This window comes from Mariprofundus ferrooxydans PV-1, from assembly GCF_000153765.1.
Taxonomy (GTDB): domain Bacteria; phylum Pseudomonadota; class Zetaproteobacteria; order Mariprofundales; family Mariprofundaceae; genus Mariprofundus; species Mariprofundus ferrooxydans.
In genome coordinates, this window is sequence record NZ_DS022294.1 from 130,080 (window position 1) to 187,750 (window position 57,671).

Sequence of the window (57,671 nt, forward strand, 5' to 3'; positions counted from 1 at the left end):
AGATTGCGCGCACATACTGCAACTGCTGGCGGATGCCCTTGCGGATCAGCTTGCCGCCCGGTTTCTTGCGCTTGCTGATGGAAAGAAATACCTTGCGCGCTGCTGCCTGTAAGTGCGCGGCTTCTTGCCGCCGGTTTGTTTGTGCAGCTCATCAATCAAGGACTCGGAGATCTCACGCGCCTCATTGAGCAGGCCGAGATCCGTCGGAAAGCGGATCATCTGGTCGGCCACCGTCGCATCCATCAGCAGCTTGCCATGGTGTGTCACGTCCTCTGCCTGCGCATCAACCGCATCAACCGGTGCCGGTCGATCCTGGTCGGACCCATCCCCGCAGGAAGAAGGAGGTGACCCATCACCGCCGGACGTGCTGACCCGGGTTGGTTTCCGCTTCTTTTGGATATGCACCGCCCGATCCACTATCGCCTGCTCAAACGCATCAAACACTTCCGCACCCATGCGCTTGCGTATCTCCACGAACAGGCTCGGAACAAACGGCGGTGCATCCACATATGCACCAAGGCCGCAAAAAAACTGGAGATAGGGGTTCTCCTGGATCTGCAATACTGTCTCTTCATCGCTCAGGTTCAGCTTGTGCTTGATGATCAGCGCACCGATCACCAGACGCGCAGGCTTCGCAGGCCGACCCTGCGTCGCGCTCATCACGGAATTGTAAGCCACGGCAAGATCATCCCAAGGCACAACCTCCGCCAGCTTCACCCAACGATTCTCAGAATTCAAATCACATCCAAATGGATGAATAAAGTCCTTCAACTGAAGTTGCCGGTCACTTGTCTCTCGTATCATGTGCAAACCTTTTGCGCCAGATGCGCCCATTCCCTTGCACTTCAGACTACCATGAACATCGCTTTGTCTCAATATATCAATGGGTTGTGACTTTTTGAGGGGAATCTACTTATACATCTTGATTATATTTCAAAAATTACCGTTATAAGCAACAATGGCAATGTTTTTTTTTACCCCCTGCCCAAGCAGCCCGGGAGATCAGACATTAACGTATAATTGATTGATTTTAATAATAGCATAATAATAGCACATACCCACCTGTATTGGACACCAGAGGAAACATGCCTGAGGTGCCTGCACAACCCCAATAGACCCATTGTCAGTGCTTCATTCTTTCTCGCATTTCGTTGAATGACGGCATAAAAGGCGCCCGGTCGATGATTTCAGGCTCAAAGACCATCAGCGTCGGAGTTTTTTTTCTACGCAGCCCCTCAGCCACATGCCTGGCCGCGAGCGCTGCAACCTGCACAAGAGCATCACGGCTTTCCTGCGGATGGGCGAGCAAATCCTTCATGTTTGCATATGACACGTTTGAACCCGGTAAAATAAGGGAACTGATTTCACCTTCGCCCATTGCTGCTATCTTGACAATCGAATCATCAATCCCAATGGCAAAACGGTCACTGTAAAGCACTTGCCGGGTAGCAGGGTCAATCAATTCTGCGGACACATAAGCCGATGGAACATAGTCACTTTGCAATCCCTTGGCGATAAACCCCACCTGCTTGAAACGGATACGCAGGATACCATCGGTCTGTTTCCGCAATTCTTGCTGACTGGGCTTATAGTAGTCCCAATATTTTTTACCCGAAGCGTGCACTGAATAACCCAGCGAAGAGATCTCCCGCATCAGCGTGCTCTTGAATACCCGCATACATGCTGCATGAACCGGCCCGGCCGCTGCTTCATAGTTAGCATTGTTCTGCTCAACAACGAGATTGTCCAGCAGCATACCTGTACTCCCCATCACCATAAAAACAGGATTAAGCTGTCGGATCATCAGAATCTTGTCCGATTCCAGACTGGCAAATTCGATCGAATGCACCGGCGCAGTCAGCACCGGGTGCAACACATCCCTGTTCGTCGCACAAGAAGTCGACAACAACAGCAGAACGCCGAGCACTCCTCGACTCAACAGTGCCTGAAAGCAAGTCGAAGACTTACCTGACCGCAGGTTCAACCACCTTTTCGGCAAAAGCATATATCGACCGGTACAGGTCACAAGCTGACCCCCGCATCTGGTTGCAACAACATGATAAAACTATCCTCGGGCAAAAGCGCCATTCTCGATATAAGCTTGATTATAGGTTATAAGCAAAAAAGCAGTCCATGCTTGCGCATAGACTGCTTTTTTCACTGATACGCCTGAGCTCAGATTGACTTGAGCTTGGCCAGCACTTCATCCTGCTTGGCAGCATCACAAATTTTCTGCGCCGGCATTTTGGTTCTCGCTTTCGGATTGCCGGTAAACTCTTTGACTGCTTTTTTGGAGTTACACATCCATTCACGTAGATGCGCCTCATCCCACGACCAGTCTCCACCCTTCACATCTGCGGAATAGTTCATGTCAGGCATGATACCAACATGACGACCGAATACGCCCGCCAGACCCGGACCGACCTTCTTCTTTTCGGTAAAGTTATGACAAGCCTTGCACTTGCCCCAGGCTGCAGCCTGAGCTGCTACAGGAGCCAGAGCCATGGTGCTCAATACAAACGCTGCAGAAGCAGCAATCATCATCAGTTTCTTCATTATCCCTCCTCTCGAAATATGAAATGAGCTTCTACGCACATCACCCCTCAATGTCAATTATTGCCCCATACCTTTTCTCCCCTATAGCACAACAAAAAAATGTAGGCTGGACCTGAAGTACAGGCCATTACTCGACCTGCCAAACTGATAACCAATGTCAGGATATGCACCTGTGGGGGCAATTATTACATCTGGCAGGGAAAACTCACATCGCCAGCATCAGCACATGACTCGGCGTACGCTTCACAGTCGAGGTTAGAATTTTCGAGAGGAGGAGATTGACATATGAAGAAATTAATGATGATTGCTGCCGTAGCCGCTTTAGCTATGGGCACTGTAACAACTGCAACTGCAGGCGGTTTCAGCACGGGCAGATGCAAGGCTTGCCATGCTGTTGGCAAGAATAAAGTAGGGCCTGACTGGGCAGAAGTTGCAACCGCATATGGCAGCGCTGAAAATCTGGCAAAGGTTTTTAAGGACGGTTTTAAAGTGGAAGACCGCAAAGTGGCCGCCACTAATGCAAAATGGAAACACAAGACCGGCATGATGACCGGACAGTTCAAGCATTTGATTGTAGGTCATGAAGAAGAGGCGGCAAACGCACTTTTTGCTGCTGTTAAAGCAGGTAAAATATAAACACGTAGTGTTATAAGATATGAAAGGCGGCCCTCTTGGGTCGCCTTTTTTATTGGCCGGTTCACAATGAACTCTCGGCTGTTGTCGCTGCCTGAGAAGGTGTCGCGCAAACGGGATTTTCAGAACTGACTCAGTCGCCGTAAGTGCCAATCCGTGACTCGCGTCTCGCCAGCGTTATGCTACGCCCATGGCATATTCATCTGATTCAGTCACCCCGAACCTCTCCATCCAGTTTGCCGGCCTCCACCTGCAGACCCCGCTTGTTCTGCTCTCCGGCTGTGTCGGCTTCGGTGAGGAGTACACCCGCATCGAGGGCTGGGATAACCACGACATAGGCGCTGTAATCCTCAAAGGCACTACGCTTGAGCCGCGCATGGGTAACGCGCCGCATCGGGTTTATGAAACCCCGTCCGGCATGCTCAACGCCATCGGATTGCAAAACCCCGGAGCCCGTTATGTGGTCGATCATATTCTGCCGCAACTACCCCATAAGGAAACCCAGTTCTGGGCCAATGCCAACGGCACCAGCCCGGAGGAGTATGCCGAGGTCGCACGCATCTTCGATGACTCGCCTGTTACAGCGATTGAAATCAACATCTCCTGCCCCAATGTCAAGGAGGGCGGCGTGCATTTCGGTAATAACCCCGTTATGGCAGCGCGCGTGGTCGAAGCGATGCGCCCCATGACAAAAAAACCGCTGATCACCAAGCTCTCTCCGAATACTGCCGATATTGCTGAAACAGCTCGCATGGTGATTGAGGCAGGAACGGATGGGCTCTCCGTGATCAATACGCTGGTAGGCATGGCTGTCGATATTGAGCAGCGCAGCCCGGTCATCGCCAATATCTCAGGCGGTTTGTCAGGGCCTGCTATCAAACCTGTCGCCTTGTGGAAGATTCATCAAACGCGTGCCGTGGCTGCCAAACACAACATCCCGATTCTTGGTCAGGGCGGCATCACTTCAGCCAAAGATGCCATCGAATTTGCTATTGTCGGCTCAGATGCCATAGGACTCGGCACAGGTCTGTTTTACGATCCGCTGCTCTGCCACAAATTACTGGAGGAGATGCGCGATTACCTACGCAGACATACCATGAACAGCTACAGCGATCTTGTCGGTACACTTGTCACCTCTGCAGAGTAAATCTTCAGCGATCCTGCTGCTATTACTGCTACTGCCCTGGGCGGCAAATGCAGGCACACTGTCGGTTATCAGCACAGACCGCTGGGTACACGTGGTCCGCGTGTATGACGGCGACACATTCCGCACAACCCGCGGTGAAAGAGTACGCCTGCTCGGCATTAATGCGCCTGAAGTCGCGCATAACCGGCAGCGCGAACAGGTCATGGGGCACGAAGCTAGCATCCGCCTGCAACAACTGATCTCCGGAAAAACCGTGCGCCTCTCATTCGATAAAGTACGACAGGATGACTACGGACGCACGCTTGCACATATCTATCTCAGAGATAACAGCTGGGTGAATGCACAACTTGTGCGCGAAGGACTGGCCCACGTCTATACCTTTGAGCCGAATCATAGCCGGACGAAAGCCCTGCTTGTCGCAGAGAAGCAGGCCCGAGCGGCACAGATCGGCATCTGGTCCACCGATCACTTTCGGGTACTCGCAGCAGGAAAAGTAACCGCCCGTCATATCGGCCAGTTCCGCCTCATTACAGGGCCAATAGAGCAGAGTAGCGGCTGGAGCTTTCAACTCGGACGGCTACATATCAGCGTACCTAAAAAATACAGACAGTGGTTTAAACATCCGCTGCAACTCACCCCCGGCCAGACAATCACGGTACGCGGCGTAATACGCGTATCCCGCACCGGCAACTACAGCCTTGCATTGCACTCACCCTTTGATGTTGAATACTCTGATAGAAGCATACAACCATGAACCGAGGTAGATTAATGAAACGATACATGCTCGCTCTCTTATCGATCACCATACCACTGGTTATATCCGCCTGTGCCACAAACCCGGTCACCAAAAAATCCAACTTCGTCCTGATGAGTGAAAAGCAGGAGCTGGAACTGGGGCAACAGGCCGCCGCTCAAGTTGCCAAACAGCTCCCGCTGCTGCCAGAGACAGACCCGCTGGTGCGCTACGTCGACAGCGTGGGGCAAAAAGTGGCCGCCAAAGCAGACCGACCCGAACTGTTCTACCACTTTAATGTCGTCGATAATGCCGACATCAACGCCTTCGCCCTGCCCGGCGGTTATATCTATATCAACCGCGGCCTGCTCACTCATTTGAACAGCGAAGCTGAACTCGCCGCCGTTCTCGGCCATGAAATCGGCCATGTCACTGCGCGTCATGCGGTAAAGCAATACACCAAGGCACAGGCTTATCAAATCGGCATGGCTGTTACATCCATTTTCCTGCCCATGCCTTACGGTTCCAATATGTTGACCGATTTGGTCGCCACAGCCGTGATTCAGGGCTATGGACGCGAAGCTGAACTGCAGGCGGATGAGCTCTCCATCAAATACCTGACCCGGGCCGGTTATGACCCTGAAGCCACCATTGGTATTCTGAAGACACTTAAACGCCTGGAGGATCTGGACACTAAGGAAAAGACAGCCGCCGGGGAAAAGGTGGATAAATATCACGGTGCCTTTGCCAGCCACCCTGAAACCGAACAGCGCATCCGCGATGCCATCAACCTGGAAGAAAAGCATCAGGGTCACCATGGTATCGTCAACCGCAAAGCCATGCTGACGGCGCTCGACGGTTACCCATATGGTGACAGCCCGGAACAGGGCGCAGTGGTCGGCCGCCGATTCCTGCATCCGGAGCTCGGAATACAGCTGAAGTTTCCGAAAGACTGGGTGATCACCAACACTCCATCCAGCCTGCAAGCACGCCTGCGCAAGGAGAAGGTGTTTTTCCTCATGCAGCTAAAGGAGCTGAGCAAGCGCCAGAGCCCTGCAGAGGTGTTACGTCATGCATTCCCAAGCAATAAACTGTTCGGCATCGTGGAAAGCGACACTCAGGCCGGCATGCCACATGCTGAGGCACTGATCCGTATGTCCGCACCTCATGTCAGCCAGGCCATGATCAGCTCGCACGTATTTCTCATTGGTAGCAAGGCCTTCCTGCTGAGCATGTGGGCAGATCGGAGTGTCTTTGACCAGTATCGGGATCAATTTTCGCAAATAGCCCGCAGTTTTAAACGCTATGACAAGCAGAAGGACGGCGATGTGCCGCGCATTCACCTCTATACCTGGCAAGCAGGTGACAGCTGGCAGAAGCTGGCCGAAAGGAACAGGCAGATTCTCGGTCGTTTTACGCCTGAAAAACTGGCTGCGCTCAACGGCATGAGTGTGAACTCGCTCCCGGCTATCGGACAATTGATTAAAAATGTGCAGTGAACCCACGTCACAAGACATCCCCTCTGCTATGTCAGTCAGCGTTGATTCGCCGTATACACCGGCATGGAGAAGAAAGGTCATCCGGAGGGAGGTAACGGCATGAACATATCCGAACAATTCCCTCTGCTCGACCATATTCCTACCGGCATCCTTGCCATCAACAGGTATGGAGAAATTGTGCTTTGGAATCGTATGCTGGAGCAGTGGACCGACAGCAAGCGGGAGCAAATGATCGGCCAGAATCTGTTTGAATGTTTTCCCGAGCTGAACGCACCGCAGCTCCGCATTCAGATTGATCAGGTACTCGCAGATGGCGCTTCGGTCACTTTCTCACCGCAACTACACCATCATGTGATTCCATGCCGACTGCCAGACGGCTCATGGCGATCCCAGTTGGTCACGATTTCATGGCTGGCAACGCATGAGGTCGCATTGTTCAGCATCCAGGATCTGAGCGATCAGCACAGGCTGATCGAAAAATACAGGTTTGCGACAGCCGAACTGGAAGATGAACTCCGACGCAGTCAGACTCTGGAACGGGAAAAGAGTCAGCTGGCTGCAGCCATTGATCAGGCGGGTGAAGCGGTGATCATTACCGATACAACCGGTCAGATTCAATACACCAATCGTGCTTTTCTTAAGCAGACCGGCTGGAATCATAAAGAGATTCACACGATTGACACCATCTATGATACGTTTTTTGCCAAAACAGACACAGAGTTCACTCAGGAACTACAGGCCCTGCTGCAGAGTGGTAAAACATGGCAAGGCAGGCAGCAAATTATTCGCAAGGATGGAAGCCGCTTCACTGCATCTGTCAGCATCGCGCCTATTTTCAACGACGAGCATTCACTGACACACCACATCATTATTCAGGAAGATATCAGCAGGCAGATCACCCTCGAGGAAAAGTTCCGTCACACACAAAAACAGGAGGCTCTGATCACGCTGATTGGCGGCATCGCCCACGACTTCAATAACCTGCTTGCCGGCCTCGTAGGTCAGGCTTATCTGGCGGCGCGTGAAGTAAGCGATATGCCGAAAACAGCAGCACGAATCAAAAATATTCAGGGTATCACTCAGGAAGCGGCCGAAATCGTCAATCAGTTGCTGACATTCGCCCGTCAGGGAGAGATGCATAGCAAGGAGTTTCCACTCTCTTCCTTCATCAAAGAGTTTGCCAAGTTGGCAGCTCGTTCCGTACCGAAAAATATCCGGCTCACCACTGATTTTGACTCCGGTCGATTTGCATTCCGCGGTGACCCCAATCAATTACAGCAAGCCCTGTTGAACATCGTCCAGAATGCTGTGGATTCACTGCAGGAGAGGAGCGACGGTCAGATCAAAATCGGCTTGTTTTCGCTAAAGCCCGCCCAGGACGCCGCCCATATTCAAAAATTCCCTGTACTCAGACATGGCAACTTCTGCCACATCTGCATCCATGATAACGGAAGCGGCATACCGGCTGAAATACAGGAGCGCATCTTCGATCCGTTTTTTTCGACCAAGAAACTCGGAAGCGGCCTGGGACTGGCCATGGTGATGGGTTGTATCCGCCACCATCAGGGCATCATTGATGTCGATAGCTCCCCCACCGGTACCACTGTCCACCTCTTCGTGCCCACCATCAAACACAGGGGCGTGCTCACACCCAGAGAGCCTGCGGAAATGCACCATTCAGGTGTATCCATTCTGCTTGCCGATGACGATGAACGGGTACTGGAGCCGACTATGGAGCTGCTGGAGGCCATGGGACATCAGGTGACGCTCGCCCGTAACGGAGTCGAAGCATACGAGGTCTTCGTTCAACATCCGGAGAGCTGGGATATTGTCATCACCGACATGGTGATGCCACGAATGAACGGGCTGGAAGCATCACAGAAAATGCGACTGCTCAGGCCCGACATTCCACTAATCTATGCAACCGGCTATGACCAGTCGCTGGTCATCGACAATACGCAAAAGGTGGACAACAGCACCCTGATCAGCAAACCCTTCAATCCCGATGATCTGGACAGCTTGATTATGCAAATGGTGAAACGTAACAGAAAAGCGTGAGGTGTGACCTACCCGGCGAAAGTGCGAAAGCGTTACAGGTTAACGTCACTGACCAGTGCCGCCATCATCTGATCCATATGCGCAGGAAAAAAATGCCCTGCACCGTCAATCGTATGCAAACGCACAGAGGGGTGCCCTTCACACCAGTTGCGTACATCATCGAACGGTACAATCTCATCGGCAGTGCCAGATACCACAGTGACAGGTCGCTCCTCATGATCAAGGAAATCAAATGACCACAGATTGACTGCCGGCGCCACAGCAAACATCCGCTCCACCCGCTTATCCGCATGCGCCGCCTTCAGGCCCGCCAAACTACCGAAAGAAAAACCCGCCACCCACAAGGGGGCACCCGCCGCCCGGGCATGTAGCCACTCCAGCGCGGCCGCCGCATCATCCGCTTCACCATCACCGTTATCCCATACGCCTTCCGACTGTTCGACACCCCGAAAGTTGAAGCGCAGCACAGAGCATCCCATCCGCTCAAATGCCCGCCCCATCCAGTAAACAACCTTGTTGCGCATGGTGCCGCCGTATTGCGGATGCGGGTGGCAGAGTACCACTCCCGGGTGCCCCGCTTCACCCGCCTTATACAACGCCTGCAGCCTTCCTGCAGGTCCCGGCAGAAATATATTTTCAAGATGCTGGGAGCTCATGATATCTGCAATTGCCCGTATTGCTCGGGTGAATAACCCACCTCAATCGCATCGCCCATAACCAACACCGGTCGCTTAATCATGGCCGGATGCGCCAGCATCAGAGTGATTGCCTTCTCAGTATCCAGGTCCGCTCTCTCTGCATCGGAGAGCTTGCGCCAGGTTGTCCCACGCTTGTTGAGCAGCACTTCCCAGCCAACCCGCTCCACCCAGGCAGCCAACGTCTTGCTCTCAAGCCCCTCTTTTCTATAGTCGTGAAAGCGATATGCCACACCTTCTGCATCCAGCCAGCGACGCGCTTTTTTCATCGTATCACAATTGGCAATCCCGAACAGCTCAACCAAGGCCATCTCCCGCCAAGGCATCCTGCGCACTGCCCTCCCTTCGAACGAAAGCAAAGAATTCCTGTTTGTCCCCCGAACGCAACGGCGTAATGACCATGCTGACCTCAAATTCACTGCCATCCCGGTGACACGCCTGCAAATGCAACGGCTTGTACAGCATCGTAGCAATACCACTCTCGCAGTAACGTTGCATACCCTTGCGGTGTGCAGCCCGCATCGGCTCGGGGATAATCAGCCGGGAGATATCTTTTCCCATCGCATCCTGTCTGAGCCAGCCGAACATTTTTTCGGCGCTACGGTTCCAACCGATTACGACGCCCTGCTCATCAATGGCAACGTAGGCGTCGTAAGTCGAATCGATGATCTGACGGAGATGATCGCGACTCTGAGTCAAACGCTCCTGCAACAGATGCTGCTCGCGCATATTACGCTGAGCCAGCCAGCCAAAAGTGGCAAAAGCCAGGGTAATCAGCGTACGCATCCACAACTCATTCGGGTCATGACTGAGCAGGTTGGGGATGAAATCGCCCTTGTCGAAAACGAAATCATGCATGATCGCTTCCAGCGGCCAGAACAGCAGACCGATAACCACACCCAGAACAGTCAAACCATATCGCTGAATCATGTTAACTCCCGACCTCCATGTCCGTTAAGGGCTCTCGATCACAAACCCTGAAGCGGGCGAATAACTGCGAACCAGTATCCAACTGATCCAGATACAGTGATTGTATCTGCAAGCCCACTGTTTTTTTCAACTCTCTGCCTGCGATCGTATAAAAACGGTCTCCACCCAGCAAGCTCAAATGTGTAGTCAGAAACAGCTCATCGAGCACACCTGCCGAGAGCAGCGCACCATGCACCTCGGGGCCGGCAATCATATAGGCGCTGCGATAACCATGCTCGATCAGCAACTGCTTGAGCCTGCCACCCTCAACGATCCGGCCATCACCGGCCAGCAACACCGGAAAACCGGCTGCCTCAAGCAGCGCACGTTTGTTTGCATCCGAGCTGCTACCGGTCACAATGATCACCTGCCGGTCCGTCAGTGACTGCAGTGCTGCCAGCGGCAAATCCAGACTCGATGAGAGCACCATCACATCCGGCTGTGGCTTGAGCCCATGCTCTCGCCGCCAGCGCACCAAATCAGCGTAGTCGTCACCCTCACCAACCGGCAACAGGTCCTGGGCACAGCCCTTTGCCAACTGGCGAAAATAGCGCGCCGAAGTGAGCATCACATCCGACTGGGCGGCCAACTCCTGATACAGGCGCCAGTCCCTTGGATTGGCAATGCTTGCCGGCACTTCAAACTCACCGCTATCAGCCTTTTCCATGGCAATGCGCCCATCCAGACTGGCAATATAGTTAGCGTAGATAAACACATCATCGGCTGACGCCTGCTGATGCAGACTCATGGCCAGATAGAGTCCCTGCAGATTTTGACCGGAACCATCAGGCGGAAATAGCTGTAACACACTCATCGCTCAAGCATAGCTCTGCAAACAGATCCGGAATAGCCTCAACTGCGTGTATCAGGAGGATCATGGTGACAATTGACACGATTCGGGATGTGCTGCTCTACTGCGCACTGATCAATATGGGGCTGCTGTTGTGGTGGGCTCTGTTTTTCATATTCGCTCACGACTTTGTCTATCGCATGCACAGCCGCTGGTTCAGCATACCTTCGGAGAAGTTCGATGCCATTCATTATACCGGCATGGCGTTTTACAAGATATGCATCTTCCTGTTCAATATCGCGCCATGGATAGCCTTGAAGATCGTAGCCTGATGCACCAGCCCTCTGTTTCACCCTCTTGGGACCCTTATCTGGCTGCAGAATTTGACAAGCCCTATATGCAGGCGCTGCACTCTTTTTTACATAGACAACAGACCGTAATACATCCTCCGGCCAACCAGTGGTATGCAGCATTCCGGCAGACGCCATTTGAGCGGGTGAAAGTGGTCATCCTCGGTCAGGACCCCTATCACGGTTCGGGTCAGGCCCACGGGCTGAGTTTCTCCGTGCCTCATGGCGTACGCATTCCACCTTCGTTACGCAATATCTATCGGGAGCTACAACAGGATCTGGATATCCGCCCGGCCACACACGGCAACCTGCTCTCCTGGGCTGCGCAGGGGGTATTGCTACTCAACAGCACGCTGACGGTGGCTGACGGCAGCCCGGCTTCACATCAAAAACAGGGGTGGGAGCAGTTCACGGATCGCGCGTTGCAGGCGCTCAATGCGGATCGTGAGCATCTGGTATTCATGCTCTGGGGCAATGCTGCACAGGCCAAGGCGGACATGATCGATGCAACCCGTCACCTGATTCTCAAGGCAACGCACCCTTCGCCGCTGTCGGCCTACCGTGGCTTTTTCGGCTGCCGCCATTTCTCACAGGCCAACAGCTGGCTGCAGACCCACGGCAGGTCACCGATCGACTGGCAGCTGTCGGCAGAAATAGGGTGAAGACGTAAAAAGTCCATCCATAGCCTTTTTACTCATCGGAAAGCGAAAAGTGCGATTTTCATTTTCCTTACAAATCAATCACTAGCAAAGCAAGCGATTGATTTGCGTGCCCGTCCATGGGCGCGTTGATGACTTTTTACAAAGTCATCAAAAAGAACAACAGGCATTCGATTTTTCCGGCAACCGGACCTAGAGTGGTGATCACTCGATAAGCAGGAGTTTCCCCATGCCTCATTCACTTCGTCACACAGCCATTCTTGCCACACTGATACTCTTCCCCGGCACAGCAGCATTCGCCGGCTGGATGGATCAGGCGGGAAGCATGCTGGAGCAGATGGGAGCTAAACAAACCGCAGCTCCGGCAGCTGCCTCTGCCCTGTCCAACTCGGATGTAGTGGCCGGGTTGAAAGATGCGCTACGTGTAGGTTCCGAGCGCGTGGTTGCACAGCTGGGAAAAACCGATGGTTTCAACAGCGATCCGAAGATTCATATTCCGCTGCCGGAAAGTATGCAGCAGGTAAAATCTGCGCTCTCGGCCGTCGGCATGGGTGCGATGATGGATGATCTGGAACTCAAACTGAACCGGGCTGCAGAAGCCGCCACACCGAAAGCCAAACGCCTGTTCGGCGATGCCATCAGGAGCATGAGTTTTGCCGATGCCCGAGCCATTCTGAACGGGCCTGACGATGCAGCTACGCAGTATTTCAAAAACAAGATGAGCAAACCACTGGCTGATGAGATGCGCCCGATTGTAGAAAAAGCGATGTCCCGGACCGGTGCCGTACAGGCGTATGACAGCGTCATGGGCGAATACAAAACCCTGCCATTTATGCCTGATGTAAAAGCCAACCTGACCCAACATGTCGTCGATGGCGGTTTGAAAGGTATTTTCATCTATATGGCCAGCGAAGAGGCGGCGATCCGTCATCATCCGGTAGAACGTACAACCGCCATCCTGAAAAAAGTGTTCGCCAGCCAGTAGCATCTCACCGAATAAGGACTCGCGCGATAGTCCAAATTCTATGGCCTGAGAGGAGGGAGAAAGCATTGTAGCGAAAGTGTAACTGCTGCCATTTTTGCTTCCGGAGTTCCCACAACGTCATGCGAAAGCAGCCATATTCGTCTCTACCTTGCTTTTAGAACGGCCACAAACTCCAGCCGCTGTCCAGATCATCCTTGCAACGCGCCAATTGAGCGCGATACATCGCCGCCCGACGCTCTACCTTGCGTGCCACCTTGATCAGCCATGGTTTCCTCTTGTAGGTCTTGCGCTTCCAGCCACCCTGCCCTTCATGGTAAGCCAGATACTGGTTGTAGGCATCCCATTTGGAGATTCCCAACCTGCGATATGATGTGTTGCCGTACCAACCGATAAAATCAGTAATATCCTCGAAATCATCGCGGTCAGCGCCGCTGTTGCCGGTCGCTCGCTTATACGTTTCCCACGTGCTGTCGAGTACCTGGGCATAGCCGTAGGCGCTGGAAACACGACCCCACGGGATAAATCCGAGCAATGTATCTTCCGGTGCCTTTGCCTTACTCCGGAAGCGGGATTCCTGATGAATAATCGCCAGTTGCACATGCACCGGCACACCCCAGCGTTTGAATGAGTCATTGGCATATTCATACCAGTCATCTTTTTCCCTGAAAATGGCACAACCATCATTCAGGTGCTTCGGCGGTCCACTGGCACAAGCACTCACCATCAGCGCGAGTAACAGGAATGTGACACGCGCTGCGCCCATGCCTACATCAACACCCGCTCGGTTCCGCCGGCTTTCACCTTGCGAATAAACTTCTGCTGCCAATCTTCACCGTGCAGGTGGCGGGCCAGCTCAACGACAATATAATCGGCCTCCACACCCGTCTCTCCTTCCAGTCTTGAGAGCCCCTGCAAACAGGACGGACATGAGGTCAGTATCTTCTGTGGGTCAGCACCGGGCATCTTCGCCCTGGCCTGCTCCATCTGCTCTTCCTTGCGCATACGGATCTTGCCCGCAATCGCCGGATGAGCCACAGCCAGCGTGCCCGCCTCACCGCAACACTCTTCGGATTTTACCGCATCCGAGCCAAGCAGTGAGTCGATTGCAGCCTGCGTGCCGTGCCGCTTTAGCGGCGAGTGACAAGGTACGTGATACATGTACTCCACGCCGCTGACACCCTCCGCCGTCACACCCTGCTCCATCAGGTACTCATGGATATCAATCAGTGGCGCGCCGGGAAATACCTGCTCCAGCTCATAGCGGGTCAACTGATCATAGCAGGTACCACAAGAGACAATGACCGCTTCAAAATCCAGATAGGAGAGAGCATTACGAATGCGGTGGAACAGCACCCGGTTGTCATAGGTGATCTGATCTCCTTTTACATGATCTCCGCCGGCTGTCGACGGGTAACCACAACAGAGATAGGTCGGCGGCAATACCACATTGATACCCAATTCATAAAGCATGGCCTGTGTAGCCAGACCGACCTGTGAAAACAGCCGTTCGGAGCCGCAACCCGGGAAGTAGAATACAGCTCTACCATTGGCTTTGGCAGGATCGCGCAGAATCGGAATCATATTCCGGTCGCGAGACTCCAGCCCCAGCTTCTGACGCGCTGTACCTGTCGATAGAGATGGCAGTGGTCGTTCAATAAAATTAATCAGCTGCGCCTGTACACCATCAAGGTTACGTTTGGCTGCCGGTTTTTCGCGTACAAAGCCTGTCAGTTTCGCCAGCTTATTGAGCAGCCGATGGCCGGCATAGCCCCAGCGTATCACCACTTCACGCATCAAATGCACGGCTCTGGGATCCTGAATCAGCAGGAACATCATCGATAATTTGCTGCCTATATTAAAGCGCGACTGCCCCTTGTCCTTAAGCAGGGCACGCAGACTCTCCGTCACCTCGCCGAAATCAATATTGACCGGGCAGGGAGACTCGCATTTATGGCAGATCGTGCAGTGATCGGCCACATCATGCAGCCCTTCGAACTGTTCGAACGAAATACCGGAGCCGGTCTGCGATTCGTATAGAAAAGCTTCGATAATTGCACCTGTCGCCTGAATCTTGTTACGAGGAGAATAGAGCATGTTGGCGCGCGGAAAGTGAGTGTTGCACACCGGCTTGCACTTACCACAGCGCAGGCATGGAGAGATGGATTCAGAGAGATCGGTCAGATCGGCTGCCTCCAGAATCATCGACTCCATCTCCAGCAGATTAAAACTCGGGGTGTAGCTGAGCTGCAGGTCGGTGTCCGGCATCAATTTGCCACGATTGAACAATGCGTCAGGATCATGACGGTTGAGATAGTCCGCCATCTCCACCAGCAGCTCAGGTGGCATAAATGCCAGCTTGGTGATACCGATACCGTGTTCACCGGAAATCACGCCGCCGAGCTCCACTGCCTTGGCCATCACCTTTTCGACCACACGATGAGCTTTTTTCATCATCGGATAATCGTTGGAATTCACCGGAATATTGGTATGCACATTGCCGTCGCCGGCATGCATATGAGTGGCAATCACAATTCGACTGGAGAGCGCCTTCTTGTGACACTGTTTGATGCCGGCAATCAACGCCTCATGGCCGCGCAGCAGATCCAGCAGCGGGGCCTCCACTTCATCGCGATAGGAGATACGCATGCCGCCACGCTGAATCAGGCGGAACAGTGGCTCGCTCCGCTTGAATTTCGCATCCCCCAGCAGATAAGCCGACTCCTTACATGGCGCATCCAGTGACCTGAGCAGGTGGAGCCAGTTCTCTGTAATACGATCCACCAGCTCCAAACACTTGGCCAGCTTGTCATGCAAAAAAGCATCATCTTCAATGCCCAGCCCCTGCTGCTCCAGGCGGTTGCCACCAATGCGCTCCATCGTCTTTTTCAGGTAATCAGCCGTGGCACTGAGAACCTCCAGTTTGTTACCAATGGAGTTCTCAACATTCAGGTGCTCAACATAATCATTGTATTCGGAGAGGCGTGGCAGCGGAATAACCACATCCTCATTGAGTTTGAACGCGCGCGTATGCTTGGCAATGGCGGCCATACGACCGCGATCTCCCCAGAAACGACTCCGGTCGGCTGGTGTGATCGCGACAAAGCCCTCACCATCCCCCTGCGATGCCAGCCTGCAGATATCGGCACAGGCCTTGCCCACAGCGCGTTCATCGTCACCAGAGACGTCAATCAGCAAGACCACGCGTGGCGTTTCACCGCGCGTTGATTTCGATATATATTCAATGGCCTTGACGTATTTCGCATCGAAATGCTCCAGCCCCTCCAGGTGCGCTCCCTGAGCAGCATCCACATGCTCCTTGATATGCACCATCGCATGGGTGGCTTTGCTCAGCTCCTGTCCGAAGAATTCACAACAGACCGTGCGGGTAACATCAAAAGAGCGGTGCAGAATAAAGGTTGCCTCAGCAATCAGCCCGTCCGTTCCCTCTTTCTGCACACCGGGCAGGCCGCCAAGCGCCTTGCGCGTCACATCCTTGCCCAGACCCTGCTTGCGGAATATCGAACCGGGCAGCGTCAGGGTCTCCTCGCTGATCAACTCACCGGAAACTGAATCCGTACGCGTCAACCGGAATGAGACTTCCGCCTCTTCATGAATCTTGCCCATACTGTGATTGATACGCTCTACCAACAGCCAGTTACCGTCCGGTGTCACCATCTTCCACGATAACAGATTATCGATGCAGGTACCCCAGATCACCGCGTGCTTGCCGCCGGCATTGGATGCCACATTGCCGCCGATAGTACATGCCCACAAACTGGTCGGATCGGTAGCGAAGACATTGGGCTTTGACGCTTCCATGACCTTGCCGGTCACCGCCCCTGCCCCGGCACTGATCGTGGCTACAACGCCCTTGCTACCGACGTCCCTGTTCACCACCTCGCCGATATGATCGAGTTTTTCCACATTGATCAACACGGCATTATTGGACAGCGGTACCGAGCCGCCACACAAACCTGTTCCGCCACCGCGAGGAATCACCACCAGATCCAGTTCAGCCACAGCCTTCACCAGCCCGGGCAGCTCATCAATACTGTCCGGTGTCAGCACGCAGAACGGTGCGTGATGACGCCAGTCCGTCGCATCGGTGGCATGGTGGGTCAGCGTAAACGCATCAAAATGCACATTATTTACATGCGTATGGCGGGAAAGAGCTTTTCGTGCCTGCAGACGTTTGGCCGGCTCCTCATCAAACCAGGCATAAAAATCTTCCAGCAAACGGCTGGTACAAGCAGCCACTTTCGAGGCACGAGGGTTGTCTTCGGCACCGGCCTGAATACGTTTAAGCCGGTCATAATGACGACGGTGCATGATTTTGCGTCGCTTCGGATTTTCCAGCAAGTCGTTACGCAGGAACACATTGCGCTCGACAATCCACAAATCACCAAGGATTTCAAACAGCATGCGGGCTGAACGACCGGTACGCCGCTGCGTACGCAACACATTCAGATCATCCCATGTCGCCTCACCAAGGAAGCGGATCACCACCTCCCGATCAGAATAGGATGTATAGTTATACGGAATTTCGCGGTTTTTGTCAGGCAAGTGGCTCTCCATGCTGGTCACGTCGCGTCGAAGTCACGGCACAGGATAGTAGGACGATGAGATGAAAAAAACCTTAAACTGTCGCAACTATTTAAAATATTTGATACTGCAGAGTACACAGGGTTTCACTGAAAAGATAAGTAACTTCGACCGCACAGACTGAACGGGCTACTTTTCCCCTACATACTCAGATGGAAAACGAACCGGGTAAAACAAAAAAGCCCGCCTTTTCGGGCGGGCTTTTTTACAAAAAGAACAAACTGTAGGTATATTAGCCAATAGCCTTAACATGGGCATTCAGGCGGGAAACACGGCGGGAAGCCTGACGCGGATGCATCTGGTTCTTGCGGCCGGCACGGTCAAGCAAGGACGTCGCCTGCTTCAGCGCATCGGATGCAGCCTGCTTGTCTCCTGCCTCTACAGCCACCAGCACCTGCTTGACGGCAGTACGCATAGCCGACTTCTGGGCACGATTCTGAATACGTTTCTTTTGATCCTGGCGGGCACGTTTCAGTGCGGATACATGATTTGCCACGTTGTCTATCTCCTTGCAGCCCAATGGCTGCGCCTGTTTATGAGGCGCGCAACAATAACGCCTCGTCCCCTCCTGTCAACCACTGCATCTTTCGACCCGCAGAGAATGAACTAGTTCTTCGGCCCATCATCGGCGATAATTGTCGGGGTAATAAAGATCAGCAACTCGTTACGGTTACGCACCTTCTGCTTACGCTTGAAGAAATTGCCGATAAACGGAATATTCTGCAAACCCGGCACACCGTTCACCTGATCTGATGTTGTCTGCGTATAAATACCACCCAACACCATCGTTTCACCATTTTTGACCAAAAGCTTGGTCATAATCTGTTTTTTATCAATCGTCGGGGGACCAACCGTGTTTGCCACAGGCGTATCCTTGTTAACCACCAGCTGCATGATGATGCGCTTGTCCGCCGTAATCTGCGGTGTCACCTTCAGCGTCAACTTGGCACTTTTAAGCTGATATGAAACAACCGGTGGCGTAGATGCCGTGGTTACCTGAAAAGGAATCTGCTGGTCCTGCTCAATCAGCGCCTCCTGCAAATTACTGGTAAAGACGCGCGGACTGGAGACCACCTTGATCTGGCCTTCCGCTTCCGCAGCCGATAATTCGAGGTTCAGGTTGAGTGCGTTATTCAATGTGCCGAGCGTATAACCGATAGCCCCGCCCGCACCGGCTTTTACAGCCGCGCCCAGATCCACCACGTTCTGCGGCGCTGATGCCGCGCCGGTCACCGTATGGGTATAGCCGCCACCGTTACTATTCAGGGTGCCGCCCCACTTCACACCCAGATCGCGCGAGAATGTATCTGTCGCCTCAACAATACGCGCTTCGACCATCACCTGCTGCATCGGTTTGTCAATCACAGCAATCAACCGCTTGATATTATTCAGCCGTTCGCGCGTATCGGTAATAATCATCGTGTTGCTGCGCTCATCAAGCATAATCACGCCGCGCTCGGATAGCAATTTCAGCTCGCTGGAGCTGCTTACAGTCTGTCCGGTGCCGTTAGCACCTGTTGTGCCGCCGGCTGCCCCGCCTGCACTGGTCACCTCTGTCTTGACCGAACCGCCCTCCAGAATGGTCTTTACGTCATTCACCGACGCATATCCCAGCGTAATAAACTCCGTCTCCAGCGGCGCAACATCCTCCACACTCTGCTTGGCTTCCTTTCTCGCATTGGCATCCGCCTTCAACACTGCCAGCGGCGCAATACGCACCACATTGCCGTTCTGCTCCTTGCCCAAGCCCCGTGCCGATAGAATCAAATCCAGGGCCTGATCCCATGGCACATCTATCAGCCGCATGGTCAGCACGCCCTTCACATCATCAGACATGATAATATTAAAATCGCTCATTTCCGCGATCAGTTTCAAAGCATTACGTATATCAATATCCTTGTAATTAAAGGTCACCTTCTGACCAGTGTAGACCTTTTCACTCTTCACCGCTTCATCATCAGCCCGTGCGGATGCCACCATATCCTGCGGTTTTATGGTGACAGTCAGGACATTGCCGCTTTGATATGACGAAACAACGGATTTCTGGCGCAAGCGAGTAACAATGCGGACATCCTTGTTGACACTGTAGGCGTCAATCTGCTCAACCGGACCGGGAAATGCGCGGACATCCTGCGTGCGCTCCTGACCGGGCGCCAGATGCGCCTGTTTCAGGTCGAGAATCACCTTGTCACCCTCTTCCTGCAGATTAATCACAGGGTCCGTACTATCCGTTCTTACCACCAGATGAGAAATCCTGTCATCCGGCTGAAAATCAACCGCTTCAACCACGACTCCAGCCTTCTGTTTCGCGACCACATCACCAAAACGGATTATCATCTGATTGTTGTCCGCTTCAATCTGGTGTTTTGTCCCGGCTCCGGCACGCAAGCTCATCACCAGACGCAAACGGCCATCAGCGGAGCCCACCGTCACATTATTCAGGCGCGGAGACGTATAGGTATAGTACTCCTTCGGTAATTTGGAGCTGCCGCCCCAGAAGTCGAGCACCATTGTCTCGCCTTCATTGGTCAACAAGGCGTTGTGATTTGCATCCATGTGCTGACCGCGCAGAATCACCTCAGTCGACTTTCCCTGATCGCGCACCTCAATATCCTGCACCACAGCCCCGCTGGCAGAGCTCTGCTGCGCAGCCTTGGCCGTAAATGACAGTAGCAGATCGTTACCCTTTTCGGCAATATTATAGGTAGTACCGCCGGCCATGCCGATTTCAACCCGCACACCGTCACTATCCTGCGAAGGGACAATCTGTTCGACGCCGCCAGCACCTTTTAACGGTACAACCCCTTTGGCCAGCGTGGTATGTGGAAATTGCAACACCACCCGGGCAGGTCCTTCAAGGTTGAACACCTGGTATGCAATCGGCGCATCCATCGAGATACGCAGGCTCTGCCGCGGACCATCCGCCAACATATTGATACCTTCAATCGTTGCTGCCTGTACCGCCGGGGCCATCAGCCACACAAACATTGTTATCATGGCTCCGTATAAATACCGGTATCCTGCTTTCATTCTCATCCTCTGTCTCCCGGAACCCAAATCAACGACATCAACCATTATCGGCCCCTGGCTGTGCGTGTTTTTTCAGGTTGTTCCTCAACAAATCGATAGGTCACCGCCTGCCCTGCAACAGTCAGATCCCCTTTGCTCTTGCCCGTACTCAACCTCAGATGTTTCACATCCACGATACGCGGCATTTCACCCACTCGTTTCAAAAACGTCAGCAACTGGCGAAAACTGCCCGAAAGATTAAAGGTAACAGGTACCTCGGCATAGATCTGGCGATTCACCTCACCCTCCGGCTTGAATGTCGCGAACTCCAGACCGGAATCCTTACCCGCCCATGATACGCTCTCCAGCAGATCCGGAATTTGTGATTTTTTTGGCAACATATTCAGAGCCACCTTCAGCTGCTTCTCCAACTGGGCATACTCCCTCTGCTTGCGAGGCAGGTTATGCGCCAGCCGTTTATTCTTGATCAATCTCATCTGCTGCACTTTCGCCTGCGCCTGTTGCTGCGCGATTTCCTGCTGTAGCGGTGCCCAGCCCAAAGAAAAGTAGACACCTGCAATGACCAGAAACACGACGGTAAGGGCCAGCAGTTTCTGCCATAACGGCAGAGGCAACATAGGCCTGAGCGATTCATACATGGACTGCTGCATGGATTCAAACATCAGGAAGCCGCCTTGCCAGTCGAGCTGGTGGTTATCGTAACCTCTTTGCGGGTCACCTTCAGACTGAACTTACGCACCGGCAGGTTATTTACCACCACCCTGCTGATCACATCCAGCCGAACATCCGTGAACATCGGTGACTGATCCAGCTTGCGCATAAAGATAGCTACAGCCTTGTTGCTTTCGGCCTGTCCTGTCAGCAGCAGACTCCCGCCCTGCTCACTGATTTGATTCAACCAGACATTTTCAGGAATCAGCAGAGCTATCTCATGTAACGTTTTCAGAGAATGAAAGCGTCCCTCCTGCAGGCGGTCAACAATCTTCAGCTTGCGCTCCACATCCGCCCGCAGGTGGTCAAGGTTCTCAATTTTGCCTATCTTCTGTTTCAGGTCCTGATTCTGCTTCTGCAACAGCATCGTTTCTTCCTTCAGGTCAGCCAACTGCAATGAAGCATATGTATGAGCCCCCAGCGTACACAGGATACCAACAATCACCACAGCAGCAAAAGCAGTCAAATGCTGAACAATCTGCTGCTGACGGCGTGCCGTACGGTAGGGAATAAGGTTAATGCGGATCATATATCGAAGTTCCGTAAGGCCAGGCCAATCGGCACCATCAGCATCGGGCCGATGCGCTGCAAATGCTCAACATCAAACTTGCGAGCGGCTATCTTGATATTTTTCAGCGGATTCAGTACCACACTGTCGATACCCAGGCGCTGTTCAAGTTCCGTAGCAATGTCCGGTATCAGTGCACAGCCGCCTGAAATAAAGAGCTTGCGCACCGGAAATTCCGCCTTGCTGGCAGAGTAGAAATCGAGCGAGCGAACCAGTTCGGAGGTCAAACCGCTATAAAAACGTTCCAGCGCTTCCGGCTGAACTTCCGAAAAACGCTCCACCTTCAAGGCCTCGGCCTCCTGGTAACTTAGCCCGTGCAGTTTCTGGATCTCTTCCGTCAGGTTCTGACCACCAAAAAACTGATCTCTGACAAAAGCCATGCGACCATTAATCAGAACATTGATATTCATCATATTGGCGCCGATATTCACCAGTGCGTGCACTTCCGCATCTTCATCCGGCGGCCAGTCATCGCCTGCGACAGGTGGCTGATGTTCATCAGTAGTTTCTGCAGCATTTTCCAATGCAAACACAGCACAGTCCATGCACTTCACATCCAGGCCGGCATTACCCAGCACCAGTTGATAATCTTCCACAACCTCTCGCTTGCATGCAACAAGGACTACATCCATCTGCTCGGGATCTTCGGCATTCATGCCCTGAATATGAAAATCGAGAAAAACATCATCAATATCATAAGGTACATGCTGGTCGGCCTCGAACTCAATCTGCGGCTCCAGCTCAAATTCCGTGGCAACAGGTACGGCAATGGTTTTAATAATCACGGCGTTACCGGATACCGCCAGAGCCACATTTTTACTGGCGGGGCGGGCCTGTTCAACGGCATCAACCAGGGCCTGAGTGACTGCGGTGGAGTCAATAATCGTATTCTCCACAATCGCATCACGTGGCAATGGAATCATGGCCAGCGCGACCAGCTCAAAGCCGGATCGATTGCGGGCAAGCTCTACCAGTTTAATGCCGGTCGAACTGATATCGATACCCAGCATGCCTTCCGACTTATTTGAGAAAAGCGCCACTCACCCTCCATAGCTTAAGCATTACCGACAAAAAACAGTGCAAGTTAGCTTGCCACAAGAATTAATGTCAAGTTTATGTGCCAGCTGCGACACACCACACTACGCCTGACGGAACTGTTATTTCCAGCCGGGCAATAATGTAGCCATCCTGTCAGATTATTCACGCAGATGCAGCAGAAAATATCAGGTGGGTACAGCCATTTCTATTTACCCTCCGCCATGCGCCGGGCAACAGCTGCAGCCCTGGCATTACCCACGCCCTCATAGGCTTTGGCCAGATAGCGATATATATCCGGTCGTCCATTCTCTCCCATCAGCGCGAGAGCATGCTTTAATGAAGCCTGCGCATCATCAAAGCGGCCCTGCTTCACATACACCCGCCCAATCCGGTACGGCACATCGGCATCATCGGGTTCCACCCTGCCCGCCTCTTCATATGCCCGCAACGCTGCGGGCAGGTCGCCACTGTATTCATAGCAAGCGCCCAGATTAAAGGCTGTATATCGATGCTCAGGATCCTGCCTGAGCACATACTTAAACACTGCAATCGCATCGGCATACCACCCCTCCCGCATCAACAGGTAACCGAATTCGTGTAGTGCGGCGGGGGTGGCATGAGCATCATGCAGCGCCGTTGCATAGTACCCCTGTGCATCTGCATAACGGACATCGAAATCTGGTACAGCCTGAACCGAAAGCTGCCGCCAGCGGCGCGTCAGCGATGAATCGCCCAGCCGGGTTTTCGTGTGCCAGACCAGATCACCCGGAAACAGTGGCGATTGGGCCGATACGACATGCCTGATATCGTCCAGATTCATCTGTCGGCGCAACCGGGATTTGAACGCCGGAATTCCACGCTGGCGCAGACGCGCCATCTCGAATTCGAGCGTCGGGTAATCGGCCCGGTTCAACGGTAGCGTCTTATCTGCAACCAGAGCCAGGGCATCGGTCGTTAACAACTGATAAGGCAGCCACTCAGCCGGAATACCGTGAACGGCCAGCAGATTATCGTAGACAGGCTGACCTTTCTGCAGTCCGGGCAGTGAATGCGCCGAGATAGGCTGATCCGAGCAGAGCAGCAGAAAATAGGAGGACTTGATATACAACAATGCGCAGTGACGGAAGCTGTCAGCCACGGTATTGAGGATAATATCCACGCCTCGATCCCCCACGCGCGCATCCAGCCATGTCACATAGACACCATCTCCTTTCAGGCGCTGTTTCACCACCTGAAAAAAGTCGCGGGTGTACAACTTGGATGAACTGAAATAGAGCGGCGTCGTCACTGTATTCAGGATCAGATCATATTGCTTATCCGCTGCCCGCACATAATGAATGGCATCATCGACCACGATATTCACTGCCGGGTTGGATTCAATATCGAAATTCCAGCGCTTCATGCGAAACAGATTTTCCCTGACGACCGGATTGATCTCAACCACATCGGTATGGCCAAACATCTGTCCCACCACAGATGCCGTGGCCCCGCTGCCCAACCCCAGCACCAGCGCCTGACCTGTGTCAGCTGAAAAAATGGAAGCCAGTGACCCGACCACTTTTTCAGAAGGATTATTCAACGGAATACTGTTATAGCCGTTGATAAAGAAGTAGGGGCTACCATTGACCTCATTGATAGCAAACACATCCTGATAGCCCTTATAAGCCGCCACCCTGACCGTATTTTGACGCGCTTTACGCAGATCATCCGCAGCATGGAAACTGGTATAGCTGACATACAACAATCCCTCATCCCACATGCTTGTCCACGCCCCGCCACAGGCCAGCAACAGCAGGGCACTCATGACAACATGGCGGAGCCTGCGTTGTCGACAGAGCAGCATCGAGCAGGCAATACAGGCACCGATAACCAGCAGCTGCACCCCATAGTCCAGATAACGGTGCAGCAGAAACACCATCAGCAGAAAGCCTGCCACATTACCCATGGATGCCAGATATAACAGATAACCGGAGTCCTTGCTCACATCCGCTGAGTTTTCTCCAAGCAGCGCGGGAATCGTGGCGCCAAATGCAATGCACGGAATACCCATCAGCACAAACAGGCACAACCACTTTAACAGCACCAGTGCGACATAGGACCCGGCAGCCGAGGCGTACAATGAGGCATACAGGTCGGTAACCGGCACCAGCCCCGCCAGAAGCAGAAGCAGGCCGACCAGCGCGAGCAACAACACGGTTTGAAAGGATATTCGAAAGCGACGCACCAGCAATGAACCGACAGCAATACCAAGCAGCACAATCGATAATACCAGTGCAAACGATTCCCGGAACGGGCCTAAAATCATTTCAGCCAGCTTGACCATAAACAGCTGAAACACCGCCGAAGCCATACTGACCGGAATAAGTGCCTGCCAACCGTAAAAGCCGCCGCTTCCGACTTTCACCCGGGGCGGATCGCTGCGCAACGCCGGATAGCCAAACCGTAAGGCGGCAGCAATAAACAGGTTAATACCGACAAACACCAGCACCGCACCGTGAATACCAAGCCAGCGCAACAGCACGAACTCAATCAAGATAGCTGTCAGCGCCGCTCCGATATTGTAGATGCCATAAACCCCGGAAAATTCAGATTTTTCGGAAATGCGGGACATGTAACCGGCAAACAGCGGCACACTGCAACCGATCAGAAATGCGGGCAGCAACAACAGTGCAATGCAGGCGATCACCGTGCCAGCCAGACCGGCCGGCAGCACAGGCAGGGTCGCATACAGCAACCCTTCCAGCCAGCTCGCACCAAAGACAAAACCGGCGCCATAAACGCCGATCATTGCCTCAATCAGCCATAAACTGCGCCATAATCGCCAAGCATAACGAGAGCCAATACCGATACCGAGCAGGAACGTAATCAGAATCGCTGCCGACACCACAAACTGATCGCCGATCAGGTTACCCAACATGCGCCCGTACAGAACCTCATACGAAATACCGGCAAAACCGGAGGCCAGCATCAGCAGCACAAACAGCAGGTGCTTCACCCTGGAGCCGTCATGGCGGTGATTGACCTGCAACTTCTCCGATAACATCATGACATCCTGCCTAGAAATAAGTGTGCCAGTTTAAACAAAGGTCGTGGAAAACTGCCCTCAGAGGTGAAAAATACTGTGAGCGGGCTCACCCGCCATTATGCAAAGACAGCGGTATACGGCGCGCACCGAAACCGTCATGAAATACGCCGAAGCACCCGGCAACAGCGGCATGACAGTCCGGACAACGCCCGTCGGGCAATAACTGATAATCGAGAATTTCATACCAGTCGCGTACGATCAGCGCACGCTTGCAACCGGGGCAGTAGGTCGTGCCTCCCTCACTATCATGAACATTACCGGTGTAGACGTAGTGCATCCCGGCCCTGAGCGCAATATCTCTGGCGCGGTACAGAGTCGATGGTGGCGTAGAGGGCGTATCCAGCATTTTCCAGTCGGGATGAAATGCGGTAAAGTGTAATGGCACATCCGGCCCCAGCTGCCCGACGATCCAGTCACACATGGAGTTCAGCTCCGCATCACTGTCATTTTCGCCGACAATCAGCAGCGTGGTAATCTCGAACCAGACATTCGTCTCATGCTTCAGGTAAAGCAGCGTATCGAGCACCGGCTGCAGATGTCCGGCACACAGGCGATGATAAAAATCACCGGAAAATGCTTTCAGGTCCACATTGACCGCATCCATATGTGAAAAGAACTCACCACGCGCTTCCGGATGGATATAGCCGGCAGTGACAGCCACAGTCCGGATATGTTGTTCATGACATGCGATGGCCGCATCCACCGCATACTCCAGGAAAATAACCGGGTCATTATAGGTGAATGCAACACTCCCACAGCCCGCCTCCACCGCCGCTCTGGCAATGCCCGCCGGTGTTGCCTCATCACACAGTCGGTCGAATGCTCGCGATTTTGAGATATCCCAGTTCTGGCAGAACTTACAGGCCAGGTTACAGCCGGCGGTGCCGAATGAGAGCACACTGGAACCGGGATAAAAATGATTCAGCGGTTTTTTTTCAATCGGATCGATACAGAAGCCGGATGAACGACCATAGGTGGTCAGCACCAGCGTCTCTCCCTCACGCTTGCGTACAAAACAGAGGCCACGCTGGCCCTCGTGCAGCCTGCAATCGCGCGGGCAGAGATCGCACTGAATACGCCCGTCATCCAGTCTGTGCCAGTACCTAGCCGGAAAATGCTGCTGCGCCATAACCTACTCCTCACCGCCCTCCGGCTCGCAATATTTGCTTACCGTATATCTGTGCAGTTGCAGATCCGGGTCCCAGAAGTCGACAGGGAGCCCCGCTTTCACCTTCAGATGCGCCAGAAACTGTGCGGGCTCGGGCAACTGCTCCCATACCTGCGGTAGAAATGTCGCCCTGTTCATGCCGAAATGCAGCACCACCCCGTCAATGCCCGGCCTTAAGCGAGCGAGAGCATCCTGCTCATCGCGCACAGGCATCGGCTGCAGTGATGAAAGCACCGACACCTCAATGCGAGTGTCAGCAAACTCTTCTGCCGTGAGCGGCGGAAAACGGGGATCTTCAAATGCGGCCGCCACAGCATTGGCCGCCACGTCCTCTGCCAGTGGCCTGTACGCCTCCAGCGAGCCGATACAACCGCGTAACCGCCCCTGCTTCTGCAGGGTCACAAAGCTGGCAGCCTGTTGCTGCATGGATGCAGTACCTTCCGGCAGGTCAGTGGCCAATCCCAATCGCAACCCGATAGCCGCACGTGCCAGCGCCAGCAGGAGCTCTCCGTCCACATCCATCACTCTTATCCGAATGCCAGCGAGGCATAGCCAACAACGCGATCGCGATCACCGGCTGTATCGCCCGAGTTGCGGTAATCGAGCAGTTGGGCCTGCAAACCGTGCTGCTTTGCCAGTATGTTCATGGCATTGATCCCTGTGGCACCACAAGCCTGTTCATGATCTATCGACTGCCCCTCCAGAATCCGGTCGATCGTTGTCAGGTCCATACGCCGTGCCTCTGCGTAAGGGTGATAATGGGAGAGGTCGGAACTGATGACAAACAGCATCTGCGCATCACCCCACAGCGACTCCAGCACATCAGCCAGCTCAGATGCCTCAACCGCACCGACGCAGAGTGGCAACAGTTCAAATGAACCCAGCACTGTTTGCAGGAAAGGCAGCTGCACCTCCAGGGAGTGCTCCATCGCATGTGCCCCGTCATCGATCGCTACGCAGTCAAATCGCTCGGCAAGCTCCCGCCCGTCAGCGGCCAGCGGTACGTCGCCCAGCGGCGTGCGAAAGGCAGAACTCGAAGCCACCGCAACCCCACGAAAAGCAACCCGGTGTGCCGGTCCTGCAATCACCACGCGGGAAACAGGAGACTTGCTAAGCAACGCATAGGCATAGGCCGCCGTCGGGCCCGAATAGATATAACCGGCATGGGGCGCAACAAGCGCCCGCGGACAGGGTGACACAACATCAACCTGAGCCAGCTCACGAGCGATCATATCGCACAATTCCGCCCGGTCAGCGGGGTAAAACAGGCCGGCAACAGCAGCAGGACGAACAGACATGGCAACCTCGACAGAAGTTTCAGTATAGCCGAATAGCTGTCATCTGTCAGTTTTCGATTTCAGTCCTCACCCATCTTGCCCTGCTCGGCATCCACGTTTTTCTGCCAGTGTCTGCGCACATGGTGATGGCCGTAACGAATATAGATCCATCCGCCTAAAATCGCAGCCGCCAACAGCACAAGCCCGAGGCCGATCAAGCCAAAACGGTGCAGGATGGCCAACCCGGCCATACCCAGCAGATGTCCGACAGCATAGATCACCAGCGCCCATGTCAGACAATTGACCACCTGCAACAGAGCAAAGCGAACAAAACCAATGGTGGATGAGCCGAACAGGATCGCCGCAATCATGCGGGTGCCGTACAGGTACTGAAAAATGAATATCGACCAGTGAGCATAACGATCCAGTACTGCATTGGCCTTGACATAGTGGCGTTTGAGGAACGGCAGAGCATTGATAATAGCCATACCGCGCCAGCGACCCAGCGCGAAAAAAACCAGATGACCTATGTAAGCACCGACAGCCGCCACCGCAATAACCTTCCACGGCGTCATCAGGCCCGCCCCGGCCAGTGCGGCAGCAGCGATAAATACGGATTCACCCTCAATAAATGTCCAGGCAAATACGGCCCAGTAGCCGTATTGTTCAACAAAGTGCTGGGCCCATTCCATGGCTATCTGCCGGAGGTGAAGCGCAAGATGTGGAAGATCAGACGTGACTCATCGCTCGGCATTACAGACGCACCGGAATACCGCGGGAAGCCAGAAACTCCTTGCTCTGACGAATGGTGAATGTGCCGAAGTGGAAAATAGAGGCCGCCAGTACAGCATCGGCTTTACCATCCTGCAGCCCCTCAGCCAGATGCTCCAGCGTACCAACACCGCCGGAAGCAATCACATTGGCACTGATCGCATCGGCCACTGTGCGCGTCAGTCCTATGTCATAGCCATCTTTGGTTCCATCGGCATCCATACTGGTTAACAGGATCTCACCGGCACCGTAATCGGACATGCGCTTAGCCCATTCGACCGCATTGATGCCGGTCGGCTTGCGGCCACCATGGGTAAAGCACTCCCAATGACTCTCGACACGTTTGGCATCAACAGCCACAACTATGGTTGATGAGCCAAACCGCTCGGCCGCGTCCTTGACCAGTTCCGGCGTAAAAATAGCGGCCGTATTAATAGATACCTTGTCGGCTCCGGCATGCAGCAGCCCCTCAATATCAGCCAGCGCCTTGACGCCGCCACCGACTGTCAACGGCATAAATACATGTTCTGCCACCTCGGTCACCATGTGATAAAGCGTACCCCGGCTTTCATGGCTGGCGCGAATATCGAGAAAGGTCAGCTCATCAGCACCCTGCTGATCATATTTAATCGCCGCCTCGACCGGGTCGCCAGCATCGATAATATCGACAAACTGAACGCCCTTGACTACGCGCCCGTGTGCAACATCCAGGCAAGGTATAACCCGTTTGGAGAGCATCAGCCGGACACCTTCATTGCAGCAGCGAAATCCAGTGTACCCTCGTATATGGCACGACCGGTAATCGCGCCGCAGATCCCATCGGCCACATGCGCGGCACATGCAGTGACATCGGCCATAGTCGCCACGCCACCGGAGACAATGACGGGGATGGAAACTGCACGGGCGAGGTTGGCAGTCTCCTCAATATTGGGGCCGCTCAACATACCGTCGCGTGAAATATCGGTATAGATAATCGCTGAAACACCGGCATCCTCAAACTGTCTGGCCAGATTGACCGCGCTCACATCCGTCACATCATCCCAGCCGTGCACCGCCACCATACCGGCTTTTGCATCGATGCCGACACAGACCCGCCCCGGAAACGCCTTACATGCCTCTTCTACCAGTGACGGATTGGAAACGGCGACTGAACCAAGAATCACCCGCTCAACCCCGAGGTTGAGCGTGCCTTCGATCATGGACAGGTCGCGCAGACCGCCACCGAGCTGTACCGGAATCGTCAGCGCCTCGCATATAGCCCGGATAGCCTCACGGTTGGCAGGCTTGCCGGCAAAAGCACCATCCAGATCGACCACATGCATACGGCGCGCACCAAGCCTCTGCCAGTGCAGTGCCATCGCAGCCGGATCGTCACCGTAATCGGTCGCATCGTCCATTCGCCCCTGTTTCAGACGTACGCAATGTCCGCCCTTCAGGTCAATGGCGGGAATAAGCTCAAAGGAGGTATCGATATTCATGGAGCGAATGATGCAGATAATGCATCGGGATTGCACCCGCAACTTTCTGTGACGACAGGAGTCCTGTGTTTATATCTGTTTTACACATTCATCACCTACATTCACACAACAGATGCGAGCCCAACACGAATGAACAGAGCGCATCAAGGCGATCCATGATGAAGATCAACGCAGCAAGAATCATGCATCGCCTTAGCTACCCCTGCCTGGCGTGACAGCGCCCCTTGCCCTGCGACTTCTCGGGCCTGCCTGCCGGACACGCAACCTTTCTTCCCGCTAATCCGAGAGAAACCAAAAAAGCCCCCGCTACAGCGGGGGCTTTGGCAGTCAGCGACAGCGCAGTTAAGCAACAGCCGCCTTCCGTACGGGATAAGTCAATTACCCTTCAGGAAAGCAATAAGCTCATCCTGTTTTGCTGCATCACAAACCTTCACTGCTGGCATTTTCGTTCTGGCATGATCATCACCGGTGAACTCCTTGATTGCATCCTTGGCGTTGCATACCCACTTACGCAGATGATCTTCATCCCATTTCCAGTTAGCGCCACCCAGACTCGTGCTGTATTTGAAACCTTCGTGCTTACCTGCCGCACGACCAACCACGCCGGCCAGACCCGGACCGACTTTATTGGAGGCATCAAGGTTATGGCACGCCTTGCACTTGGCCTCAGCGCCTGCATAAGCAGAAGCAGACATTGCGCCCATTGCGAGTACAGCAGCGACTGTGATCATTATAATTTTTTTCATATATACTCACTCCTTATAGTTAAGAGGTGCGTGTTATTATCCGCCTAAACAGATCACCATACAATAGGTCGGGATTATATTTATCTTACACCCGCAGATTTATGCTTTATCAGTTTTACTGCTCATCATTGCCAATAGTGGCCTGCAACATCGGCGCGGCCGCTGCTGATTCAGCCTGAACAAGCGGGCGTGGACTTCTGCAGCAGGCTGATCAGGCAGCTGGTTACAGGATCAGGGGTTCCACTGCTGAAACGCTTCCAGCAGTGCCAGTCCTGCACGCTGGGATTTTTCCGGATGAAACTGTACCGCTACAATATTGTCCCGCCCGATAGCAGCGGCAAACGGGTAGTCGCCGTAAGAACAGGCCGCCAGCAGATGCTCCGGATGCTCCGGGGCACAGTAGTAAGAGTGCACATAATAGACCTGCAACCCGGCCAATGGCGCCAGCACCGGATGCGGCTCGTGCTGGGATGAAAGAATGACATCATTCCAGCCCATGTGCGGGATTTTGAATCCCCGTTCAGGATGCGATGCGGGAAACGGGTTGACGGCGCCTGGAATCAGACCCAAACCGGGATATCTGCCGAACTCGTACGACACATCCATCAGCACCTGCATGCCCAGGCAGATACCGAGAAAGGGAGTGCCCGCAGCCAGCCGCTCTTTCAGCGCAACATCCATACCTGTCTGTTTTAATGCTCCGACACAATCACGAAAGGCGCCAACACCCGGCAGCACAATCCGGTCATACTGCTTCAGCGCATCGGCATCACTGACCAGCTCAACCTTGCCGCCCGTCTTCTCCAGCGCCTTGGCCACCGAGTGCAGGTTACCCATGCCATAATTAACCAGACCAATCATGCGTTGACCTGTAAGGTGAGAGATGAGGGATTACCAGCGACTGCTATGATCACAATGCACCCTTGGTGCTCGGAATACCGGACTGACGCGGATCGGCTTCGATCGCCATACGCAGTGCCCGACCGAAGGCTTTGAAGACTGTTTCAATAATGTGATGGTTATTGCCGCCGCGCAGATTGTCGATATGCAGCGTGATACGCGCATGATTACTCACGGCCTGAAAAAATTCCTTGAACAGGTCAATATCAAAACCGCCCACCGTCTCCTTGGGGAAATCGATATGATATTCGAGCCCGGGACGACCGGAGAAGTCCAGCACCACGCGCGACAACGCCTCATCCAGTGGCACATAAGCATGCCCATAACGCACGATACCCGCCTTGTCGCCCACCGCTTCACGCAGAGCCTCGCCAAAGCAGATCCCTATATCTTCCACCGTATGATGATCGTCAATCTCGCGATCACCGTTGGCCTCTACTTTGAGGTCGATCAGTCCGTGACGGGCAATCTGGTCCAGCATATGATCCAGGAACGGGATTGATGAATTCAGATCAGCCCTGCCGGTGCCGTCCAGACTCAGTGACAGCTGAATCTGTGTTTCGTTGGTTTTGCGCTCAATGCTTGCAGCTCGTGTCATAATGACATCTCCTTGAGAGCGGCAATCACCGCATCATTTTCTTCTGTTGTGCCGACGGTAATACGCACGCACTGGGCCAGCATCGGATCGGCGCCATGCATACTCTTGATCAGAATGCCGGCCTGCTTGAGACCGGTAAATACCGCCGCCGCATCGGGAACCCTGACAAGCAGAAAGTTGGTCTGCGACGGAAACACCGTCAACGCCTTGATCCGCGCCAGCGCTTTGTGCAGGCGCTCCCGTTCACTACGAATGACAGCTGCCTGTTGCTCGAACACATCAAAGTGATCGAGCAGAAATTCGGCTGAAGCCTGCGTCAGCGCATTAATATTATACGGCATACGCACCTTGTTCAGGTGGGCAATCTGATCGGCATCGCCGAGCAGATAACCGAGCCTGAGTCCGGCCCATCCCAGCTTGGAGAAGGTACGCAGCACCATGACATTGGAGCTAATCAGATGGGTATGGGCACGCTCGGCAAACGGCCCATAGGCCTCATCAATCACCAGCTGCCCATTGAGTCCGCGGGCAATCCGGCTGATCGTCTCCTCATCCCAGAGGTTACCTGTAGGATTGTTCGGACAGGCCAGAAAAGCGATTTCCGCCTTTTCCCTGGCACAAACCTGCAGAAAATGATCCGCATCAAGCGAGAAATCCGCGCGCAATGGCGCGCTGGCCACCGGCCGCTTCAGCCAGCGTGAAATCATATCGTACATGACAAACGTCGGTCGCGGCACGACACAGGTGCCCGGATTGGTCGCCAGCAGCAGCATCTGGATAATTTCATCCGAGCCATTGCCCAGCAGTACCTGCTCCGGATCAACACCATCACGTTTCGCAATCTTCCGGCGCAACGGCAACATGTCGGCGTCCGGATAACGGTTCAGGTTCACACCGGCCAGATGCTGTAGCCAGTCGTGGCGCAACTGCTCGGGCAAATCGTAGGGGTTTTCCATCGCATCAAGCTTGATCATGCCGCTGCTATCAGGCACATGGTAGGCGGAAAGAGATTTAATATCGCTTCGAATCACAGTTTAGTTACACCCGTTCGGGAGCATACTGCCCCTCACTTATATTCGCTTTAAAAAAGCGTGGTTCTGCTTCACAAATAGCCACAATAATTGCAACCGATCTATATGCATGTGCGGGGGTATGTACATCGTTCATACACGCCAGCACCCACCACATTATTCATCATTCAAACGCAACTCCAGCGTCAACGCATGTGCCTGCAAACCTTCGCGGTGAGCCAGATGTGCAGCAGCAGGGCCTATAGCCTCCACACCTGCACGGGTGGAGCGAATCACACTCGTCCGTTTCTGGAAATCATAGACGCCCAGCGGACTGGAAAAGCGGGCAGTGCGATTGGTCGGCAGCACATGATTCGGTCCGGCAATATAATCGCCCAGCGCTTCCGGCACAAAATGGCCGAGAAAAATAGCGCCTGCATGGCGAATCGAAGGCAACAGTGCGTCCGGATCCTCCAGCGCCAGTTCCAGATGCTCAGGTGCAATAACATTCACCGCAGCCGCAGCCTCTTGCAGGCTGTGCACATGAATCAGCGCACCGTGCGCCTCAACCGAGGCACGGGCAATAGCCGCGCGCGGCAATACCGCCAGATGGGCCTCGATCGACTCGGCCACCTGATTGAGCAGATGGGCATCTGTGGAGATCAGGATACTCTGCGCCGCCTCATCATGCTCGGCCTGCGAGAGAAAATCGGCAGCAAGCCACGCCGGGTGACCGCCATCGGCCACAACCACGATTTCCGATGGCCCGGCGATCATATCAATACCGCATGTACCAAATACCTGCCGCTTGGCAGCAGCCACAAATTTATTACCCGGACCGACGATTTTATCCACAGCCGGCACCGTTTCCGTACCATAGGCGAGCGCAGCCACGGCCTGTGCACCACCCACGGCAAAACCGCGCTGTACACCGGAAATATAGGCTGCGGCCAGCACCAGCTCATTAATCTCGCCACCCGGCGTGGGTACAACCATCACGATCTCACTGACACCTGCCACTACTGCCGGCACAGCATTCATCAACACCGATGAGGGATAGGCCGCCTTGCCGCCGGGCACATAGAGACCAACGCGGTCCAGAGATGTAATACGCTGGCCCAGTGTCAATCCGGCATCATCTGTAAAGTCCCAATCCTGCTGCAACTGACGCTCGTGGTAGGCGCGTATGCGCTCGACAGCCAGTGCCAGCGACTCCCGATCCAGGTCGGAAACTGCTTCCCAGGCCGCCTGCATGCGCTCCCGACTGATCTCCATGGACTCCGGCGTACAGGCCCATCCGTCAAAGCGTTCGGTATATTCACACAACGCCGCATTACCGCGCTTCTTCACGTTGGAGAGGATGTCTGCCACCAGATGCTGTACATCATCACCGGTATCCGTCTCCCTGGCCAGCAATGCCTCCAGTTTGGCGGCAAAGTCAGTATCTGCAGAGTCCAGTCTTGTAATATTAGCCATGGCTCTCACCCGTTACCTTTTGTTTTTACTGCCTCGCGCAGCCCGTTGATAATTTCGCCCACCTGTTTTCTGCGTGTCGCGAAACTTGCCGGATTGACAATCAGGCGGCTGGAAATATCAAACAGCGTGGTCTCTTCCACCAGACCGTTCGCCTTGAGTGTGCTGCCGGTCTCCACCAGATCAACGATACGCTCGGCCATGCCGACCAGCGGCGCCAACTCCATTGAGCCATACAGGTGAATAATCTCCGCTTGCACGCCCTGGGTCAAAAAATACTGTGACGTCAGAGAATCATACTTGGTAGCCACGCGAATGCGGCTGCCGCGTTCAGGTACGCCTGCGTCCACCAGCGCTTTGGGGCCACACACACACATACGGCAACGACCAATCTCCAGATCCAGCGGCTCATATACCCGCGGCCTGTACTCCAGCAACGAATCGCGGCCGGCGATACCCATATCGGCAGCCCCCTGCTCAACATAGGTACAGACATCCGCCGCACGAATAATCAGGAAGCGTACAGGCGTACCCAGATAGTCTCCATCAACCATCAACTTGCGTGTTTTTTCCGCATCTTCAGCCAGTGTCAGTCCGGCAGTAGCCAGCAGAGGCAGCGTTTGCTCCAATATGCGACCTTTTGACAGCGCAATCGTCAATACCCGTGTATCAGCCATTTAGTCGTGCCCCCTGCATCCAGCTTTCACTGGCACTAACCCGCTCGATACGAGCCCCCAGCCTGCTTAGTTTTTCCTCAATACGTTCATAGCCGCGATCGATATGATAGACACGCGACACAGTAGTCTCCCCCTTCGCCGCCAGTCCCGCCAGCACCAGGGAGGCCGAAGCACGCAAATCGGTCGCCATCACCGGCGCGCCGGAGAGTTGCTTACGCCCATGCACAATCGCGGTATTGCCGTCCAGCCGAATATCAACACCCATGCGCGCCAGCTCCTGCACGTGCATAAAGCGATTTTCAAAAATGGTTTCCCGAATCACGCTGACGCCGTCCGCCAACGTCATCATGGCCATAAACTGGGCCTGTAGGTCGGTCGGGAATCCCGGGTGGGGCTGGGTTTGGATGTCAACAGCCTTAAGCCGCCCGCGTGCCTTGCAGCGAATATAGTCATCTCCCGTCTCGACCAACGCGCCGGTATCCCTGACTTTGGCCAGAAAGGCTTCCAGCATGGAGGCATCGGTGCCGGTCACCGTCACATCACCACCGGTAATCAGCCCGGCAGCCAGATAGGTTGCTGTTTCTATGCGGTCGGCAATCGTTGTCATTTCGCCGCCGTGCAGACGATCAACACCCTGAATCACGATACGGTTGCTGCCTTCTCCCTGAATCACTGCACCCAGTCCACGCAGGGATTCGGCCAGATTAACAATCTCCGGCTCACGGGCGGCATTATCCAGCACAGTTTCGCCCTCGGCCAGTACAGCCGCCATCATCAGATTCTCGGTCCCTGTTACGGTGACCTGGTCAAAAACGATATGCGCGCCTCTCAGGCGCCCGTCCACGCGGGCAATGATATTACCCTGCGCCACGTCGATAGTGGCTCCCATTGCCTCCAGACCGCGCAAATGCATATCAATCGGGCGCGCACCGATAGCACAACCGCCGGGCAGGCTGACTGTCGCCTCGCCGAAACGGGCCAGCAGCGGCCCCAGCACCAGCGATGATGCACGCATGGTTTTGACCAGTTCGTATGGCGCTTCGGGCTTGTTTGCCTCTCTGGTATCGACATGCAAACAATACTGGTCGTCATAAGCGACATCGGCACCCTGCCAGGCCAGCAGGGTCATCATCGTCGAGATATCGTGCAGATGCGGAATACGGTGATAGGTCACCCGTCCGTCAACCAGAATCGCCGCAGCCAAAAGCGGCAGCGCTGCATTTTTTGCACCGCTGGCCTTGACTGTTCCGGTCAGGGCATTGCCGCCCTGAATGATAATTTTATCCATGTTTCACCCGCACCATAAAGGCGACGCACGCTAACGGCTGCAGCCACAGGGAACAATGCCTGTCACGGCAACCGCATCGCCACGTTGCCTGTCACAATTGCCTAAGCCCGACAAACTTCTCAGGATGCGGCGATGTCCGTCTATACAGAACTTACCCGTCACGATATCCAGAGCATCCTCGCCGACTATCAACTCGGCACACTGGCAGGCTTCGAAGGCATCGCTGCCGGTATTGAAAACAGTAATTTTTTCATTGATACCGACACCGATCGTTATGTCCTGACCATCTTCGAGCGGATGGATGAAACGGAGCTGCCCTATTTCATGCGCCTGATGAAGCATCTGGCTGCTGCCGGCCTCTCCTGCCCGGATGTGATGCAACGGCGTGATGGCTCGCTGCTGTTCCAGACGCATGGCAAGCAGGGATGCATCGTCTCCTGCCTGACAGGCAGGACACTGGATCGCCTGAGCAAGATACAATTACGCTCTTCCGGTGAAGCACTGGCCCAACTGCATCTGGCAGGGGCAGATTTTGACGAGCAGCGGGAAAATCCGACCGGCTTTGACTGGCTGGCGGAAAAGGTTGCCGAGGTCATGGATAAAACGCGCGAGCGCTACGGCCCTGATGCCGCCGCACTGCTTGCCGATGAGCTGAATTTTCAACGAGCGTACCAACAAAACGATCTGCCACACGGGGTCATTCACGGCGACCTGTTCGTCGATAACATTCTGTTTGAAGGCGACAAGGCGAGCGGTATTATCGATTTTTATTATGCTCACAGTGCCGCTTTCGCGATGGACATCGCCATCACCCTCAATGCCCAGGCCGTAGAGCTGGAGGAGGATGATCAGGCCCGCATTGATGCCTTTTTGGCAGGCTACGAAAGCCTGCGGCCTCTGCAGCAAAACGAGAGAGACGCGCTGCCGCAACTACTCAGGCTCGGCGCACTGCGCTTCTGGGTCTCGCGTCTGTTTGACGCCATATTTCCACGCGGCGGAGCCATGACCCAGACCAAGGACCCTGAAGAGTATCGCCGGAAGCTGCTGCTTCACCGGAACGCGCTCTAACCGGCCCTCTGCATGTCACCGCACGCTTTTCCCTCGCAGACTTCAGCGCCGAATCGTCTATAACGACCGCACCAGCTCCCTGTTGCTCCGCACGATCCCGCGGATAATGCTCACATAGCGCATCCCACGCTGTGAATAATCCTTCAGTCCCATAGCCAGAAAATCGGCATCCAGTGGCTTGTGGCTTCTCCTCATGGACAGACGCATTTTCCGCAATAACAGATAGGAGTCCGATGTATTCAGATTGCGTATGTATGCCCGCACGGACAACTGCGCCGATGCAAAACGCTTCACTTCATGATGCGCACCGGCATCGCGCCTTAACGGCACCACGCCACACCCCTGTTGAAAACACCACTGACCAAAATAGTTATTGGCTTCTCTGGCAAAGCGGGAGTTACCCCAGGATGATTCATTTGCCGCCTGCGCCAACACCAGGTCCAGCGGAATCATATCGACCCGGCGGAGCATAGTATGCCAGAATCGATGACTCAGCCCCACCTGCAGTCCAACCCGATACCTCTTCGCGATCGCCTGCAGAGCGCGCTGCTGTGAAGCAGTTAATCGATGCTGATCCCGCCACTGTATCAACAGCCGCCTCTCCCGCATCACCCGTTCATTCTCAAGCTGGACAAGCGGCTTCATCAGTGTGATAAACGCGCGTTTTCCCATTCTCTTGCGTTGTGGCGGCGGTGCTGTTGCTACGGATTTCTTATCGGCACTCTCTGCTGACGCTTTTGCCGCTAACGGCTTGTCTGCCTCCTGAGGCAGCGGCAATGCGTGCGAGCACGCCGAGAGCAGGGCTATCATACATATCCGCAACAAAGCACCTGCCCACATAAGCCCACTCCTCTGATTCAGTCACAGCGCAGAGCTTGGCCCTGACAGCAGGCAAAAGCTACCCGCTCTGCTCCGTACCTGTTTTTATTCCTGGCAGGGACTACGGCTACCCATGCGTTTATTTCGATGCGCAATCAGCCTTGGTTCTTATCAAAAATGCAGTAGCAGTTTCTGCCACTTTCCTTGGCCTGGTACATGGCAGCATCGGCTTTTTTCACCAGGGTTTCCATATCCTGATCGTCCGAAGAGGCCAGACAAATGCCGATGCTTACACCCACCTCATAGTGACCCCCTTTCAGAACTAACGACTGCCCAATAACAGTAATTACTTTCTCAGCCATTTTGCAGACAAACTCTTCTGAAGGAACATCAAGCAGAATGATGCTGAACTCATCGCCACCAAGGCGGGCTACGGTATCTGTTGAACGAACACATCGCATCAGGCGACTGCTCACCTCGACAAGCACCCTGTCACCCCACTCGTGGCCCAGCTCATCATTAATCAGCTTGAAGCGATCAAGGTCCAGCATCAACATGCCCATCCGATTCCTGTTGCGCTGCAGGTGGGCCCCAGCCTGTTGCAAGCGGTCATAAAACAGTGCCCGGTTGGCTAACCCTGTAAGATGGTCATGATAGGCCATGTTACTGATTTTCTCTTCTGCCTGCTTGCGTTCGGTGATGTCGATATGTAAGCCGACATAGTGGGTCGTCACGCCGTTCTCTCCTTTGACGGCGGTGATCGTAAGCCACTTCGGGTATATCTCACCATTCTTGCGTCGATCCCATACCTCTCCCTGCCATTTCCCGGTGCGCTTGAGGGTATCCCACATCTCGTCGTAAAAATCCGCGTCATGACGGCCCGATTTAAGCAAGCTCGGTGTCTGTCCGACAACCTCCTCTGACGTATAGCCGGTGGTCTTTGTGAAGGCATGATTGACCTTCAGAATCACGCTATTTGCATCGGTGATCACCATGCTTTCCTGAGATTCAAATGCAGCGGTAACAATGCGCAGTTCCGCCTCGACCCGTTTGCGCTCGGTGATATCATGAATGATCGAAAAAAACAGGCTCTTGCCCCTGTAGCTCACAAGTGAAATATGTGATTCTACCGTGCGAACATCACCATTAGCCAAACGATGGTCAAAGGAGAATATATTCTGTTCTCCAGCAATGGCCTTCTGTCTCTGATGATGAATTTCAGACTCTTGCTGGGCATTGATCCGGCTTACGCTCATACCACGCAAACTTTCCAGCGGGTAGCCATAAAATTGCGCTGCCGCAGGGTTGGCATCCACGATGGTCCTGGATTGATAATCAATCAATAACATGACGTCACGATGCATCTCGAACAACTGCCGAAAATGTGCTTCGCTTTCCCGCAAGGCATCAATACCTGGCTTCTTGTCAGAGTGAATCGTTGTCAGCCACTCTTCAAACTCGGGCGTCATTTCAGGTTCATCCAAAGCTTCTTAAACATGGGGCTTTGCTCTGGCCTGTCAAAATCACATGCAGTGGCAATGATGACCTCCTTTAGCCCTCACAACGAGCTGTGGCCTGCAACCATCACAAAACAGGCAGGCTTCCTCAATAAGCTAGCACCTCGCCAACATCAGATGTGTCACCTTTTCAATTGTGCAAGGATAAAGCAAGACAGACACGGAAGTCCATGTTCGTCATCAGTTCAGCTGGTGGGGAAAGGGTGAAATTACCAATACATACAACGGCCTGTTCAATACTCGCCATTACGCTCACTCCGGACGAAACATCTCATCAAACAGACTCTGGAGGCCGTCATTGAGGCATGGGCCACCCCTACCTTTGTTGTTTCTTTTTCCTGATCGGCCGGTGCTTCAGGTCGAATTTTTTGTGGCTGTTTCCGGCAGAAACCACAGGCCGATCAACGCCGCTGCCCTGTGTTGGAAACAGGTTCCACAGCTGTTGAGCATCTACCTCATCATATGTACCGGGTTGCAATCCATCGAGCGTGATCGGGCCGATCGCATAACGGATCAGGCGCAGGGTGGGAAAACCGACTGCGGCAGTCATGCGTCTGACCTGACGGTTGCGTCCCTCACTGATCTCCAGGCTGATCCAGGAGGTAGGAATCTGTGCCCGTGTGCGAATCGGCGGATTGCGCGGCCAGAGTGTGGCCGGCGCCTCCATCACGCTCACCCGTGCGGGACTGGTCATGCCGTCTTTCAACTCAACACCATGCCGCAGCCGCTCAACCGCCTCATCACTGATGGCCCCGTCCACCTGCACCCAATAGACCTTTTTAAGCTTATGCAGCGGATGCGAAATCCGGTTTTGCAACGGGCCGTCATCGGTCAGTAGCAGCAACCCCTCACTGTCACGATCCAGACGACCGGCTGCATACACACCGGACACGGGAATAAAATCTGCCAGTGTCTGACGCCCCGCCCCATCACTAAACTGGGTCAGCACCTCAAAGGGTTTATTAAAGCGCAGCGTCGTCATGACTATCCGTCAACTTGTGTCTGAAACTGTCGGCCAATATATCCAGCATCCTGCTTTTGCCTATACGTAGCATCAGCCACAGCATCAACATCGGCAGCAACACTACCTGCACGACAAAAATAGCGAGATACAAAGTCATCAGAGTTAACAGGGAACGAATAATATTTTCCGCATGTTCCACCATCTGCATAAATGCGGCTCTGATCTGCTCCACCTTTTCCGATGTTGCCGTCGTCATCGAGGAGAAGAAACCACCCCCTTGCTCCGGCGACAACTTGCTTAACGACTGATAACTGCTTGATACCACCGACAGGTCATCTACAGCACCGGCAATACCCGGTTGCAACCAGTGGCTGTAGAGCTGATCGCTGACCAGTGCCGAGGCCGGCAGCAAAAAACGTAACAATAGCAGCAGCAGGCAAAGCTTCAGCAGAGGCCCATACAGCGTGGTGAGCGTGACACTATTCAACCAGAGCAGCGGCACCATCAGCAGCAGCACAATGGCAATGGCTTTGAACGAGATGGCAGTGCCGATCTCATAACCGAGCTTCTGGATACCGAGCGAGGCAATCGCCGCCACCAGCACGGATGAGAGCCGCTCTGTCATATCATCAATCGGATCGAGTATCTGGCCTGCCGCGATGGTGATACCGACACCGGCCGGGGCCAGCTCCAGGTGAGACTCCTTGACGACCGAGACCACCGCATTAACACCCCGGATCGTGGCATAAGCGAGCGTGGCTGAGCGGATTGATTCGGAGAAATAAGTATCAGCAATATGATCAATGGCCGGAACTTTTACGAATGAAGCTCCGTAAAACAGTGCGCTGACCAGCAGTAACAACAATGTTGCACCCAGCCTGTTGCCGGGGGAGCTCATGGGTGCAGGAGCCCGCATTATCGCAGTGACTTATCCATGCCAATCAGCTGAAACAACTCCAGTCGCGATGACGGATTATTCAGAAAAGTACCGGTCAGCTTGGAGGTGGTCGTCCATGAATTCGATTTTTGTACGCCGCGGTGACACATGCAGAAATGCTGACACTGAATGATCACTGCCACACCTTCCGGCTCCAGCACCTCATTGATGGCATTGGCAATCTGCATGGTCAGTTTTTCCTGTACCTGAAGCCGCTTGGCATAGCCATCCACCACGCGCGCCAGCTTGGAGAGGCCGACGACACGACCGTGCGGGATATAAGCCACGTGCGCCTTGCCGACAAACGGCACCATATGATGTTCACAGTGGCTGTGCACATCGATATCGGAGACCAGCACCACCTCATCATAACCTTCCACCTCTTCAAAGGTTTTCTGCAAATGCTCTTTCGGATCTTCCCTGTATCCGGAAAAATGCTCGCCCATGGCCGCCAGTACTCGTGCCGGCGTTTCCAGCAAGCCTTCACGATGTACGTCCTCGCCCATATATTCCAACAGGCCGCGCACATGTTTCATCGCTGCAATATTCTTCTCATCATTCAAATCAAAATCTTCCGTCACTGGCCACTTCCTTTTATCGAACAGGCGTGCACCATAACGGATTATGCATGGTGACAAAACCAGAAATGGTTACAGGTTAATCCAGGAGAGCAAATGCTGACAGTTGATCTACTCAGACACGGAGCACTGGCAGGAGGCATAAAATACCGGGGCCAGACCGACGACCCACTGACCATTCAGGGCCGGGCCGATATGGATGCCGTATGGCAAAAACTGGCTGGTGATGTGGATCTGATCATCACATCCCCCCTCTCCCGCTGCGCTGAGCCGGCCACGGCATGGGCAAAACAGGCTCGCATCCCGTGCATCATTGAACCGCGCATCGCTGAAATGCACTATGGGGCATGGGAGGGTAAAACCAGTGAAGCCATCAGCTCGGCATTTCCCGGCATGCTGGAGCAGTGGCGGCGAGATCCGACAGGCATGCGTCCCCCCGACGGCGAATCGGTTGATGAGCTGCGTCAACGGGTACATGCATGGTTGATGGAAATCAGCACAAACTATCAGGACAAACAGCTACTGGTTGTTTCACACTCTGGCACACTGCGTATGCTGATTGCGCTGGCTCTTCGCGCACCCATCGCCAGCACACGGCATATGGATATGCCTTATGCCTGCTGGAGTCGTTTATATTGCGATGAGCAGAGCAGCAGGCTGGCATTTCACCAGCGCACGTAACAACCGAGTCACCACGGATCATCTTCTGGATCATCAACCGGATTAAATGACTGGAATGCTTTTTCAACCACAGCTGCTATCTCCTGCTCCACATAAGCCTCACCCGGCAGAATATTAATGCAGCGCACCTGTTTGCCGGCGGACAGCGGACACTCACCAAGCTCTTTCGGCCGGAAACCATGTCCCAACACCAACATGGTTCCGTATGGCGCTATCACGCCGTCACTCTCCACCCCTCTGGCCAGCTGCGAAGCCAGTTCAACCGGTGCACCGGCAACAGTCAACTGCCTGCGACGTCCTGTTCCAAGGTAGCCGATCATCACTTCCCCTATCGCCAGTCCGATTCTGAAGCCAACAGCATCAGCAGCACCGTCAGTAAGCCGAGTGGCGGCAGCGGCGATGGCCATTCCCGCTTTGGCTGCCTGATTCTCATGACACTTGAGATCAAACGGGTGGTTAAATACCACCACCATTTCATCGCCCGAAATATGATCAACATGACCGCCGAATTCGTGAGCAATAAATTCGAAGAGGGCAAAGTAGCGGTTCAGGATATGCAGGGCATCATCCTGTGGTGAGTGCAGCGTACTACCGTGGAAATTCATCACCTGGATAGCAAGAATGCTGACCTCCCGTTGTTTATCTGCCCGGTGTGCATTGCGGTCATACTCATCCGCCACCAGTTGCGGGCGCTGATAGTGACCGTACAGATCATGTATCTTCTCCCGCTGCTCCAGATTGGAAACCATCTGATTGAACTGATAAAATACTTTGCCGAACTCATTCGTTGCACGCACAGGCAGGTGCGCGGAGAAATCGCCGCCCCCAACGCGCCTGCATGCCTGGGCCAGTTCTCTTAAATAATTCCTGACACGCCCGCTCATGATATAGACAAGCAACCCCATCAAAAGGGCAGTAAGCAGTGTCGTTGCAGCCATACGCCATCTGATCTGACTCGCGTAGGCTTCCCATGCCTTACCCGGGTTATAGATAGCGATATCCCCCAATCTGGCGGTATTATATCGAATCGTCATCACATACCATTTATCCGCCCCCTTCACCATGGAGGGAGTAACAGGCCACTCTTTCAACGCGGCAATGGGTGCAGGCAGTTTTGTATTACCATAATTCACCTGTTCGCCACTCGCCCAGCGCAGGAAGACCTGGATATTCGGAAGCTGATACATAAACCCATTAATCAGGCTATCCACTTCGGCCCTGCTATTCGCCATCATCGGCATCTTCAACTCATCACCCAGGAGCACCGTCAACAGACGACTTTGCTCACTCTCACTGGAAGCCCATGCATCTCTTTCAACGGCGGTAATGCTCAGCAGCATCACAGTGCCAACCGCAATCACTGACAAAGCAGCCAGCAAGCTCCATACCCAACGCAATGACATGAAATCCTCCGATCAGAATCAGCAACAGGGGCGTCAAATACACCTGCATACCGCAAGACAAGCATATTGTTTGCCAACAACTGGCCCGCCTGATCCGCTCGGCCAACAGCAGTAGTCTCATGCGCCGTTGCTGATGAACATTTGGCCGGATAATTGCTAGGTACGATCGAACTAACAACGCACAAAGGAGATCAACATGGACTTATCAACCATTGCAGGTATTTTGGCTGGTATCGGACTGATCATTCTCTCTGTATTTCTCTCCTCAGTGCAGCCCGACGTGTATATCAACCTGCCGGGACTGCTGATCGTTGTCGGAGGTACATTCGCCGCCACTCTGGTCAGTTTTCCGGCACAGGAGCTGGGCAAGGTTTGGCGGGTATTGGGGAACGTGTTTCGCAATAACGAATACTCAATCAGTGATGATATTTCTGAAATCGCAAATGCTGCCCGCCTGCGCCGCCATGGTGACCTGGCCCGTATCGAGGACCAACTCTCCCGCATTGGCAACCCGTTCCTGAGAACTGCAATCCAGCTGGTCATCGACAACACACCAACCGAAGAAATCGTCAATATTTTGCAGTGGCGTATCAAGCGACTGCGTGAGCAGGAGCGCGCTGAAGCGCATGTCTTTCACGTCATGAGTGTTTACGCCCCGGCATTCGGCATGTTCGGCACGCTCGTTGGTATGGTAAACATGCTCTTTGGCATCAGTGGTCCCGACATGTTAAATATCGGTCATAATATGGCCGTCGCTCTGATGACGACACTTTACGGCGTCATTCTCTCCAATCTCATATTCAAACCAATCGCCATCAAACTGGAACGGCGTACGGAAAAGCGGGCCATGATCATGCGCATGATTGTTGAAGGCACCATTATGCTGGCAGGCAATCGCAGCCCGGTGTTTATCCGCGAAACGCTAAGTTCATTTTCGGCCCACCATGACGATGAACTGCGCAGCACCGGCAGCTCTTCCGGCAAAGCCTCCGCTACCCAAAGAAGTAGCATGGCTGATGACTTCTGATGAGCAGCAATCCTGAATCAGTCTCCGGGAAATCCAGCATGGAAATGATCCGGAGCCATATCCTCAGCGACATGGAAGAACGCGAAATCGAACATGATCAAAGCGTTACAAATGAAGGATGGATGGTCGCCTATCTGGATCTGATGACCCTGTTGCTGGCGTTGTTCATCATTATGGGGGCCGTCAGTCACTCCAAGGCAGGCGTAAAAATGCAGGCCCCCTCTTCGCCGCAAAATACCACCTCAGAAGGTACCCCGGTTTCAGATAATGCCACCATTCAGCGACAGGGGCAGAAGGAGGGCATGGAAGATAATATGCGCCGCATTCTTGGCAGCAACTCGCTCGGCGGCGTGATGGACGTCAAAATGTCACCCGGTCAGATCCGATTACAAATGGATGCAGCCCTGCTGTTCAAGCCCGGTCAGTCGGAGCTGGATGAGTCATCCAGAATACCACTAAAGAATCTGGCCAAAGTGTTGCAGACTTACACGGGTAAAATAGAAGTGGCAGGGCACAGTGACAGTACCCCACTGGCCGGCAGGGGCTATCAATCCAACTGGGAGCTCTCAACGATGAGGGCTACCGCTGTGGTAAAGGCACTGATTGATTTCGGCATAGAGCCGGGGCGCCTGCATGCGGCCGGATATGCCGACACACGCCCGCTCGCCTCCAACGCGACTGCGGAAGGCCGGGCCAAAAATCGCAGGGTAGAGTTTACTATTGAAATGGGGCCGGAGTTTTTACGCCGGCGATAACAGGCCCTCGAACCACAACATCAGCGCACGATTTTCAAGCCACATGACAGCCTGGCTTAAGCCCGGATCGCATGCATGAAAGACCCTATTATTTTATTGAGTTTCGTCTATAATAAGCGCAAGCCCTCAAGAGGGAAGCAGCAATTCGTCAGTAAAGGAGCTCGGCATGAAACATTCACTTATAAAATTCGGCATCATCAGTGCCATGGCATTGGGCATGGTTGCAGCGCCTGCATTTGCAGGGGAATCGACCGCTGGCACAAAAATCGGCGTTTTGACCTGCAAGACTGTACCCCATACCACGGTAAACCTGTTGGTCCATTCAACAACGGACGTACGCTGTGACTTCGTGGCAACAGATGGCAGCGGCGTTGAGCACTATATCGGGGAAACAGGCGTAGGCTTTGGCGTTGACCTGAATTACAAACGTGATTCAACAATTGCCTTTACCGTGTTTGCCGCCGATGGTCATGCCGGCAACCACAAGATGGCCGGTAAATATGTCGGCGCAGGCGCTTCGGCAACTGTCGGTGCAGGCGTTGGCGCGCAAGTGCTGGTCGGAGGCGGTGACAAGAGCATCTCGCTTGAACCGGCCATTGAGGGCAATACCGGTCTTGGTGCAAGTGCAGGCCTCACCTATCTGTACCTGCAAGCAGACAAGTAACAATCACCATAAGAGGGGGTTCGAAAGAGCCCCCTTTTTTTACCTCTGATTCCGCAAATTTTAGTCAATCAGGCGGGCAGCTACTTCCGCTATATGCGCACCATAGCTGCGTGCCGCAACCAGCGATCCATCTGAAAGCCCTGCAGGCATGCCTTCATGATTTCCACTGCGACCGCAGGGCCCCCACTGCAACCCACCGTCGGCATATCCCGGTAAAGATTTAGGAAAACCGACCACAATCATACCGTGTTCGAGGAAATTCGAGTGCAGCGAAACAAGCGTCTGCTCTATACCACCACCAGCACCACCAAAACCTCCGCCGGTTGCAAACACACCACCGACCTTGCCTTCCAGAGCCCCCTCCATCCACAGCTTGCCAGCTTCATCAATCAGTTTTTTGACCGGCCAGGCCATTGACCCCATGTGCACAGGTGTACCGAGAATAATGACATCAGCCTGTGTCAGGTCATCCAGCCCGGTCATCTCGACCAGTTTAAGGTCGATCACGGCCGCACCATCGGCTACCTTGTAGCCTGCCGCAATCGCTTCAGCCATTTTACGCGTGTTACCGTAATCCGAGTGATAACTGATCAATACCTGCATTCAAGCACTCCCTTTCATGTCACTACGGAATGACTCTATCTGTGCATGATTGCAAGTCCATCCACTATCTCAATAGCAGTCAGCTCAAATGCTGCACTATATAAAGATGCACCAGATATATGCTATACTGCTCCAATGTCAGTCTTCACCCGCATCCTGATGCTGCTCTGCATATCACTGATCGCGCATACTTCGCCCGCACAGGCCGTGCCGCATGCGCTGGTACTGGATATTCAGGGGGCCATCGGCCCTGCTGTGGCGGAAGATGTACATAACACGCTTGCTCAGGCCGGGGATGCGGGACTGGTTATCCTGCGCATGGATACGCCTGGCGGTCTGGATCAATCCATGCGGAAGATTATACAGGACATCCTTGCCTCCCCTGTGCCGGTAGCAACCTTTGTCGCACCGCAGGGTGCCAGAGCTGCCAGCGCCGGTACTTATATTCTCTATGCCTCTCACATTGCCGCCATGTCACCAGCCACCAATCTGGGCGCCGCCACGCCGGTACAGATCGGCGCATTACCCAAGCCGGATATCCCCCGCTCACCGTCAGTAAAAGGCAGTAGCCCTGAAACACCGGAAGAGAGCGGCAACCCGATGCAGCATAAAATGGTAAATGATGCGACCGCCTATATCCGCAGTCTGGCACAGTTGAGGCATCGCAATGTCGAATGGGCTGAACTGGCTGTACGCAAAGCGGCCTCGCTGAGTGCCGATCAGGCGCTGAAAATGGGCGTTATTGACCTGATCGCACAGGATATCCCTCAACTGTTGAAAAAAGTGGATGGGCGCACTGTATCCACAGGCAATGCAAGCGTAACGCTGCATACCCGCGGCATGCGCATTGAAACTGTCGAACGCAACTGGAGAAGCCGGCTGCTCGCCGTGATCAGCGATCCCAATGTAGCCTATGTGCTGATGCTGCTCGGCATCTACGGCCTGTTCTTCGAGCTGGCCAATCCGGGCACGATACTGCCTGGCGTCATCGGAGGTATTTCGCTACTGCTGGCCCTGTTCGCATTTCAGGTACTGCCCGTCAATTATGCCGGTCTGGCTCTGATATTTCTCGGCATCGGCTTCATGATCGGCGAAGCCTTCGTGCCCAGCTTCGGAGCGCTGGGGCTTGGCGGAGTGATTGCCTTTGTTGCCGGCTCAGTCATGCTGATGGATACAGGTGCGCCGGGCTTTGCACTGTCACTGAGCCTGATTTTCGCCGTTGCAGCATGCTCGGCCGCTTTTTTCATCCTGATTATCGGCATGGCGATCAGGGCCAGACTGCGCCCAGTCGTAACCGGGGCAGAAGAGATGATCGGTCTGCTCGGCACAGCCAGCGAAGACTTCGATGGCACAGGTCACGTGCTGGTGCATGGCGAAATCTGGCAGGCTGTTTCAACGGTGCCGTTAACTAACGGCCAAAGCATACGCGTCAGCAATCGAAACGGATTAACCTTGCAGGTTGATCCAGTACAACACAACAATCCGGAGGCACTGCCATGAACGCTATCATTATCATCCTGTTCTTTATTCTCGTTATTCTGATCAGCTCCGTTCGGGTGCTGCGCGAATACCAACGCGGTGTCGTTTTCCAACTTGGTCGCTTCTGGAAGGTCAAAGGGCCCGGCCTGATCCTGTTGATCCCGGTCATCCAGCAGATGGTACGTGTGGACCTGCGCACCATCGTCTTTGATGTACCAACTCAGGATGTGATCAGCCGCGACAATGTTTCAGTCAAGGTCAACGCCGTGATCTATTTCCGCGTCATGGATCCACAGAAGGCTATTATCAACGTCGAGAACTTCTTTGATGCCACCAGCCAGCTGGCCCAGACAACGCTGCGTAGCGTGCTTGGTCAGCATGAGTTGGACGAGATGCTGGCGGAGCGAGACCGACTCAACACCGATATCCGCACCATACTCGATACGCAGACCGATGCATGGGGCATCAAGGTCGCCAATGTCGAGATCAAACATGTTGATCTGGATGAAAGTATGATTCGCGCCATTGCCCAGCAGGCTGAAGCAGAGCGGACCAGACGTGCCAAGATTATCCATGCCGAAGGTGAGATGCAGGCAGCGACAAAACTGGTTGAAGCCGCAGGCATGTTGTCGAAACAACCGCAGGCCATTCAGCTGCGCTACATGCAGACACTGACCGAGATTGCCGGCGATAAAACCTCAACCATCGTATTTCCGCTGCCTATAGACCTGATCGGACCGCTGCTGAATAAACAAACGGATCAGGAATAGCCTGGCGTTGCTGCATCAAACCGGAGTACCCGCCCCCGATATCGGGAAGGTGACCGGGAGGTTGAATCATGGAAGATCTGAAGGGCTCGGAATCATGGCGTATATTCAGGATTATAAGTGAATTCACAGAAGGGTTCGATAAACTTGAAACGCTGCCGTTTTCCATCACCATTTTCGGGGCAGCGCGCAGCCTGCCGCCGAACAGGGTTCAGCGCTGCCGAACAGGTTGGTCGCCTTCATTGTCTCCCAGCCCGAACCTGGCAAGCGTTTCTGCCGTGATCATCTGATCACTACCAAAGGTATCCGCCACCACCTCAGTCGCACCCGCCTGATAAAACTGGAACAGATGCATCTCCTTACGCGTTCTGACAATAATGGGCAAGTCCGGCTCCACGGCCCGAACCCGGCTGATAATCTTCATCGCCGTATTGAAATCGATCATGCTGATCACCAGCGCCGATGCACGGGAGAGGCCGCAGGCATGCAGCAACTCCAGACTCCCGGCATCCCCAAAGGATACCGGCTTGCCATCGGCCGTGCCCTGCCTGACCATCACCGGTTCCAACTCTATCGCCATACAGGGGACCCGATGTTGCAGCAGCAGATTCAGTGTATGCTGACCCACCCGCCCGAAACCACAAACGATGACATGCCGGTTCAGCGTACGGGCAGTATCCAGAATACCGTCCCTGATCTCCTGCTGACTTTGCTTCACCGCTTTCGGCAGCAGTCGGGTCGCAATAATGCCGTTATAACGGATCAGCAACGGGGCCAGCATCATACTGAGCAGCATTGCCGCCAGCATGCTCTGCCCCTCATCCGGACGCAGAATATCTCCCTCCATAGCCAGAATCAGAATGGCAAAGCCGAATTCTCCCCCATGTGCCAGGATCAGGCCTGTCCGCAATGACACCGCGCTGTTCCAGCCACCCAGCCGGCAAAAGGCCGCGACAATCAGCAATTTAAATACAATCAGTAGTGCCAGTAGCGCCAATGCATAGCGCCACACATCGGGCAGTGCCGAGAGATCCAGCATCATGCCGACGGTAATAAAAAACAGTCCCAGCAACACATCCCGAAACGGTCTGATCTCCGACTCAACCTGATGCCTGAACTCTGTTTCGCTCAGCATCACCCCGGCAAGGAATGCCCCCAGCGCAAACGTCAAACCGATCTGATGAGTGAGCCAGGCAGAGCAGAGTACCACCAGCAACACAGTCAGTGTAAACAACTCGGCCGAATGAAAACGAGCCACTTCACGGAACAACGGCCTGAGTACCCAGCGACCGAAGGCAAACATCAGTAACAGGACCGCTACCCCTTCCGCCAAAGCCTTCAACACAGTCAGCATGGTTGTTTGCCCTGTCGTTCCACTAAGCATGGCGACAAGAATCAGAAACGGCACCACCATCAGATCCTGAAACAGCAGGATACCCAGACTGTTCCTGCCATGACGCGTCTGTAACTCAACCTGATCGGCCAGCTGCTTGGTGACCAGTGCCGTTGATGACATGGCAAGTACCCCGCCAAGCACCAATGCGCTCTCCAGCGACAGACCGACTGCCACCGCTGCTGCAGTCGTGACTGCTGCGGTAAACAGTACCTGTGCGCTGCCCAGTCCCAATACTGCGGCTTTCATGTGCATTAACAGGGAAGCGGAGAATTCCAGACCGATCGTAAATAGCAGCAACACCACGCCGAACTCGGCCAGCACACGAATCTGCTCAACATCGTAGACCAGGCCGAGCCCGTATGGGCCGACCGTGATGCCGACAACCAGATAGGCCAGAACAGGCGGCATACCTATACGCAGGAACAGCACCACAACGAATACCGTCGCTACCAGCATGATCAGGGTGTCATTCAGGGAACTGTACTCCATCACACCTCCGTCAGGTCACCGGCGCGGCTATGATTGCGCCTTATTAACCTCTTGCAGTATAGCGGGGTTTACCGGCTCGATACATGCCCCCCATACTCACGGCTGGCAGCAGCCTCAATCGAGCGCCTGCTCAAGGCGGTCACACAATGTTTTCAGCACCTTGATACGTGCAAACCGCTTGTCATTAGCCTCCACCAGCGTCCATGGAGCAATTTCACTGCTGGTACGATCGACCATATCACAGACGGCACGGTCGAACTGCTGCCAGTTTTCGCGATTGCGCCAGTCATCTCCGGTGATCTTGAACTGCTTGAATCCAACCTGTTCGCGGGCATGAAAGCGCTTTAGCTGCTCCTCTCTGGAGATCGCCAGCCAGAATTTCACGATAATAGTATTGTGAGCAATGAGCTGAGCCTCAAAGTCATTGATCTCCTTATAAGCCCGCATCCAGTCGGCCTCCGAACATAGCTGCTCCACCCGCTCCACCAGCACACGGCCATACCATGAGCGGTCGAAAATGGTAAATTCTCCGTTGCCCGGTACATGCCGCCAGAAACGCCACAAATAGGGCTGAGCCAGCTCCTCATCGCTGGGCGCACCAATAGGTATGATACGGTAATGGCGGGCATCCAGCGCCTGACTGATGCGGCGGATGGCACTCCCCTTGCCTGCCGCATCCGAACCCTCAAAAACGGCAATCAGAGACTTGTTGCGAAATTTCGGATGGCGCATGAGCTGGTTGAGCTTCCCCTGATATTTAGCCAACTGCCGATGATATGATTTTTTATCCAGCGACAGCGTCAGATCCAGCGAACTAAGCAGGGTTTTGTCATCTATTGCCGGTGGCATGGGCGGCACTCCGACAGGATGTGGTGGCGACGATGCGTCCAGCCGCTTGCGTATCGCCTCCAACAGGTAGTTGCCGGTAGTCAGATTGCGAAACCGGAAATCACTGCTCTCGATGATAATCCACGGCGCTTCGGCCGTATTGGTTTCACGCAACACATGTTCTGCCACATTGCTGAACTCGTCATATAGTTTCAGGTGCTGCCAGTCCGTCTCGGTGACACGCCAGCTGGTCTCGGGATTTTCGGCAAGCTTTGTCAGCTGTCTTTTCTGGGCCTTTTTCGACAAGTGTAGCCAGAGCTTGATAATCAACCCCCCTTCATAGGTGATCATTCGCTCGAAACTGGTGATCTCATCGATACACTGGCCCAGTTCAGCCTCTTTGATATTGCCCTGCATGCGCTCCATGATCGGATGGGAATACCAGGAACCGAAAAATACACCTATTTTTCCTTTGGGCGGCAGTGCGCGCCAGAAACGCCACATCATCGGCCGGGTACGCTCTTCATCAGTCGGTTCGGCCAGAGCATGCACCCGAATATGGCGCGGATCCATCCATTCGTTCAACAGATTAACTATCTCACCCTTACCGGAACCATCCACACCGCCAACCAGCAGGATGACCGGAAAGCGCGCCTGCTCGGCCAACTCATATTGCACATTCAGCAAGGCCTCGCGCAGTGCAGGCACCTCAGCATCATAACGCTCCTTGTCGATGCTGTGACCGAGTTCGGCCGATTCGAACATACCATGCCCCCTTCGCTTCAGATGCAACACCAAGCCCGCAGACGGACTATCAATGCGTTCACTGCAGGGTAATGCATACGGGCATGCTCGGCAATCTCCTGCAACCTGGTCTCTACTCACAACAGGCCCACTAAACCGGCCTGCACCTGCAAGGTTGGATACCAATAAATGATCTGCAAGGCACTGTTTTCCGACTCTGTTTTCCTGTCTGCCTGCAGAGACATTGTCAGTCACCTTTGGATTATAACTGATGTTTCCGCTATATTCGCCGACATATTTCATAACATTGGAGCAGCCATGAACAACAGTTTCGGCGCAAAAACTAGTCTGTCGGTCGGCGACAAGACCTATACCTATTACGCCCTGAAGGCTGCGGGTGACATTGATCGCCTGCCCTACGCCATGAAAATCCTGCTGGAAAACATGCTACGTCGCGAGGACGGTGTGAACGTCACCGCTGATGACATCAACTTTCTGGCCAAATGGGATGAAAAAGCGGAACCGAATCATGAAATCGCCTATATGCCGGCACGCGTGCTGATGCAGGATTTCACAGGCGTCCCCGCCGTTGTGGACCTGGCCGCCATGCGTGATGCAGTGGCAGCCCTCGGTGGCGATACCGCCAAAATCGAACCGCTGGCCCCGGCCGAGCTGGTGATTGACCACTCCGTACAGGTCGACACATTCGGCACAGCCGATGCTGCGACGAAAAACACCGGCATTGAGTTTCAGCGCAATCGTGAGCGTTACAATTTCCTGAAGTGGGGACAGAATGCCTTTGAAACATTCAAGGCAGTACCGCCGGGCACAGGCATCGTGCATCAGGTCAATCTGGAGTTTCTGGCGCGCACCGTTTTTGTAAACAATGAAGGCGTTGCCTATCCGGACACACTGGTCGGCACCGATTCCCATACCACGATGATCAACGGTCTGGGCGTACTGGGCTGGGGTGTCGGCGGCATTGAAGCCGAAGCCGCCATGCTCGGTCAGCCGGTATCGATGCTGGTACCGAAGGTGGTCGGTTTCAAGCTGACCGGCGAGCTACCGGAAGGCGCAACCGCAACCGATCTGGTTCTGACGATCGTTGAGATGCTGCGCAAGCACGGCGTTGTCGGTAAATTTGTCGAGTTCTACGGGTCCGGACTCGATAGCCTGCCGCTCGCCGATCGTGCGACGATCGCCAATATGGCTCCGGAATATGGCGCAACCTGCGGCATCTTCCCGATTGATGATGAAACACTGAACTACCTGCGCCTCTCGAATCGCTCGGCGGAGAACGTTGCACTGGTTGAGGCCTATGCCAAAGCACAGGGGATGTTCCGTGACGCTGACAGCCCGGAAGCAATCTACAGCGAGTATGTCGCACTCGATATGTCCACCGTTGTACCGTCGCTGGCCGGTCACAAGCGCCCGCAGGATCGCATCGCCCTGACCGAATCCAAAGCCAAATATCAGCAGGCGGTCGAAACGGTCAAAGCTGAAGCAGGCATTACCACCCACGCAGTTAACACCACGATCAACGGAGAAAACGTCACTATTGATGACGGAGCTGTCGTCATTGCGGCAATCACCTCATGTACCAACACCTCCAACCCATCCGTCATGGTCGCTGCCGGTCTTGTTGCCAAAAAAGCGGCTGCGCTCGGCCTGAGTGCAGCACCATGGGTTAAAACCTCGCTCGGCCCCGGCTCGCTTGTGGTTACCGAATATCTGGACAAGGCAGGTCTCTCACCCGAGCTGGACAAGCTGGGCTTTAATACCGTCGGGTACGGTTGCACCACCTGCATCGGTAACTCCGGCCCCCTGCCGGCAGCAGTCTCTGCCGCAATCGCCGAAGGCAACCTGGCGGTCACATCCGTACTCTCCGGCAATCGAAACTTCGAAGGGCGTGTCCATGCCGAAGTGCGCATGAACTACCTGGCCTCCCCACCGCTGGTCGTCGCCTATGCCATTGCCGGCACAATGAATATCGATCTCTATAACGATCCGATCGGTCAGGATGCCAACGGCAAGGATCTCTTCCTCAGGGATATCTGGCCTACCCAGAAAGAGGTGGCTGATACCGTGGCGTCCTGCGTCACAGCCGAGCAGTTCGAAGCGGCCTACGGCAATGTGTATGCCGGCGATGCCAACTGGCAGAACCTGCAGGCGCCAAGCGGCGACCGTTTCGCCTGGGACAACGATTCCACCTATATCCAGCACCCACCCTATTTTGAGGGCATGAGCTTCGAGCTGGACCCGGTCACCGACATCAAGGGCGCACGTGTACTGGCGCTGCTCGGTGATTCGGTCACCACCGACCACATCTCACCTGCGGGTGCCATCAAGGCTGACTCTCCTGCCGGTCGTTATTTGCAGGAGCGCGGTGTGGAGGCAAAAGACTTCAACTCCTACGGCTCCCGTCGCGGGAATCACCAGATCATGATGCGCGGCACCTTCGCCAATATCCGCCTGCGCAACCGGCTGGCTCCGGGTACCGAGGGCGGCGTCACACTGCACCAACCCTCCAACACCCTGATGAGCATCTATGATGCAGCCATGCAGTATATCGATGAAGGCGTGGCCAGTATCATTCTGGCCGGCAAAGAGTATGGCTCCGGCTCCTCACGCGACTGGGCGGCAAAAGGCCCGCGTTTGCAGGGTGTTCAGGCTGTTATTGCCGAAACCTATGAGCGCATCCATCGCTCCAATCTCGTCGGCATGGGCATTTTGCCGCTGCAGTTCAAGGCAGGTGAGTCTGCCGAGTCACTGGGCCTGACCGGTCAGGAGAGCTATGACTTTAGCGGCATCGGCGACGGCTCGGCCAAAGAGCTGCATGTTACCGCTACTGCAACCGATGGTTCGGTGAAGTCGTTCACTGTGGATGTACGCATCGATACCCCGAAAGAGGTGGAGTACTACCAGCATGGCGGCATCCTGCACTATGTACTGCGCCAGCTGGCTGCAGAGAAGGCCTAAACAGACTCCCCTCCTGCGTACGGAAACCGTACGCAGGAGGGCACCATCTCCCGATCGAACAACCTGAGCAGAAAATCCATTGTTGTGTTACTGTGTGCCATGCATCATTCACTCATTCCGACAACAATACGTGTCTGCAGTTGCTACAGCCACGGGCATGTACTGCTGGATAAGGAGCGGCTTATGAACAGGTATCGCTGCTGTATGCTGCTCTGTTTTCTCCTGCTGAACGCGACACAGGCCGGCGCAGCTGACGGAGTCAGCGCCTGTACCGGCATCGCTGACCCCGATGCCCGTCTGGCCTGCTACGACAAAGCAGCCGGCCATCAGCCGGAAGCAAGTAAAAAAGCGAACGTAGACATCCTCTCGACCAGACTACCGGAAGCGACTGCTCCGGTTGTAAGTATCCCTGACGGACGGGCTACCAGTTATCTTGAACGCATGTGGGAACTCACAGATGCCAGCAAAAACGGCACCTT

Annotated in this window: 53 protein-coding genes and 1 pseudogene (1 of these 54 only partly in view); 17 read left to right on the top strand and 37 right to left on the bottom strand. The window is 54.2% G+C overall.

Features of this window, described 5'->3' with window-relative positions; all coding sequences use genetic code 11:
* The 3 genes and pseudogenes from SPV1_RS00595 to SPV1_RS00605 form a co-directional block, all read right to left on the bottom strand.
* Positions 1-804 (bottom strand): annotated as a pseudogene (locus SPV1_RS00595) (IS5-like element ISMafe1 family transposase); the annotation flags it as partial.
* Between the two features lie 319 nt (positions 805-1,123).
* A complete protein-coding gene (locus SPV1_RS00600; protein ID WP_231288222.1) occupies positions 1,124-1,927 on the bottom strand; it encodes a hypothetical protein in 804 nt (267 codons plus the stop codon).
* A 248-nt stretch (positions 1,928-2,175) separates the two neighbouring features.
* On the bottom strand, positions 2,176-2,556 hold the full coding sequence (locus SPV1_RS00605; RefSeq protein WP_009849129.1) for a c-type cytochrome: 381 nt from the start codon (positions 2,554-2,556) through the stop codon (positions 2,176-2,178).
* A 285-nt stretch (positions 2,557-2,841) separates the two neighbouring features.
* On the opposite strand from SPV1_RS00605, the gene SPV1_RS00610 reads away from it, so the two are divergent.
* The 5 genes from SPV1_RS00610 to SPV1_RS00630 all read left to right on the top strand — a co-directional run bounded on the left by SPV1_RS00610 (position 2,842) and on the right by SPV1_RS00630 (position 8,626).
* Positions 2,842-3,192 carry a c-type cytochrome gene (locus SPV1_RS00610; RefSeq protein ID WP_009849130.1) on the top strand — a complete coding sequence of 117 codons (351 nt, stop codon included), beginning with the start codon at positions 2,842-2,844 and terminating at the stop codon, positions 3,190-3,192.
* Positions 3,193-3,379: 187 nt separating this feature from the next.
* Positions 3,380-4,336: a dihydroorotate dehydrogenase gene (locus tag SPV1_RS00615; RefSeq protein WP_009849131.1), complete on the top strand. Its 957-nt coding sequence runs from the start codon at positions 3,380-3,382 to the stop codon at positions 4,334-4,336.
* Positions 4,317-5,090: a thermonuclease family protein gene (locus tag SPV1_RS00620; RefSeq protein ID WP_009849132.1), complete on the top strand. Its 774-nt coding sequence runs from the start codon at positions 4,317-4,319 to the stop codon at positions 5,088-5,090. The genes SPV1_RS00615 and SPV1_RS00620 overlap by 20 nt, the downstream gene beginning before the upstream one ends.
* 26 nt (positions 5,091-5,116) lie before the next feature.
* Positions 5,117-6,568, top strand: coding sequence for a M48 family metalloprotease (locus tag SPV1_RS00625; RefSeq protein ID WP_009849133.1), 1,452 nt, complete (start codon positions 5,117-5,119; stop codon positions 6,566-6,568).
* A 99-nt stretch (positions 6,569-6,667) separates the two neighbouring features.
* Complete coding sequence (locus SPV1_RS00630) at positions 6,668-8,626, top strand: PAS domain-containing hybrid sensor histidine kinase/response regulator (RefSeq protein WP_152909267.1); 1,959 nt, start codon at positions 6,668-6,670, stop codon at positions 8,624-8,626.
* 32 nt (positions 8,627-8,658) lie between these two features.
* On the opposite strand, the gene SPV1_RS00635 is transcribed toward SPV1_RS00630, so the two are convergent.
* From SPV1_RS00635 to SPV1_RS00650, 4 genes are read right to left on the bottom strand one after another with little or no spacing between them, the layout of a single operon-like run.
* The gene (locus SPV1_RS00635; protein WP_009849135.1) at positions 8,659-9,282 is read right to left on the bottom strand and encodes an alpha/beta hydrolase; all 624 of its coding nucleotides are present in this window, start codon (positions 9,280-9,282) and stop codon (positions 8,659-8,661) included.
* A complete protein-coding gene (locus SPV1_RS00640) occupies positions 9,279-9,632 on the bottom strand; it encodes an ArsC family reductase (RefSeq protein ID WP_009849136.1) in 354 nt (117 codons plus the stop codon). Before SPV1_RS00640 ends, SPV1_RS00635 begins: the two co-directional genes overlap by 4 nt.
* Positions 9,619-10,251, bottom strand: coding sequence for a PAS domain S-box protein (locus SPV1_RS00645; protein ID WP_009849137.1), 633 nt, complete (start codon positions 10,249-10,251; stop codon positions 9,619-9,621). The genes SPV1_RS00640 and SPV1_RS00645 overlap by 14 nt, the downstream gene beginning before the upstream one ends.
* A 1-nt stretch (position 10,252) precedes the next feature.
* The gene (locus SPV1_RS00650) at positions 10,253-11,104 is read right to left on the bottom strand and encodes a RibD family protein (protein WP_009849138.1); all 852 of its coding nucleotides are present in this window, start codon (positions 11,102-11,104) and stop codon (positions 10,253-10,255) included.
* Between the two features lie 62 nt (positions 11,105-11,166).
* On the opposite strand from SPV1_RS00650, the gene SPV1_RS00655 reads away from it, so the two are divergent.
* The 3 genes from SPV1_RS00655 to SPV1_RS00665 all read left to right on the top strand — a co-directional run bounded on the left by SPV1_RS00655 (position 11,167) and on the right by SPV1_RS00665 (position 13,074).
* The gene (locus SPV1_RS00655; RefSeq protein ID WP_009849139.1) at positions 11,167-11,412 is read left to right on the top strand and encodes a DUF6868 family protein; all 246 of its coding nucleotides are present in this window, start codon (positions 11,167-11,169) and stop codon (positions 11,410-11,412) included.
* Positions 11,412-12,092 carry a uracil-DNA glycosylase gene (gene ung, locus SPV1_RS00660; RefSeq protein WP_009849140.1) on the top strand — a complete coding sequence of 227 codons (681 nt, stop codon included), beginning with the start codon at positions 11,412-11,414 and terminating at the stop codon, positions 12,090-12,092. The genes SPV1_RS00655 and ung overlap by 1 nt, the downstream gene beginning before the upstream one ends.
* A gap of 226 nt (positions 12,093-12,318) precedes the next feature.
* Positions 12,319-13,074, top strand: a complete 756-nt coding sequence (locus SPV1_RS00665) for a DUF4197 domain-containing protein (protein ID WP_009849141.1) — start codon at positions 12,319-12,321, stop codon at positions 13,072-13,074.
* A gap of 154 nt (positions 13,075-13,228) precedes the next feature.
* On the opposite strand, the gene SPV1_RS00670 is transcribed toward SPV1_RS00665, so the two are convergent.
* From SPV1_RS00670 to murA, 21 genes are all read right to left on the bottom strand, one after another.
* Positions 13,229-13,837 carry a transglycosylase SLT domain-containing protein gene (locus SPV1_RS00670; protein ID WP_009849142.1) on the bottom strand — a complete coding sequence of 203 codons (609 nt, stop codon included), beginning with the start codon at positions 13,835-13,837 and terminating at the stop codon, positions 13,229-13,231.
* Between the two features lie 2 nt (positions 13,838-13,839).
* Positions 13,840-17,637: a DUF3683 domain-containing protein gene (locus tag SPV1_RS00675; protein ID WP_152909269.1), complete on the bottom strand. Its 3,798-nt coding sequence runs from the start codon at positions 17,635-17,637 to the stop codon at positions 13,840-13,842.
* Positions 17,638-17,908: 271 nt separating this feature from the next.
* Positions 17,909-18,172: a 30S ribosomal protein S20 gene (gene rpsT / locus SPV1_RS00680; RefSeq protein ID WP_018294483.1), complete on the bottom strand. Its 264-nt coding sequence runs from the start codon at positions 18,170-18,172 to the stop codon at positions 17,909-17,911.
* A 110-nt stretch (positions 18,173-18,282) separates the two neighbouring features.
* Complete coding sequence (gene pilQ, locus SPV1_RS00685) at positions 18,283-20,673, bottom strand: type IV pilus secretin family protein (RefSeq protein WP_231288224.1); 2,391 nt, start codon at positions 20,671-20,673, stop codon at positions 18,283-18,285.
* 77 nt (positions 20,674-20,750) lie between these two features.
* Positions 20,751-21,368: a type IV pilus inner membrane component PilO gene (locus tag SPV1_RS00690; protein WP_009849146.1), complete on the bottom strand. Its 618-nt coding sequence runs from the start codon at positions 21,366-21,368 to the stop codon at positions 20,751-20,753.
* Positions 21,368-21,946, bottom strand: coding sequence for a PilN domain-containing protein (locus SPV1_RS00695; RefSeq protein WP_009849147.1), 579 nt, complete (start codon positions 21,944-21,946; stop codon positions 21,368-21,370). The genes SPV1_RS00690 and SPV1_RS00695 overlap by 1 nt, the downstream gene beginning before the upstream one ends.
* Positions 21,943-23,025 carry a type IV pilus assembly protein PilM gene (gene pilM / locus SPV1_RS00700; RefSeq protein WP_040881353.1) on the bottom strand — a complete coding sequence of 361 codons (1,083 nt, stop codon included), beginning with the start codon at positions 23,023-23,025 and terminating at the stop codon, positions 21,943-21,945. The genes SPV1_RS00695 and pilM overlap by 4 nt, the downstream gene beginning before the upstream one ends.
* Before the next feature lie 203 nt (positions 23,026-23,228).
* Entirely contained in the window at positions 23,229-26,069 is a 2,841-nt protein-coding gene (locus tag SPV1_RS00705) for a tetratricopeptide repeat protein (RefSeq protein ID WP_009849149.1), read from the bottom strand.
* A gap of 85 nt (positions 26,070-26,154) precedes the next feature.
* On the bottom strand, positions 26,155-27,237 hold the full coding sequence (gene amrS, locus SPV1_RS00710) for an AmmeMemoRadiSam system radical SAM enzyme (protein ID WP_009849150.1): 1,083 nt from the start codon (positions 27,235-27,237) through the stop codon (positions 26,155-26,157).
* Positions 27,238-27,240: 3 nt separating this feature from the next.
* Positions 27,241-27,798, bottom strand: coding sequence for an AmmeMemoRadiSam system protein A (gene amrA, locus SPV1_RS00715; protein WP_009849151.1), 558 nt, complete (start codon positions 27,796-27,798; stop codon positions 27,241-27,243).
* A 5-nt stretch (positions 27,799-27,803) separates the two neighbouring features.
* On the bottom strand, positions 27,804-28,574 hold the full coding sequence (gene amrB / locus SPV1_RS00720; RefSeq protein ID WP_009849152.1) for an AmmeMemoRadiSam system protein B: 771 nt from the start codon (positions 28,572-28,574) through the stop codon (positions 27,804-27,806).
* Positions 28,575-28,633: 59 nt separating this feature from the next.
* Complete coding sequence (locus SPV1_RS00725; protein ID WP_009849153.1) at positions 28,634-29,245, bottom strand: DedA family protein; 612 nt, start codon at positions 29,243-29,245, stop codon at positions 28,634-28,636.
* A 61-nt stretch (positions 29,246-29,306) separates the two neighbouring features.
* Complete coding sequence (gene hisF / locus SPV1_RS00730; protein WP_200903933.1) at positions 29,307-30,065, bottom strand: imidazole glycerol phosphate synthase subunit HisF; 759 nt, start codon at positions 30,063-30,065, stop codon at positions 29,307-29,309.
* A complete protein-coding gene (gene hisA / locus SPV1_RS00735; RefSeq protein WP_009849155.1) occupies positions 30,062-30,802 on the bottom strand; it encodes a 1-(5-phosphoribosyl)-5-[(5-phosphoribosylamino)methylideneamino]imidazole-4-carboxamide isomerase in 741 nt (246 codons plus the stop codon). Before hisA ends, hisF begins: the two co-directional genes overlap by 4 nt.
* Before the next feature lie 374 nt (positions 30,803-31,176).
* Positions 31,177-31,548, bottom strand: coding sequence for a c-type cytochrome (locus tag SPV1_RS00740; protein WP_009849156.1), 372 nt, complete (start codon positions 31,546-31,548; stop codon positions 31,177-31,179).
* Between the two features lie 231 nt (positions 31,549-31,779).
* Positions 31,780-32,409 carry an imidazole glycerol phosphate synthase subunit HisH gene (hisH, locus tag SPV1_RS00745; protein ID WP_009849157.1) on the bottom strand — a complete coding sequence of 210 codons (630 nt, stop codon included), beginning with the start codon at positions 32,407-32,409 and terminating at the stop codon, positions 31,780-31,782.
* Positions 32,410-32,458: 49 nt separating this feature from the next.
* Positions 32,459-33,046, bottom strand: coding sequence for an imidazoleglycerol-phosphate dehydratase HisB (gene hisB, locus SPV1_RS00750; protein ID WP_009849158.1), 588 nt, complete (start codon positions 33,044-33,046; stop codon positions 32,459-32,461).
* Positions 33,043-34,077, bottom strand: coding sequence for a histidinol-phosphate transaminase (gene hisC, locus SPV1_RS00755; RefSeq protein WP_231288225.1), 1,035 nt, complete (start codon positions 34,075-34,077; stop codon positions 33,043-33,045). The genes hisB and hisC overlap by 4 nt, the downstream gene beginning before the upstream one ends.
* A gap of 156 nt (positions 34,078-34,233) precedes the next feature.
* The gene (gene hisD, locus SPV1_RS00760; RefSeq protein ID WP_009849160.1) at positions 34,234-35,532 is read right to left on the bottom strand and encodes a histidinol dehydrogenase; all 1,299 of its coding nucleotides are present in this window, start codon (positions 35,530-35,532) and stop codon (positions 34,234-34,236) included.
* A gap of 5 nt (positions 35,533-35,537) precedes the next feature.
* The gene (gene hisG, locus SPV1_RS00765) at positions 35,538-36,206 is read right to left on the bottom strand and encodes an ATP phosphoribosyltransferase (protein WP_009849161.1); all 669 of its coding nucleotides are present in this window, start codon (positions 36,204-36,206) and stop codon (positions 35,538-35,540) included.
* On the bottom strand, positions 36,199-37,494 hold the full coding sequence (gene murA / locus SPV1_RS00770; protein ID WP_009849162.1) for a UDP-N-acetylglucosamine 1-carboxyvinyltransferase: 1,296 nt from the start codon (positions 37,492-37,494) through the stop codon (positions 36,199-36,201). Before murA ends, hisG begins: the two co-directional genes overlap by 8 nt.
* 132 nt (positions 37,495-37,626) lie before the next feature.
* Here murA and SPV1_RS00775 point away from each other — a divergent pair, with 132 nt between their 5' ends.
* Complete coding sequence (locus tag SPV1_RS00775) at positions 37,627-38,562, top strand: homoserine kinase (RefSeq protein WP_009849163.1); 936 nt, start codon at positions 37,627-37,629, stop codon at positions 38,560-38,562.
* 57 nt (positions 38,563-38,619) lie between these two features.
* On the opposite strand, the gene SPV1_RS00780 is transcribed toward SPV1_RS00775, so the two are convergent.
* The 5 genes from SPV1_RS00780 to folE all read right to left on the bottom strand — a co-directional run bounded on the left by SPV1_RS00780 (position 38,620) and on the right by folE (position 43,380).
* Entirely contained in the window at positions 38,620-39,372 is a 753-nt protein-coding gene (locus SPV1_RS00780; RefSeq protein WP_009849164.1) for a glucosaminidase domain-containing protein, read from the bottom strand.
* Positions 39,373-39,536: 164 nt separating this feature from the next.
* Positions 39,537-40,865: a diguanylate cyclase domain-containing protein gene (locus tag SPV1_RS00785; RefSeq protein WP_231288226.1), complete on the bottom strand. Its 1,329-nt coding sequence runs from the start codon at positions 40,863-40,865 to the stop codon at positions 39,537-39,539.
* 349 nt (positions 40,866-41,214) lie between these two features.
* Complete coding sequence (locus SPV1_RS00790) at positions 41,215-41,880, bottom strand: pseudouridine synthase (protein WP_009849166.1); 666 nt, start codon at positions 41,878-41,880, stop codon at positions 41,215-41,217.
* Positions 41,861-42,760: a hypothetical protein gene (locus SPV1_RS00795; RefSeq protein WP_152909270.1), complete on the bottom strand. Its 900-nt coding sequence runs from the start codon at positions 42,758-42,760 to the stop codon at positions 41,861-41,863. Before SPV1_RS00795 ends, SPV1_RS00790 begins: the two co-directional genes overlap by 20 nt.
* 17 nt (positions 42,761-42,777) lie before the next feature.
* Positions 42,778-43,380 (bottom strand): GTP cyclohydrolase I FolE, encoded by a 603-nt coding sequence (folE, locus tag SPV1_RS00800; protein ID WP_009849168.1) that lies wholly within the window; start codon positions 43,378-43,380, stop codon positions 42,778-42,780.
* A 93-nt stretch (positions 43,381-43,473) separates the two neighbouring features.
* On the opposite strand from folE, the gene SPV1_RS00805 reads away from it, so the two are divergent.
* On the top strand, positions 43,474-44,058 hold the full coding sequence (locus SPV1_RS00805) for a histidine phosphatase family protein (protein WP_009849169.1): 585 nt from the start codon (positions 43,474-43,476) through the stop codon (positions 44,056-44,058).
* Between the two features lie 8 nt (positions 44,059-44,066).
* Here the strand turns inward: SPV1_RS00805 and SPV1_RS00810 are convergent, their stop codons facing one another.
* The gene (locus SPV1_RS00810) at positions 44,067-45,461 is read right to left on the bottom strand and encodes a HAMP domain-containing protein (RefSeq protein ID WP_040881357.1); all 1,395 of its coding nucleotides are present in this window, start codon (positions 45,459-45,461) and stop codon (positions 44,067-44,069) included.
* 196 nt (positions 45,462-45,657) lie between these two features.
* On the opposite strand from SPV1_RS00810, the gene SPV1_RS00815 reads away from it, so the two are divergent.
* The 3 genes from SPV1_RS00815 to SPV1_RS00825 all read left to right on the top strand — a co-directional run bounded on the left by SPV1_RS00815 (position 45,658) and on the right by SPV1_RS00825 (position 47,907).
* A complete protein-coding gene (locus tag SPV1_RS00815; protein ID WP_009849172.1) occupies positions 45,658-46,488 on the top strand; it encodes a motility protein A in 831 nt (276 codons plus the stop codon).
* Positions 46,489-46,559: 71 nt separating this feature from the next.
* Entirely contained in the window at positions 46,560-47,243 is a 684-nt protein-coding gene (locus SPV1_RS00820; RefSeq protein WP_231288227.1) for an OmpA/MotB family protein, read from the top strand.
* A 166-nt stretch (positions 47,244-47,409) separates the two neighbouring features.
* Positions 47,410-47,907 (top strand): DUF992 domain-containing protein, encoded by a 498-nt coding sequence (locus SPV1_RS00825; RefSeq protein WP_009849174.1) that lies wholly within the window; start codon positions 47,410-47,412, stop codon positions 47,905-47,907.
* A gap of 60 nt (positions 47,908-47,967) precedes the next feature.
* Here the strand turns inward: SPV1_RS00825 and SPV1_RS00830 are convergent, their stop codons facing one another.
* Positions 47,968-48,510: an NAD(P)H-dependent oxidoreductase gene (locus SPV1_RS00830; RefSeq protein ID WP_009849175.1), complete on the bottom strand. Its 543-nt coding sequence runs from the start codon at positions 48,508-48,510 to the stop codon at positions 47,968-47,970.
* A 135-nt stretch (positions 48,511-48,645) separates the two neighbouring features.
* Between SPV1_RS00830 and SPV1_RS00835 the strand changes: the two genes are divergently transcribed.
* Both SPV1_RS00835 and SPV1_RS00840 read left to right on the top strand, forming a co-directional pair.
* On the top strand, positions 48,646-50,010 hold the full coding sequence (locus tag SPV1_RS00835; protein WP_009849176.1) for an NfeD family protein: 1,365 nt from the start codon (positions 48,646-48,648) through the stop codon (positions 50,008-50,010).
* Positions 50,007-50,759, top strand: a complete 753-nt coding sequence (locus SPV1_RS00840; RefSeq protein WP_009849177.1) for a slipin family protein — start codon at positions 50,007-50,009, stop codon at positions 50,757-50,759. The genes SPV1_RS00835 and SPV1_RS00840 overlap by 4 nt, the downstream gene beginning before the upstream one ends.
* A 208-nt stretch (positions 50,760-50,967) precedes the next feature.
* Here SPV1_RS00840 and SPV1_RS00845 read toward each other — a convergent pair whose 3' ends face one another.
* Entirely contained in the window at positions 50,968-52,641 is a 1,674-nt protein-coding gene (locus SPV1_RS00845; protein ID WP_009849178.1) for a cation:proton antiporter, read from the bottom strand.
* A 114-nt stretch (positions 52,642-52,755) separates the two neighbouring features.
* Complete coding sequence (gene pap, locus SPV1_RS00850) at positions 52,756-54,234, bottom strand: polyphosphate:AMP phosphotransferase (protein ID WP_009849179.1); 1,479 nt, start codon at positions 54,232-54,234, stop codon at positions 52,756-52,758.
* Between the two features lie 297 nt (positions 54,235-54,531).
* Here pap and acnA point away from each other — a divergent pair, with 297 nt between their 5' ends.
* Together acnA and SPV1_RS00860 are read left to right on the top strand one after the other, a co-directional pair.
* A complete protein-coding gene (gene acnA / locus SPV1_RS00855) occupies positions 54,532-57,192 on the top strand; it encodes an aconitate hydratase AcnA (RefSeq protein ID WP_040881358.1) in 2,661 nt (886 codons plus the stop codon).
* Positions 57,193-57,375: 183 nt separating this feature from the next.
* A protein-coding gene (locus tag SPV1_RS00860) for a phospholipase A (RefSeq protein WP_040881359.1) crosses the window boundary here: on the top strand, positions 57,376-57,671 show its 5' end (the start). Its footprint extends 742 nt past the window's final position; only the first 296 of its 1,038 coding nucleotides appear in the window; it begins with the start codon at positions 57,376-57,378; its stop codon lies off the right edge, out of view.

Excerpts from the sequence above, each read along its gene's own strand:
- SPV1_RS00605 (WP_009849129.1), bottom strand. The coding sequence starts at position 2,556 with ATGAAGAAACTGATGATGATTGCTGCTTCTGCAGCGTTTGTATTGAGC.
- SPV1_RS00610 (WP_009849130.1), top strand. The coding sequence starts at position 2,842 with ATGAAGAAATTAATGATGATTGCTGCCGTAGCCGCTTTAGCTATGGGC.
- SPV1_RS00615 (WP_009849131.1), top strand. The coding sequence starts at position 3,380 with ATGGCATATTCATCTGATTCAGTCACCCCGAACCTCTCCATCCAGTTT.
- SPV1_RS00625 (WP_009849133.1), top strand. The coding sequence starts at position 5,117 with ATGCTCGCTCTCTTATCGATCACCATACCACTGGTTATATCCGCCTGT.
- SPV1_RS00630 (WP_152909267.1), top strand. The coding sequence starts at position 6,668 with ATGAACATATCCGAACAATTCCCTCTGCTCGACCATATTCCTACCGGC.
- SPV1_RS00635 (WP_009849135.1), bottom strand. The coding sequence starts at position 9,282 with ATGAGCTCCCAGCATCTTGAAAATATATTTCTGCCGGGACCTGCAGGA.
- SPV1_RS00640 (WP_009849136.1), bottom strand. The coding sequence starts at position 9,632 with ATGGCCTTGGTTGAGCTGTTCGGGATTGCCAATTGTGATACGATGAAA.
- SPV1_RS00645 (WP_009849137.1), bottom strand. The coding sequence starts at position 10,251 with ATGATTCAGCGATATGGTTTGACTGTTCTGGGTGTGGTTATCGGTCTG.
- SPV1_RS00650 (WP_009849138.1), bottom strand. The coding sequence starts at position 11,104 with ATGAGTGTGTTACAGCTATTTCCGCCTGATGGTTCCGGTCAAAATCTG.
- SPV1_RS00655 (WP_009849139.1), top strand. The coding sequence starts at position 11,167 with ATGGTGACAATTGACACGATTCGGGATGTGCTGCTCTACTGCGCACTG.
- ung (WP_009849140.1), top strand. The coding sequence starts at position 11,412 with ATGCACCAGCCCTCTGTTTCACCCTCTTGGGACCCTTATCTGGCTGCA.
- SPV1_RS00665 (WP_009849141.1), top strand. The coding sequence starts at position 12,319 with ATGCCTCATTCACTTCGTCACACAGCCATTCTTGCCACACTGATACTC.
- SPV1_RS00670 (WP_009849142.1), bottom strand. The coding sequence starts at position 13,837 with ATGGGCGCAGCGCGTGTCACATTCCTGTTACTCGCGCTGATGGTGAGT.
- pilQ (WP_231288224.1), bottom strand. The coding sequence starts at position 20,673 with ATGATAACAATGTTTGTGTGGCTGATGGCCCCGGCGGTACAGGCAGCA.
- SPV1_RS00690 (WP_009849146.1), bottom strand. The coding sequence starts at position 21,368 with ATGTTTGAATCCATGCAGCAGTCCATGTATGAATCGCTCAGGCCTATG.
- SPV1_RS00695 (WP_009849147.1), bottom strand. The coding sequence starts at position 21,946 with ATGATCCGCATTAACCTTATTCCCTACCGTACGGCACGCCGTCAGCAG.
- SPV1_RS00705 (WP_009849149.1), bottom strand. The coding sequence starts at position 26,069 with ATGATGTTATCGGAGAAGTTGCAGGTCAATCACCGCCATGACGGCTCC.
- amrS (WP_009849150.1), bottom strand. The coding sequence starts at position 27,237 with ATGGCGCAGCAGCATTTTCCGGCTAGGTACTGGCACAGACTGGATGAC.
- amrA (WP_009849151.1), bottom strand. The coding sequence starts at position 27,798 with ATGGATGTGGACGGAGAGCTCCTGCTGGCGCTGGCACGTGCGGCTATC.
- amrB (WP_009849152.1), bottom strand. The coding sequence starts at position 28,574 with ATGTCTGTTCGTCCTGCTGCTGTTGCCGGCCTGTTTTACCCCGCTGAC.
- SPV1_RS00725 (WP_009849153.1), bottom strand. The coding sequence starts at position 29,245 with ATGGAATGGGCCCAGCACTTTGTTGAACAATACGGCTACTGGGCCGTA.
- hisA (WP_009849155.1), bottom strand. The coding sequence starts at position 30,802 with ATGAATATCGATACCTCCTTTGAGCTTATTCCCGCCATTGACCTGAAG.
- SPV1_RS00740 (WP_009849156.1), bottom strand. The coding sequence starts at position 31,548 with ATGAAAAAAATTATAATGATCACAGTCGCTGCTGTACTCGCAATGGGC.
- hisH (WP_009849157.1), bottom strand. The coding sequence starts at position 32,409 with ATGATTGGTCTGGTTAATTATGGCATGGGTAACCTGCACTCGGTGGCC.
- hisB (WP_009849158.1), bottom strand. The coding sequence starts at position 33,046 with ATGACACGAGCTGCAAGCATTGAGCGCAAAACCAACGAAACACAGATT.
- hisD (WP_009849160.1), bottom strand. The coding sequence starts at position 35,532 with ATGGCTAATATTACAAGACTGGACTCTGCAGATACTGACTTTGCCGCC.
- hisG (WP_009849161.1), bottom strand. The coding sequence starts at position 36,206 with ATGGCTGATACACGGGTATTGACGATTGCGCTGTCAAAAGGTCGCATA.
- murA (WP_009849162.1), bottom strand. The coding sequence starts at position 37,494 with ATGGATAAAATTATCATTCAGGGCGGCAATGCCCTGACCGGAACAGTC.
- SPV1_RS00775 (WP_009849163.1), top strand. The coding sequence starts at position 37,627 with ATGTCCGTCTATACAGAACTTACCCGTCACGATATCCAGAGCATCCTC.
- SPV1_RS00780 (WP_009849164.1), bottom strand. The coding sequence starts at position 39,372 with ATGATAGCCCTGCTCTCGGCGTGCTCGCACGCATTGCCGCTGCCTCAG.
- SPV1_RS00790 (WP_009849166.1), bottom strand. The coding sequence starts at position 41,880 with ATGACGACGCTGCGCTTTAATAAACCCTTTGAGGTGCTGACCCAGTTT.
- SPV1_RS00795 (WP_152909270.1), bottom strand. The coding sequence starts at position 42,760 with ATGAGCTCCCCCGGCAACAGGCTGGGTGCAACATTGTTGTTACTGCTG.
- SPV1_RS00805 (WP_009849169.1), top strand. The coding sequence starts at position 43,474 with ATGCTGACAGTTGATCTACTCAGACACGGAGCACTGGCAGGAGGCATA.
- SPV1_RS00810 (WP_040881357.1), bottom strand. The coding sequence starts at position 45,461 with ATGTCATTGCGTTGGGTATGGAGCTTGCTGGCTGCTTTGTCAGTGATT.
- SPV1_RS00815 (WP_009849172.1), top strand. The coding sequence starts at position 45,658 with ATGGACTTATCAACCATTGCAGGTATTTTGGCTGGTATCGGACTGATC.
- SPV1_RS00820 (WP_231288227.1), top strand. The coding sequence starts at position 46,560 with ATGGAAGAACGCGAAATCGAACATGATCAAAGCGTTACAAATGAAGGA.
- SPV1_RS00825 (WP_009849174.1), top strand. The coding sequence starts at position 47,410 with ATGAAACATTCACTTATAAAATTCGGCATCATCAGTGCCATGGCATTG.
- SPV1_RS00830 (WP_009849175.1), bottom strand. The coding sequence starts at position 48,510 with ATGCAGGTATTGATCAGTTATCACTCGGATTACGGTAACACGCGTAAA.
- SPV1_RS00835 (WP_009849176.1), top strand. The coding sequence starts at position 48,646 with ATGTCAGTCTTCACCCGCATCCTGATGCTGCTCTGCATATCACTGATC.
- SPV1_RS00840 (WP_009849177.1), top strand. The coding sequence starts at position 50,007 with ATGAACGCTATCATTATCATCCTGTTCTTTATTCTCGTTATTCTGATC.
- SPV1_RS00845 (WP_009849178.1), bottom strand. The coding sequence starts at position 52,641 with ATGGAGTACAGTTCCCTGAATGACACCCTGATCATGCTGGTAGCGACG.
- pap (WP_009849179.1), bottom strand. The coding sequence starts at position 54,234 with ATGTTCGAATCGGCCGAACTCGGTCACAGCATCGACAAGGAGCGTTAT.
- acnA (WP_040881358.1), top strand. The coding sequence starts at position 54,532 with ATGAACAACAGTTTCGGCGCAAAAACTAGTCTGTCGGTCGGCGACAAG.